This is a genomic window from Roseateles sp. P1_C1_2 (genome assembly GCF_056406535.1).
Genome location: NZ_JBFUAB010000033.1, coordinates 1 through 54537, shown reverse-complemented (window position 1 = coordinate 54537; position 54537 = coordinate 1). Strand labels below are relative to the sequence as shown.

58 protein-coding genes (1 of these 58 only partly in view) are annotated in these 54537 nt (G+C 69.0%); 36 read left to right on the top strand and 22 right to left on the bottom strand.

What is annotated here, in order from left to right:
* The 3 genes from AC1D2H_RS27490 to AC1D2H_RS27480 form a co-directional block, all read left to right on the top strand.
* Positions 1–1038, top strand: the 3' portion of a protein-coding gene (locus tag AC1D2H_RS27490) for an ExeA family protein (protein WP_478013075.1). Its footprint begins 630 nt before the window's first position; 1038 of the gene's 1668 nt are visible here — the last part of the coding sequence; its start codon lies beyond the left edge, outside the window; it ends in the stop codon at positions 1036–1038.
* A 25-nt stretch (positions 1039–1063) separates the two neighbouring features.
* Positions 1064–1702, top strand: a complete 639-nt coding sequence (locus AC1D2H_RS27485; protein ID WP_478013074.1) for a general secretion pathway protein GspB — start codon at positions 1064–1066, stop codon at positions 1700–1702.
* Between the two features lie 65 nt (positions 1703–1767).
* Entirely contained in the window at positions 1768–2100 is a 333-nt protein-coding gene (locus AC1D2H_RS27480) for a thioredoxin family protein (protein ID WP_477936805.1), read from the top strand.
* Here AC1D2H_RS27480 and AC1D2H_RS27475 read toward each other — a convergent pair.
* A complete protein-coding gene (locus AC1D2H_RS27475; protein WP_478013073.1) occupies positions 2093–2998 on the bottom strand; it encodes an alpha/beta fold hydrolase in 906 nt (301 codons plus the stop codon). The genes AC1D2H_RS27480 and AC1D2H_RS27475 overlap by 8 nt on opposite strands.
* A gap of 205 nt (positions 2999–3203) precedes the next feature.
* On the opposite strand from AC1D2H_RS27475, the gene AC1D2H_RS27470 reads away from it, so the two are divergent.
* From AC1D2H_RS27470 to AC1D2H_RS27460, 3 genes are all read left to right on the top strand, one after another.
* Positions 3204–3458 carry a hypothetical protein gene (locus tag AC1D2H_RS27470; protein WP_477936801.1) on the top strand — a complete coding sequence of 85 codons (255 nt, stop codon included), beginning with the start codon at positions 3204–3206 and terminating at the stop codon, positions 3456–3458.
* An 84-nt stretch (positions 3459–3542) separates the two neighbouring features.
* Complete coding sequence (locus tag AC1D2H_RS27465) at positions 3543–4622, top strand: MBL fold metallo-hydrolase (RefSeq protein WP_478013072.1); 1080 nt, start codon at positions 3543–3545, stop codon at positions 4620–4622.
* A 162-nt stretch (positions 4623–4784) separates the two neighbouring features.
* The gene (locus AC1D2H_RS27460) at positions 4785–7397 is read left to right on the top strand and encodes a cellulase family glycosylhydrolase (RefSeq protein WP_478013071.1); all 2613 of its coding nucleotides are present in this window, start codon (positions 4785–4787) and stop codon (positions 7395–7397) included.
* 1 nt (position 7398) lies between these two features.
* On the opposite strand, the gene AC1D2H_RS27455 is transcribed toward AC1D2H_RS27460, so the two are convergent.
* Positions 7399–8295 carry a TauD/TfdA dioxygenase family protein gene (locus tag AC1D2H_RS27455; protein ID WP_477936795.1) on the bottom strand — a complete coding sequence of 299 codons (897 nt, stop codon included), beginning with the start codon at positions 8293–8295 and terminating at the stop codon, positions 7399–7401.
* Positions 8296–8760: 465 nt separating this feature from the next.
* Between AC1D2H_RS27455 and AC1D2H_RS27450 the strand changes: the two genes are divergently transcribed.
* From AC1D2H_RS27450 to AC1D2H_RS27435, 4 genes are all read left to right on the top strand, one after another.
* Positions 8761–9768: a DUF6081 family protein gene (locus AC1D2H_RS27450; RefSeq protein ID WP_478013070.1), complete on the top strand. Its 1008-nt coding sequence runs from the start codon at positions 8761–8763 to the stop codon at positions 9766–9768.
* A 45-nt stretch (positions 9769–9813) separates the two neighbouring features.
* The gene (locus tag AC1D2H_RS27445; protein ID WP_478013069.1) at positions 9814–10419 is read left to right on the top strand and encodes a TetR/AcrR family transcriptional regulator; all 606 of its coding nucleotides are present in this window, start codon (positions 9814–9816) and stop codon (positions 10417–10419) included.
* A 148-nt stretch (positions 10420–10567) separates the two neighbouring features.
* Positions 10568–11398: an oxidoreductase gene (locus AC1D2H_RS27440; RefSeq protein ID WP_478013095.1), complete on the top strand. Its 831-nt coding sequence runs from the start codon at positions 10568–10570 to the stop codon at positions 11396–11398.
* Positions 11395–12396, top strand: coding sequence for an NADP-dependent oxidoreductase (locus AC1D2H_RS27435; protein ID WP_478013068.1), 1002 nt, complete (start codon positions 11395–11397; stop codon positions 12394–12396). The genes AC1D2H_RS27440 and AC1D2H_RS27435 overlap by 4 nt, the downstream gene beginning before the upstream one ends.
* On the opposite strand, the gene AC1D2H_RS27430 is transcribed toward AC1D2H_RS27435, so the two are convergent.
* On the bottom strand, positions 12383–13420 hold the full coding sequence (locus AC1D2H_RS27430; protein WP_478013067.1) for a DUF3500 domain-containing protein: 1038 nt from the start codon (positions 13418–13420) through the stop codon (positions 12383–12385). The two genes, AC1D2H_RS27435 and AC1D2H_RS27430, sit on opposite strands and share 14 nt — an antisense overlap.
* Positions 13421–13495: 75 nt before the next feature.
* Here AC1D2H_RS27430 and AC1D2H_RS27425 point away from each other — a divergent pair, with 75 nt between their 5' ends.
* On the top strand, positions 13496–13975 hold the full coding sequence (locus tag AC1D2H_RS27425; protein ID WP_478013066.1) for a VOC family protein: 480 nt from the start codon (positions 13496–13498) through the stop codon (positions 13973–13975).
* A 35-nt stretch (positions 13976–14010) separates the two neighbouring features.
* On the top strand, positions 14011–15162 hold the full coding sequence (locus AC1D2H_RS27420; RefSeq protein ID WP_478013065.1) for a serine hydrolase domain-containing protein: 1152 nt from the start codon (positions 14011–14013) through the stop codon (positions 15160–15162).
* A gap of 17 nt (positions 15163–15179) precedes the next feature.
* Here the strand turns inward: AC1D2H_RS27420 and AC1D2H_RS27415 are convergent, their stop codons facing one another.
* Positions 15180–17315 carry an acyl-CoA dehydrogenase gene (locus AC1D2H_RS27415; RefSeq protein ID WP_478013064.1) on the bottom strand — a complete coding sequence of 712 codons (2136 nt, stop codon included), beginning with the start codon at positions 17313–17315 and terminating at the stop codon, positions 15180–15182.
* A gap of 316 nt (positions 17316–17631) precedes the next feature.
* Between AC1D2H_RS27415 and AC1D2H_RS27410 the strand changes: the two genes are divergently transcribed.
* On the top strand, positions 17632–17907 hold the full coding sequence (locus tag AC1D2H_RS27410; RefSeq protein ID WP_478013063.1) for a hypothetical protein: 276 nt from the start codon (positions 17632–17634) through the stop codon (positions 17905–17907).
* Positions 17908–17914: 7 nt separating this feature from the next.
* Here AC1D2H_RS27410 and AC1D2H_RS27405 read toward each other — a convergent pair whose 3' ends face one another.
* Positions 17915–18274 carry a YciI family protein gene (locus tag AC1D2H_RS27405; RefSeq protein WP_478013062.1) on the bottom strand — a complete coding sequence of 120 codons (360 nt, stop codon included), beginning with the start codon at positions 18272–18274 and terminating at the stop codon, positions 17915–17917.
* A gap of 124 nt (positions 18275–18398) precedes the next feature.
* Here AC1D2H_RS27405 and AC1D2H_RS27400 point away from each other — a divergent pair, with 124 nt between their 5' ends.
* From AC1D2H_RS27400 to AC1D2H_RS27340, 13 genes are all read left to right on the top strand, one after another.
* A complete protein-coding gene (locus AC1D2H_RS27400) occupies positions 18399–18794 on the top strand; it encodes a VOC family protein (protein ID WP_477936775.1) in 396 nt (131 codons plus the stop codon).
* Entirely contained in the window at positions 18791–19663 is an 873-nt protein-coding gene (locus tag AC1D2H_RS27395) for a sugar phosphate isomerase/epimerase family protein (RefSeq protein WP_478013061.1), read from the top strand. The genes AC1D2H_RS27400 and AC1D2H_RS27395 overlap by 4 nt, the downstream gene beginning before the upstream one ends.
* A gap of 75 nt (positions 19664–19738) precedes the next feature.
* On the top strand, positions 19739–20359 hold the full coding sequence (ccmA, locus tag AC1D2H_RS27390) for a heme ABC exporter ATP-binding protein CcmA (RefSeq protein WP_478013060.1): 621 nt from the start codon (positions 19739–19741) through the stop codon (positions 20357–20359).
* Positions 20359–21021, top strand: a complete 663-nt coding sequence (ccmB, locus tag AC1D2H_RS27385; RefSeq protein WP_477936770.1) for a heme exporter protein CcmB — start codon at positions 20359–20361, stop codon at positions 21019–21021. The genes ccmA and ccmB overlap by 1 nt, the downstream gene beginning before the upstream one ends.
* Complete coding sequence (ccmC, locus tag AC1D2H_RS27380) at positions 21021–21773, top strand: heme ABC transporter permease CcmC (RefSeq protein ID WP_478013059.1); 753 nt, start codon at positions 21021–21023, stop codon at positions 21771–21773. Before ccmB ends, ccmC begins: the two co-directional genes overlap by 1 nt.
* Positions 21770–21868 carry a heme exporter protein CcmD gene (gene ccmD, locus AC1D2H_RS27375; RefSeq protein WP_477936766.1) on the top strand — a complete coding sequence of 33 codons (99 nt, stop codon included), beginning with the start codon at positions 21770–21772 and terminating at the stop codon, positions 21866–21868. Before ccmC ends, ccmD begins: the two co-directional genes overlap by 4 nt.
* Positions 21865–22287: a cytochrome c maturation protein CcmE gene (gene ccmE, locus AC1D2H_RS27370; RefSeq protein WP_477936764.1), complete on the top strand. Its 423-nt coding sequence runs from the start codon at positions 21865–21867 to the stop codon at positions 22285–22287. Before ccmD ends, ccmE begins: the two co-directional genes overlap by 4 nt.
* Complete coding sequence (locus tag AC1D2H_RS27365) at positions 22284–24215, top strand: heme lyase CcmF/NrfE family subunit (protein WP_478013058.1); 1932 nt, start codon at positions 22284–22286, stop codon at positions 24213–24215. The genes ccmE and AC1D2H_RS27365 overlap by 4 nt, the downstream gene beginning before the upstream one ends.
* Complete coding sequence (locus AC1D2H_RS27360) at positions 24212–24736, top strand: DsbE family thiol:disulfide interchange protein (protein ID WP_478013057.1); 525 nt, start codon at positions 24212–24214, stop codon at positions 24734–24736. Before AC1D2H_RS27365 ends, AC1D2H_RS27360 begins: the two co-directional genes overlap by 4 nt.
* On the top strand, positions 24729–25091 hold the full coding sequence (locus AC1D2H_RS27355; RefSeq protein ID WP_478013056.1) for a cytochrome c-type biogenesis protein: 363 nt from the start codon (positions 24729–24731) through the stop codon (positions 25089–25091). Before AC1D2H_RS27360 ends, AC1D2H_RS27355 begins: the two co-directional genes overlap by 8 nt.
* The gene (locus tag AC1D2H_RS27350) at positions 25088–25714 is read left to right on the top strand and encodes a tetratricopeptide repeat protein (RefSeq protein ID WP_478013055.1); all 627 of its coding nucleotides are present in this window, start codon (positions 25088–25090) and stop codon (positions 25712–25714) included. The genes AC1D2H_RS27355 and AC1D2H_RS27350 overlap by 4 nt, the downstream gene beginning before the upstream one ends.
* 11 nt (positions 25715–25725) lie before the next feature.
* The gene (gene chrA / locus AC1D2H_RS27345) at positions 25726–27084 is read left to right on the top strand and encodes a chromate efflux transporter (RefSeq protein WP_478013094.1); all 1359 of its coding nucleotides are present in this window, start codon (positions 25726–25728) and stop codon (positions 27082–27084) included.
* Positions 27081–28085, top strand: a complete 1005-nt coding sequence (locus tag AC1D2H_RS27340) for a glycoside hydrolase family 88 protein (protein WP_478013054.1) — start codon at positions 27081–27083, stop codon at positions 28083–28085. Before chrA ends, AC1D2H_RS27340 begins: the two co-directional genes overlap by 4 nt.
* Here the strand turns inward: AC1D2H_RS27340 and AC1D2H_RS27335 are convergent.
* On the bottom strand, positions 28082–28783 hold the full coding sequence (locus tag AC1D2H_RS27335) for a hypothetical protein (RefSeq protein ID WP_478013053.1): 702 nt from the start codon (positions 28781–28783) through the stop codon (positions 28082–28084). The genes AC1D2H_RS27340 and AC1D2H_RS27335 overlap by 4 nt on opposite strands.
* Positions 28784–29035: 252 nt before the next feature.
* On the opposite strand from AC1D2H_RS27335, the gene AC1D2H_RS27330 reads away from it, so the two are divergent.
* The 3 genes from AC1D2H_RS27330 to AC1D2H_RS27320 are packed head-to-tail and all read left to right on the top strand — an operon-like array spanning position 29036 to position 32739.
* Complete coding sequence (locus tag AC1D2H_RS27330; protein ID WP_478013052.1) at positions 29036–31669, top strand: TonB-dependent receptor; 2634 nt, start codon at positions 29036–29038, stop codon at positions 31667–31669.
* Positions 31670–31713: 44 nt separating this feature from the next.
* Positions 31714–32508 (top strand): hypothetical protein, encoded by a 795-nt coding sequence (locus tag AC1D2H_RS27325; protein ID WP_478013051.1) that lies wholly within the window; start codon positions 31714–31716, stop codon positions 32506–32508.
* A gap of 48 nt (positions 32509–32556) precedes the next feature.
* Positions 32557–32739, top strand: a complete 183-nt coding sequence (locus AC1D2H_RS27320; RefSeq protein WP_478013050.1) for a hypothetical protein — start codon at positions 32557–32559, stop codon at positions 32737–32739.
* A gap of 84 nt (positions 32740–32823) precedes the next feature.
* Here AC1D2H_RS27320 and AC1D2H_RS27315 read toward each other — a convergent pair whose 3' ends face one another.
* The 4 genes from AC1D2H_RS27315 to AC1D2H_RS27300 form a co-directional block, all read right to left on the bottom strand.
* Complete coding sequence (locus tag AC1D2H_RS27315; protein ID WP_478013049.1) at positions 32824–34404, bottom strand: response regulator; 1581 nt, start codon at positions 34402–34404, stop codon at positions 32824–32826.
* 71 nt (positions 34405–34475) lie between these two features.
* Positions 34476–34931 (bottom strand): response regulator, encoded by a 456-nt coding sequence (locus AC1D2H_RS27310; RefSeq protein WP_477936740.1) that lies wholly within the window; start codon positions 34929–34931, stop codon positions 34476–34478.
* A complete protein-coding gene (locus tag AC1D2H_RS27305) occupies positions 34897–36369 on the bottom strand; it encodes a sensor histidine kinase (RefSeq protein WP_478013048.1) in 1473 nt (490 codons plus the stop codon). The genes AC1D2H_RS27310 and AC1D2H_RS27305 overlap by 35 nt, the downstream gene beginning before the upstream one ends.
* Positions 36366–37394 carry an ABC transporter substrate-binding protein gene (locus AC1D2H_RS27300; protein ID WP_478013047.1) on the bottom strand — a complete coding sequence of 343 codons (1029 nt, stop codon included), beginning with the start codon at positions 37392–37394 and terminating at the stop codon, positions 36366–36368. Before AC1D2H_RS27300 ends, AC1D2H_RS27305 begins: the two co-directional genes overlap by 4 nt.
* Positions 37395–37632: 238 nt before the next feature.
* On the opposite strand from AC1D2H_RS27300, the gene AC1D2H_RS27295 reads away from it, so the two are divergent.
* The 7 genes from AC1D2H_RS27295 to AC1D2H_RS27265 all read left to right on the top strand — a co-directional run bounded on the left by AC1D2H_RS27295 (position 37633) and on the right by AC1D2H_RS27265 (position 42605).
* Positions 37633–38307 (top strand): methyltransferase, encoded by a 675-nt coding sequence (locus AC1D2H_RS27295; protein ID WP_478013046.1) that lies wholly within the window; start codon positions 37633–37635, stop codon positions 38305–38307.
* Between the two features lie 33 nt (positions 38308–38340).
* Complete coding sequence (locus AC1D2H_RS27290; protein ID WP_478013045.1) at positions 38341–39579, top strand: hypothetical protein; 1239 nt, start codon at positions 38341–38343, stop codon at positions 39577–39579.
* Positions 39570–40400, top strand: coding sequence for an arginase family protein (locus AC1D2H_RS27285; protein WP_477936730.1), 831 nt, complete (start codon positions 39570–39572; stop codon positions 40398–40400). The genes AC1D2H_RS27290 and AC1D2H_RS27285 overlap by 10 nt, the downstream gene beginning before the upstream one ends.
* Positions 40401–40580: 180 nt before the next feature.
* Entirely contained in the window at positions 40581–40892 is a 312-nt protein-coding gene (locus tag AC1D2H_RS27280) for a hypothetical protein (RefSeq protein WP_478013044.1), read from the top strand.
* Positions 40893–41009: 117 nt separating this feature from the next.
* Positions 41010–41456 (top strand): hypothetical protein, encoded by a 447-nt coding sequence (locus AC1D2H_RS27275; protein ID WP_477936726.1) that lies wholly within the window; start codon positions 41010–41012, stop codon positions 41454–41456.
* A 99-nt stretch (positions 41457–41555) separates the two neighbouring features.
* The gene (locus tag AC1D2H_RS27270) at positions 41556–41762 is read left to right on the top strand and encodes a hypothetical protein (RefSeq protein WP_478013043.1); all 207 of its coding nucleotides are present in this window, start codon (positions 41556–41558) and stop codon (positions 41760–41762) included.
* 72 nt (positions 41763–41834) lie between these two features.
* Positions 41835–42605, top strand: coding sequence for an SDR family NAD(P)-dependent oxidoreductase (locus AC1D2H_RS27265; RefSeq protein ID WP_477936722.1), 771 nt, complete (start codon positions 41835–41837; stop codon positions 42603–42605).
* Between the two features lie 8 nt (positions 42606–42613).
* Here the strand turns inward: AC1D2H_RS27265 and AC1D2H_RS27260 are convergent, their stop codons facing one another.
* From AC1D2H_RS27260 to AC1D2H_RS27205, 12 genes are all read right to left on the bottom strand, one after another.
* Positions 42614–44791, bottom strand: a complete 2178-nt coding sequence (locus AC1D2H_RS27260; RefSeq protein WP_478013042.1) for a putative bifunctional diguanylate cyclase/phosphodiesterase — start codon at positions 44789–44791, stop codon at positions 42614–42616.
* Between the two features lie 134 nt (positions 44792–44925).
* Positions 44926–46302 carry a sulfatase family protein gene (locus tag AC1D2H_RS27255; protein WP_478013041.1) on the bottom strand — a complete coding sequence of 459 codons (1377 nt, stop codon included), beginning with the start codon at positions 46300–46302 and terminating at the stop codon, positions 44926–44928.
* Positions 46303–46473: 171 nt separating this feature from the next.
* Positions 46474–47229 carry a hypothetical protein gene (locus tag AC1D2H_RS27250; protein ID WP_477934668.1) on the bottom strand — a complete coding sequence of 252 codons (756 nt, stop codon included), beginning with the start codon at positions 47227–47229 and terminating at the stop codon, positions 46474–46476.
* 12 nt (positions 47230–47241) lie between these two features.
* On the bottom strand, positions 47242–47682 hold the full coding sequence (locus AC1D2H_RS27245) for an ExbD/TolR family protein (protein ID WP_477934676.1): 441 nt from the start codon (positions 47680–47682) through the stop codon (positions 47242–47244).
* An 11-nt stretch (positions 47683–47693) separates the two neighbouring features.
* Positions 47694–48116, bottom strand: coding sequence for an ExbD/TolR family protein (locus AC1D2H_RS27240; protein ID WP_478013040.1), 423 nt, complete (start codon positions 48114–48116; stop codon positions 47694–47696).
* 196 nt (positions 48117–48312) lie between these two features.
* Complete coding sequence (locus AC1D2H_RS27235; RefSeq protein ID WP_478013039.1) at positions 48313–49107, bottom strand: MotA/TolQ/ExbB proton channel family protein; 795 nt, start codon at positions 49105–49107, stop codon at positions 48313–48315.
* A gap of 156 nt (positions 49108–49263) precedes the next feature.
* Positions 49264–50385 (bottom strand): sigma-54 interaction domain-containing protein, encoded by a 1122-nt coding sequence (locus AC1D2H_RS27230; protein ID WP_478013038.1) that lies wholly within the window; start codon positions 50383–50385, stop codon positions 49264–49266.
* 108 nt (positions 50386–50493) lie between these two features.
* Positions 50494–51282, bottom strand: coding sequence for an SDR family NAD(P)-dependent oxidoreductase (locus AC1D2H_RS27225; RefSeq protein WP_478013093.1), 789 nt, complete (start codon positions 51280–51282; stop codon positions 50494–50496).
* 5 nt (positions 51283–51287) lie between these two features.
* Positions 51288–51824, bottom strand: coding sequence for a DUF3833 domain-containing protein (locus tag AC1D2H_RS27220; RefSeq protein WP_478013037.1), 537 nt, complete (start codon positions 51822–51824; stop codon positions 51288–51290).
* Positions 51821–53104, bottom strand: a complete 1284-nt coding sequence (locus tag AC1D2H_RS27215; protein ID WP_478013036.1) for an MFS transporter — start codon at positions 53102–53104, stop codon at positions 51821–51823. The genes AC1D2H_RS27220 and AC1D2H_RS27215 overlap by 4 nt, the downstream gene beginning before the upstream one ends.
* 13 nt (positions 53105–53117) lie before the next feature.
* The gene (locus AC1D2H_RS27210) at positions 53118–53690 is read right to left on the bottom strand and encodes a chalcone isomerase family protein (RefSeq protein ID WP_478013035.1); all 573 of its coding nucleotides are present in this window, start codon (positions 53688–53690) and stop codon (positions 53118–53120) included.
* Positions 53687–54537, bottom strand: an 851-nt coding sequence (locus tag AC1D2H_RS27205; RefSeq protein WP_478013034.1) for a class I SAM-dependent methyltransferase, incomplete at its 5' end; no start/stop codon positions are given. The genes AC1D2H_RS27205 and AC1D2H_RS27210, both read right to left, overlap by 4 nt.

The window sequence follows — 54537 nt, the reverse complement described above, 5'->3', positions numbered from 1 at the left end:
CTCACTGGTGCCCTGCCCTTCGACGCCAAGGCGCTGCGCCTGATCCACCAGCTCACCCGCGGCGTGCCGCGCCGCATCAACCTGCTGTGCGACCGCGCGCTGCTGGGCGGCTATGCCAGCGGCCAGGCCCAGGTCACGCCGGCCATCGTCCGCCAGGCCGCGGCTGAAGTGTTCGACGCGCAGCTCACCCCTGCCCGACGCCGGCGCAAGCGCAAGTCGGACCCGGTCGGCCTGAGCCTGCTGGTGCTGGCCGCGGCCCTGGCCGGCGCAGGGCTGACCTGGGCGCTGCAACAGTCATCGAAGGCGGGTCGCAACGACAAGGCCGACACCGCCAAGGTCGCCGCGCCAGCCTCAGCCGCGTCTTCCTCCGCGAGCGCGGCCTCGGCCGCGGCTTCCGCCACCAGGCCCGCCTCAGCGGCCGGCAGCATCGAGCCGCTGCGCCTGGCCGACTGGACACCGCAGGAGAGCGACGCCTGGGCCGCATTGGCCCAGCGCTGGGGCTTGCCGCTGCCAGCCGACGTCGACCCTTGCACCGCTGCCGCACAGCGCGGCCTGCAGTGCTACCGCAGCAGCAGCGGCAGCCTGTCGCTGATCCGCCTGATCGACCGCCCGGTGCTGCTGACGCTGCAGCGCCCGGGCCAGCCGCCGGCGCTGGCCGCGCTGGTGGGGCTGGATGGGCAGCAGGCCACGCTGCTGGTGGACGGCAAGCCGCGCCGGGTCGCGCTGCCGGAACTGGCCGGTGCCTGGCGTGGCGAGTTCAGCACCTTCTGGCGCATGCCGCCGGGCTACGCCAACCGCGGCGACAACATGGGTCCTCTGCGCAACTGGCTGGCCGAGCAACTCGCCCGCGTGCCGGGCATCGCCGCGCCCGCCAGTGCCGCCTCCACACCGCCAAGCTTGAACGAGCTGACCCGCCAGGTCCAGGCTTTCCAGGCCAGCCAGGGCCTGCAGCCGGACGGCCGCGTCGGTCCCATCACGCTGATGCAGATCAACCGGGCCGCCGGCGTGGCCGAGCCGCGCCTGGACGTGGCGCGCTGACCCCAGAATCGAGCGACCAACCACCATGTCCTACATCCTTGACGCTCTGCGCCGGGCCGAGGCCGACCGCGAACGCGAGCGTGGCCAGGTGCCGGGCCTGCACACCCAGCCCCCTTCCGGCAGCGCAGCGGCACGCGGCGCCGGCCGGCGCCGCTGGCTGCCCTGGGCCGGCGGCGGCCTGCTGCTGCTGGCCGGCATCGGCGCCGGCAGCTGGTGGGCGAGCGGCCAAAACCCAGCCCCCGCGCCGGCTCCATTGCCTGCACCACGAGTCGCGCCCCTCACCCCACCCGCGCCGCAGGCCGCCAGCGGGCCTCTGCCGCAGCCTGCGGCCTCGGCCTCGCCCTATCTGCCGCCCGCGCCACCGCCGGCCGCCGTGGCCGCTGCGCCGCTGCCACGGCCCGCCAACGTGGCCGCGCCGGCACCGCTGGCCGAAGCCCCCATTCCGCGGCTGTCCGAACTGCCCGAGAGCCTGCGCCGCGAGCTGCCCAAGCTGGTGATCAGCGGCTCGGTCTATTCCGACGACCCGGCCAGCCGCTTCGTCATGGTCAATGGTGAGGTGATGCGCGAAGGCGCCAAGCTGGGTGCCGACCTGGTGCTGGAGCAGATCGGCCCGCGCGAACTGGTGCTGCGCTTCAGGGGCCAGCGCTACCGGCACCCCGTCTAGGCCAGGCCAAGGCGACGGGCACCGCATTTGCCGACACCGGTCGACACGGCCGACAGGAGATTCCGATGAGCTCGCCCTCACGCTATGCCAGCGACGAACCAACGCGCGCCGACGTCGACGCGATGGCGGGAGCCACCGTGCTCGAGTTCGGCGCCAACTGGTGCGGCATCTGCCAGGCCGCTCAAGGGGTCATCAGCGCAGCGCTGGCCGACCCTGTGGCGCCCGCACCCTTGCGGCACCTGAAGATCGAGGACGGCCGCGGGCGGCCACTGGGCCGCTCCTTCGGCATCAAGCTGTGGCCCACCCTCGTCATGCTGCAGGACGGCCGCGAGGTTGCGCGCGTGGTGCGGCCCGGCGGCTCGGCCGAGATCGCCGACGCGCTGGCGCGCCTCAGTTGAAGAACGCCAGCAGGATGGGTGCCAGCACCTGGGCGCTGACGTCATGGGCCTGGCCCTCGACCACCCGGCGCTGGGCGCCCGGGATGGCCTTGGCCAGCTTGTCGGCCGTCGGGCGCATGAAGGGCATGGGGCCCAGGCTGGCGCCGCCGTCCATCACCAGGGTGGGCACCTTCACCTGGGCGGCGATGCCCACCGGCACGGAACGGTCGTCCCCCAGCAGCGCGTTGTCGTAGGCCAGCGTCGGCGCCATCTTCAGCATGCCCGGCCAGGCCGGTGACGCCTTCATCTTCGCCAGCGCTGCGTCGGGGGCACCCACGAACTTCATGAAGGACGTGACGGCCTCGGCGCGCTGGTCGGCCGCGAGCTGCCTGTCCAGGCTGGCCGTGAAGGCCTTCCATTCCCTGGCCGCGCCCTCGGCTTCGCTGTAGGGTGGCTCGTAGAGGGCCAGCTTCCTGACCTTGCCACCGAGCAGGGCCGCCGCCTGCAGCGCCAGCGCGGCGCCAGAGGACTTGCCATACAGATAGGCCGAGCCGCCGGCGCTGTCGATGAGGGCCTCGATGTCCTCGACCTCGCGCCTGACCGCATAGGGCTTGCCGTCCCCGCTGTCGCCCCGGCCGCGTCGGTCATAGCTGTAGACCGTGAGGCGCGCCGCCAGCAGCTGGGCCAGCTCGGCGGCGCCCGCGCGGTCGGACAGTGCGCCACCCACGACGATGACCGCCGGGCCCTTGCCCAGCTTGTCATAGGCGATCCGGGTGCCGTCCCGGGACTGGACCGCCTGGGCGGCCCTGCCCGGCTCGGTGCGCGGCGCCTGCGCAGGCGGCTGGGCCTGGGTCAACGACGCCAGAGACAGCAGCGCGGCGAGCCAGGCGGCGGAAAGCAGTGAGGGTGCGGCATGCATATGTTTCTCCTGCCATGGACGACAGCAAGTGCCGGCAATCGGCGTGCCCCTCGGTGTTGATGAGCACGAGGCGTTGCCAGGCCGCCCGTCCCGCAAATCCGCAATTCGTCCGCCCCCGCCGGCGATCCATCGCCTGGCCCTCGCAGCGCGCGGCGTGGCTGCAGACACTGCAATCACTGACACAGCCAACCCACCGGAGCCCACCATGAACACCGCCGCCAAGACCTTCGTGATCGCCATCGCTTCCGTCACCGCCGCTGCCGCCATCGGCGTCGGCCTGGCCAACGGCACCGCAGCGCCCGCGACCGAGGTCGTGAAGCTGGAGCGCGTCGTCATCGTGGGCAAGCGCGCAGACACGACGCTGATCGCCAAGCTGCCGCGAGTCGTCATCGAAGGCCGCCGCAGCACCGCTGCCGAAACGACGCTGGCGGCGGCCCAGACCGCCGTCTGGCTGGTCTGACCCCTCCGCTGCTGTCAGTCACCCACCCGCCGCTGGCGGGTTTTCTTTTGGCGGCGCCCAAAGCGCGGCTGGCACACTCGGCGCATGCGACTCCTCCTGCGCCTCGCAGTGCTCGCCAGCCTGCCCTTCCTGGCCAGTTGCGCCAGCAACAGCAACTGCAGCGCGCCCTACGCCGCCTCGCCGCAGCTGCAGGACTGCCTCTTCGCCAACCCGCCCAACCCCGCGACCCCACCGGGCGCCAGCGGCTGGGCCATCTGGACGCGCTTCATCTTCGGCAGCAAGGTCGGCACGGTGCCGGTCGACGCTATTCCCGTGCGGCCGCTGACCACGGCCCAGCTCGAGGCGCTGGACCCGCAGGCCAACCACCTCGTGCGCCTCGGTCATTCCTCCCACCTGCTGAAGCTGGGCGGCAAGTTCTGGCTCATCGACCCGGTGTTCGGCGAACGTGCATCGCCGTTCAGCTTTGCCGGCCCGAAACGCTTCCACGCGCCGCCGCTGGCCTTGCAGCAGTTGCCGCCCATCGAGGGCGTCATCCTGTCGCATGACCACTACGACCATCTCGACGTACCCACCATTCGCTACCTCGCCTCACGGGCGCAGCGCTATTTCGTGCCGCTGGGCGTGAAGGCCCGCCTCGTGGAGATGGGCGTGCCCGCCGAGCGCGTGCAGGAGCTGGACTGGTGGCAGGGCGCCACGCATGCCGGCGTACAGCTGACGGCCACGCCGGCCCAGCATTTCTCCGGCCGCAGCTTGAGCGACCGCAACAGCACGCTGTGGGCCTCCTGGGTCATCCAGAGCGGCGAGCAACGCATCTTCTACAGCGGCGACTCGGGCTATTTCGGCGGCTTCAGGCAGATCGGCGAGCGCTTCGGCGGCTTCGACGTGGCACTGATCGAGAACGGCGCCTACGACGCCTACTGGCCCGCCGTGCACATGACGCCGGAAGAAAGCGTCAAGGCCTTCCAGGACGTGCGCGGCAAGCTGCTGTTCTCGGTGCACAACAGCACCTTCGACCTGGCCTTCCACACCTGGCAGGACCCGCTGAACCGGCTGGCCGACCTCGCCGAGGCCCAGGGCATTGCCCTGGCCACGCCCGAGATTGGCGAGGTGCTGACGGTGGGGCAGCCGCGCAGCAACAAGCGCTGGTGGGTGGGGCTGAAATAGCGCCCACGGATTGCCTAGTGGAATCGATTCCACCCTGCAACCCGGAAATCCACCCGAAACACGGCACTCCCCTAGGAAGTCCCCCAGGGGCTGTTGACAGCCCTGGAAGGCGTCCCGGATACTGATTTGGAACCGGTTCCAAATCAACAACGGAGACAAGACGTGGCAAGACGATGGTTGGTGGGCGGCACTGCCGCCCCGCTGGGCAGTTCCGCGCGCGGCGCATTGCTGGGGGGCCTGATGGGTGCGGCCCTGCTGGCCGGTTGCGGCGGTGGTGGCGGATCGCCCGCGCCCTCACCTGCCCCCAGCCCGGCGCCTGCGCCCGCCCCGGCTCCGGCACCCGCCCCAGCGCCCGGTGACAGCCTCACGCTGCTGAAGACCGACGGCGGCAAATGGGTCAACGCCAGCGGCAGCCAGGTGCTGCTGAAGGGCACCAACCTGGGCAACTGGCTGGTGCAGGAGTTCTGGATGATGGGCCAGGGCGGCAATGGCGTGACCGACCAATGCACCCTCGAAGCCAAGCTGACCGAGCGCTTCGGCTATGACGAGAAGGAGCGCCTGATCAAGCTCTACCGCGACAGCTGGATCACCACGCGCGACTGGGATCAACTGAAAGCCTTCGGCTTCAACATCGTCCGCCTGCCGATTCTGTGGAGCGTCATCGAGGACGAGAAGAAGCCCAAGACCCTGCGTGCCGACGCCTGGAAATACCTGGACTGGAGCATCGCCGAGGCCAAGAAGCGCGGCATCTATGTGATCCTGGACCTGCATGGCGCCCATGGCGGCCAGACGCCCAACGATCACACCGGTTGCGCCGGCCAGAACAAATACTGGACGGACACCGAAGCGCAGGAGCGCACGCGCTGGGTTTGGCAGCAGATCGCGACCAAGTACAAGGACGAGCCGGTGGTGGCGGCCTACGACCCGCTCAACGAGCCCTGGGGGTCAAGCGCCGAAGCGATGGTGACGCGCGTCGAAGACCTGTACAAAACCATCCGCGCCATCGACGACAAGCACATCGTCATGCTGCCCAGCCATTACGGCAGCATCGACGCCTACGGCAATCCGACGATCAAGGGCTTCACCAACGTCGCCTTCGAGATTCATCCCTACCCGGGCCTGTTCGGCGACAGACCCGGCGATTCCGCCTACATGGTCCACCGCGACTGGCTGCGCTGCGGCGCGACCGGCACCACCGGTGTTTGTGCCTACAACAAGCAGGTCAGCGACCTGAAGATCCCGCTGCTGGTGGGTGAATTCCAGCCCTGGCAGAGCGCCGGCCTGGACCTGGGCGGCCAGATCGGCCGCGCCACCTACGACACCTACGCCAGCTATGGCTGGGCGTCGACCTCCTGGGCCTACAAGCTGGTCAGCCCGGCGGGCGGCTCCGGCAAGGGCACCTGGGGCATGGTCACCAACGCCGTCAACACCAACTTCGATACCGGCGTCGGCATGGTGGCCAAGGCCAGCACCTGGGATTGCGCCGGCTGGGATGCCAGCTTCGCCAATGCCTGTGCGGTCAAGGCCGCCACGATCAAGGTGGGCGGCAGYGGCCGCAAGACCTACTACTTCGTCATCAAGAGCGGCGCGGTGGCCGGCAGCAATCCCGACGTGAGCTTCGACAAGATCAGCATCACCAACACCGCCACCAATGCCGAAGTGATCACCAACGGCGGCTTCGGCTCCAGCACGGGCTGGACCACGCTGACCGTCAGCGGCAGGTTGAACCTGGACTTCAACACCTCGGCCGCGGGCAAGACCCCGACCGGCAGCGAAGGCGCCGTGCTGCGGGTGACCCGCCCGGACGGCGTCACCGGCGAAGTCAACGGCGGCATCTATCAGGCCATCACGCTGGAAGGCGGCCAGACCTATGCATTGAGTGGCGTGTTCAAGGACAACGGCAGCGCCAACACCTGGGCCGAGATGTATCTGCTCGACAAGGAGCCGGTGCAGGGCAAGGACGTCATCGACATGAATGGCAAGGTGGACTTCACTGTCGCCACGGTCACTGAAATCGAGAACCTGTTCAAGAGCTATGCCACACAGGCCCTCGAGGTCCATTCGGGGCTGGCGCAATGGATGACGAGCGCCACCGCACCGGAGGTCTTCCAATTGCCGGCGCGCCCCGCCAATCTGAAGCTGACTGAAGGCGGCACCAGCAATGCGCTCAGCTGGAATGCCAGCACCGACGCCAAGGTCACGGGCTACAACGTCTATCGCAGCACCAGCGCCGGCGGCAGCTACACCAAGCTCGCCGAGAAAGTTGCCGCCAATGCCTACACCGACAGCACGGCTGTCAGCGGCGCTACCTATTACTACGTCGTCACTTCGCTGACCGCTGCCAACGAAAGCTATTACAGCGACGCTGCGAGCACCGCCATCCAATATGTGGCCGTACCCGCGACCCTCCAGGCCGAAGCCTTCACGGCCATGAGCGGCGTGGAACTCGAGAACTGCAGCGACACCGGCGGTGGCCAGGACGTGGGCCATTTCGATGCCGACGATTTCATCGAGTTCAAGATCAAGGCGGCTGCCGCCGGCAACTTCAGCATCGACTACCGCCTGGCAAGCGCCAACGGCAGCACCGGCTTCGAGGTCTGGGTGGATGGCGTCAAGGCGGTGGATGTGATGGCCGTCCCCAACACGGGCGGCTGGCAGACCTGGGTCACCCAAACCAGCGCCCCCTTCCCCATGACGGCCGGCAACCACACGCTGCGCCTGAAGTCCATCGGCAAGGAGTGGAATCTGAACTGGCTGAAGGTGAACGCCCAGTAGCTCAGCAGGGCCTGTCGCCCTCGATCGTCGTGCGGTGCAGGCGCCGCCGCAGATGGTCGGGGCAGCCGGCGGCCAGGTGCAGCACCGAGCGGTTGTCCCAGAACACCATGTCGTGCGGCTGCCAGCGGTGGCGGTACTGCAACTGGGGCAAGGTCGCGTACTGGAAGAGCTGCTGCAACAGCGCGCGGCTCTCGGCGTCGGGCAGGCCGACGATGCGCGTCGTGAAGTGCTCGCTGACGAAGAGACCCTGGCGCCCCGTCTCCGGGTGGGTGCGCACCACCGGCTGCACGACCGGCCTGACCTGGGCCACCTGCTCGTCGCTGAGCTTGGGCCGCCAGGGGCTGCGCTCGCGCAGGGCCTCGTACTTGGCGAGGTAAGAGTGCTCGGCCTGCAGGTGGCGGACCCGCGCCTGCAGTTCGGGCGGCAGCGCCTGCCAGGCCGCATGCTGGTCGGCGAACAGCGTGTCGCCGCCTTCACTGGGCAGCTCCTGGGCCAGCAGCATGGAGCCCAGGCTGGGCTTTTCCTTGTACGACAGGTCCGAATGCCAGAAGTAGCCCGCGTCGCCGAGGCCGACCGGTTGGCCGTTCTCGACGATGTTGGAGACGATGAGGATCTCCGGGTGGCCCTTCAGGTGGAACTGGTGCAACACATGGATCTCCAGCGCGCCGAAGCGCCGGCTGAAGGCTATCTGCTGCTCGGGCGTGATGCGCTGGTCGCGGAAGACCAGCACATGGTGATCCAGATGGGCGCGGTGGATGCGGCGGAAGTCGTCGTCATCGAGGGGCTGGCTCAGGTCCAGGCCCACCACCTCGGCGGCGAAGCTGCCGGGCAGGGGCTGGATGGCCGGGCGCTGGTGCGCGCCGACAGGCGGGCTGGCGGATTCAACAACGGTGCTCATCGTGGCTCTCATGCGCAAAACCCCGGCAGCTTAGGTCCGCAGCCTTCTGCGGCAAACGAATCAAAACACAAACGCTCATGCGCTTTGCGCACAAGAAAAAAGCCCTTCGACCGGCGCACCGGCCCGAAGGGCTGAATCCACCCTTGCGGGAGGAGGAGACAAACGAGGAAGCCCAGACCTTAACGCCCACGCCACGGCAGGACCAATCAAGTTTGCGACTGAACTCATAACAAAGCCGCTTTAGGGCTGGCGCACCGCCGCGCCGGCGCCCGCGCGGCTACCGGGTTCTCTCCCAGGCTGTCCCCAATCGAGAGGAGCGAACGCCGCCGACCTGGGAAAACCTGCGTACCGCCCACTGCGCATTGCCCGAATGTCGGCAGCGAGGCAATGCAGCCTCGAATCAAGGGGCACTTCATGAACTCAAGCCAGACTCACTGGACCCGCACCGTATTTCGGTGCACGACCTTGGCCCTGGCACTCGGCGCCGGACCCGCCCTGGCGGGCACCATCGTCTACGACAGCTTCGACGCGCCCGGCTATTCCCTCGCCGGCTATGGCGCCAAATGGGCCAACCCCTACGGACTCGGCGAAATGGCCGCTACCGACACGCGCGACTTCTCGGCAGGCAACTTTGCCATCAAGGCGCCGGTGTTCCAGACGGGCTATGACTTCAGCGTCTACGACCATCTCAAATACATCGCCACCAGCACGCAGACCTTCGCGGTGCCGACAGGCGGCTCGCTGACCTTCTCTTCCACCATCACCGCCACGGCTCACAACACGCAGGCGGGGGGCCGCGTCATCAGCGGCAACTACATCCAGAGTGGCCTGCCCTATTCGGCAACAGCGCTGGAAGGCCAGCAGGCCGGCGCCGTGATGAACATGATCGATTTCTCCACCGGCCAGCTGTTCGACTGGTTCATCTCCGGCTCGACCGCCTTCACGCTGATCGAACGCCTGCCGTCATCGGTCACCAACCCGGCACTGCTGCCGGGCGACGCGGGCTACGTCGGCATCGACAAGATGTACACACAGATCATCAGGCAGATCGACATCGGCCCCGGCCCGCACGTGGCGTCCATCAGCTACAGCGATGCCGGCAGCGTCAGCTACTTTCTCGACGGCGCGCTGGTGTCCCAGGTCGACAACGTCGGCATCCCGCTGGACCAGCAGGGCGCGAACTGGTCCGGCGTCTACCCCTCCTACGGCCCCGGCGAGGCCCTGGGCGGCAAGATCCGCAACCTGACCATCGGCCACGGCCTCTTCAGCCTGCTCGACGCCTTCCCCTTCCAGCACCCCGACCGGCCCGACCTGGCCGTCTCCATCCCGGTGTCGGAGCGCCTGTTCGGCCAGGGCATGGACGCCACCTTCGACAACTTCACCGTCACCGCGGTGCCCGAGCCGGGCAGCTGGGCGATGCTGGCGGCCGGCCTGATGCTGGTCGGCGGCGTGATGCGGCGCCGGCCCAGCTGACCCGAGGCGTCAAGAAAGTCACGACGGCTCCGAATCGGATGACGTATGATGAACGTCATGCGAAATACGACAACCAACGCCAGAACCGCCGCCAAGGAGGCCTCGCACGAACGCATCGTGTCGGCCGCGGCGCGGGCCATCCGCCGCAGCGGCTACGACGGCACGGGCGTCGCAGACATCATGAAGGAGGCGGGCCTGACCCATGGCGCCTTCTATGCCCACTTCGCCTCCCGCGAGGCCATGCTGGCGGAAGCGGCCGGGCAGGCCTGCGCAGAGTCGGCCGCCGCAGCGGCCGACGTCGTGGCCCGCACGCCGCCCGACCAGACCCTGGCGACCATGCTCGGCGCCTACCTCTCCAAGGCCCACCTCGAGCAGGTGGAGCTGGGCTGCCCGCTGGCGGCGCTGGGTTCGGAGACATCGCGCCAGGCCCCCGAGGTGCGCCGCGTGACCACCCGCCACATCAAGGCAACGGTGGACTTGATCGCGCGCCAGTCGCCCGACTGGGGCCGGCCTGCGGCTCACGAGCAAGCGCTGGTGACCCTGTCCACCATGGTCGGCGCCCTGATGCTGGCGCGTGCCGTGGACGAGCCCGCGCTGTCGGACAGCCTGCTCGACGCGGCGCTGAAAAGCCTGGCTCCCGCCCATCCCTGAACCTCACCGATGGACGTCGGCCTTTTTGCTCGCCTTCAAGTATGACGAACATCATGCGAATAAACACAAAAGCCTTCCTGACCCGCCGCGCACCGCGTACGCCGGCGAGTTCCTGACCCTCACACGCGGACGAAAGAACACCATGAAGATGAACAGCAAGATCGCCCTCGTGACGGGCGCCTCCTCAGGCATAGGCCAAGCCACCGCCGAGCGGCTCGCCAAGGCGGGCTACACCGTCTACGGCACGAGCCGGCAGGGGCGGCAGGCGGGGCAGCGCGGCTACGAGATGCTGGCCCTGGATGTGACGCTGGACGACTCGGTCGAGGCCGCCGTGGCCAAGGTGGTGGCGCTGCACGGCCGCATCGACCTGCTCGTCAACAACGCCGGCTTTGGCGTCGCGCCGGCCGGCGCGGAAGAAAGCTCCATCGAGCAGGCACAGGCCATCTTCGACACCAACTTCTTCGGCATCGTCCGCATGACGCGGGCCGTCCTGCCGCATATGCGCCGGCAGGGCAGCGGCCGCATCATCAACATCGGCTCCGTGCTGGGCTTCCTGCCCATGCCCTACGGCGCCCTCTACGCCGCGACCAAACACGCCATCGAAGGCTATTCCGAATCGCTCGACCATGAGCTGCGCACCCGTGGCATCCGGGTCTCGGTGGTCGAGCCCGCGTATACCAAGACGCCGTTCGACGCGAACTTCCTGGAGCCCGATGCCATGCTCGACGACTACCGCGAGGCGCGTGTGGCCGTGACGGAGAGGGTCAGGCAAGTGATGGCGACGGCGGACCAGCCGGGCGTCGTTGCCGACGTCGTGCTGAAAGCCGCCAGCGCGGCGCAACCCAAACTCCGCTACACGGCCGGCGGGCTCGCGAGCCGCCTGCGGTTGCTGCGCCGATTCGCACCCGCCGGCATGGTGGACGCCGGCATTCGAAGCGATCTGCGCCTCGACGCGGTGTCATCGGCGAGCGCGTCATGAAAGCCTTTCTCCTCGACCGCTATGGCAAGAGCCGCGCCCTGCGGTCGGCAGAGATGGCCGAGCCGGCCTTGCGCGATGACGAGGTGCTCGTCCAGGTCCATGCCGCCGGCGTGAACCTGCTCGACGCCAAGATCAGGAACGGCGAGTTCAAGCTCATCCTGCCCTACCGCCTGCCCCTCGTGCTGGGCCATGACGTGGCCGGCGTGGTCACCCAGGTCGGGCCGCGCGTGCAGGGCTTCAAGCCGGGTGACGAGGTCTACGCCCGGCCCGACGACTTCCGCATCGGCAGCTTCGCCGAATACGTGGCCGTCAAGGAGGCGTCCCTGGCCCTCAAGCCCAAGGCCCTCAGCATGGAAGAGGCCGCTTCGCTGCCGCTCGTGGGCCTGACCGCCTGGCAGGCCCTCATCGAGAAGGCCCAGCTGAAGAAGGGGCAGAAGGTCTTCATCCAGGCCGGCTCGGGCGGCGTCGGCAGCTTCGCCATCCAGCTGGCCAAGCACGTCGGTGCCACCGTCGCCACCACGACCAGCAGCGCCAACATCGAGCTGGTGAAGCGCCTGGGCGCCGACGTCGTCATCGACTACCGCAAAGACGACTTCGAGCGGGTGCTGCAGGACTACGACGTCGTGCTGCACAGCCAGGACACCGCGACGCTGCACAAGTCCCTGCCCGTGCTCAAGCCCGGCGGCAGCCTCATCTCGATCTCCGGCCCGCCCGATCCCGCCTTCGCGAAGGGCATTGGCGCGCCCTGGTTCGTGCGCCTCGTCGTGCGCCTGTTGAGTGCCGGCGTCAGGCGGACGGCGGCACGCCTGGGCTTGAACTACGCCTTCCTCTTCATGCGGGCCAGCGGCCAGCAGCTGCGCGAGATCACTGCGCTGGTCGACGCCGGCGCCATACGCCCGGTCGTGGATCGCGTCTTTGCTTTCGAATCCACCAACGACGCGCTGGCCTATGTCGAGACCGGCCGGGCCAAGGGCAAGGTGGTCGTCAAGGTGAGGTAGCCGCCCGGTGGCGATGCGCGCTGCCCTCGGCCTGGCGGTAGTGCTCGCCCAGCACGTCGCGGCCGAAGTCGGCGTCGAAGTCACGCCACACCGAGTGGATGTGATTGCCGCCGGAGTTGTCGAACTCGATGAGGAAGCTCGCGCCCTGGATGCGGAAGTAATGCGGCTGGCCCGGCTGGGTCGAGCCGGCCCAGCCCATGCGGATGCCATCGAGCGGTGCCGCCCGCACGCGGGCCAGGCGGGCCAGGGCCAGCTCGGGCTGCAGATGGTCGGCAAAGGCCGCGACCAGCTTCAGCAACTGGGCCTGCTGGCCGGTGTCCATGTCCGCGAATGGCAGGCCCACCGCGTCCAGCGGCCGGGCGCGCGGGGCATTGCGGCTGACGATGTCGCCGAAGGGGCGGTCGCTGAAGATGGCGCGCGAGCGTTGAGCCGGCGCCAGGCCGGCCAGCCATTGGCGGGCGAGGTCTTCCTCATGGCCGAGCAAACGAAGCCCCCGCTTGGGCTCGACGGTCGGGTTGGCGCCGAAGAACTGCGGCAACGTCGTCACGTAGCGGTCGCCACTCAGGCTGAAGTGCAGCGACAGATGATGGCCCTCGATGCGCCACCCCCAGCCTGCCGCGCCAGGCTCGCCGTAGATCGCGACGGCATAGTTCTCGGGGTCGCGAGCGCTGCCCGAACCCTCGATCTCGCGCAGCGCGATCTCCAGCGCCATCAGCGCCCTCACTTTGCCCAGGCCGCCCTCGTTCAGCGCCGTGCGCAGCAGGGCCGTCGTCGCCTCGCGCTGCGCGGGTGACATGGCCTTCAAGGCGACGCCGTCGCGGCGGCGCGGCGTGTAGTGCCAATCGCTGCGAGCGGCATCCGTGAAAGAACGCAGCAGATCGCTCCGCTGCGGCGCCGGCGTGGCCTGCATCAGCTGCCGCGCAGCCTGGGCGGGCGTCGTGGGCGCCTGCGCCTGCAGCACGGGCGTGACGGCGAACAGGGCCACCAGGGCCGAACCGGCCAGCAGCGAACGGCGGAGCTTCATGGCGACAACATAACGTAACCACCTGAGCCTCCGCCAGGGGCCAAGATTCGACGCAACCCTTCAACAGGAGACCCCATGACCGCCAAGAACACCATCTGCCTCTGGTACGACGGCGATGCGCTGGACGCCGCGCGCTTCTACGCCGAGACCTTCCCCGACAGCCGCGTCGGCGCCATCCACCGCGCACCGGGCGACTTTCCCGACGGCAAGCAGGGCGACGTGCTGACCGTGGATTTCAGCGTCGCCGGCATCCCCTGCATCGGCCTGAACGGCGGCCCGCTCTTCAAGCACAACGAAGCCTTCTCCTTCCAGATCGCGACAGATGACCAGGCCGAGACCGACCGCCTGTGGAAAGCCATCGTCAGCAATGGCGGCCAGGAAAGCCAGTGCGGCTGGTGCAAGGATCGCTGGGGCCTGTCCTGGCAGATCACGCCGCGCGCCCTCATCGCCGCGATCACCGACCCCGATCCCGCCGCCGCCAAGCGGGCCTTCCAGGCCATGATGGAGATGCAGAAGATCGACATCGCCAAGATCGAGGCGGCACGGCGCGGCTGAGGCCGGCCCGGGCGGGGCCTGCAGAATCCCTGCCCATGCGATTCCCCAACACCGCCGCCTGGCTGGTCGCCGCCACGCTGCTGGCGGCCTGCGCCCATCGCCCCGCCCTCGCCCCGGCGCCTCTGGCCGATGCCGACGCCGCCGTCAAGCGCTTCATCGCCCAGGGCCAGCTGCCGGGCGCGGCGGTCTGGATCGAGCGCATCGGCCACGGCAGCCACCATCGCGCCTATGGCCGGCGCGCCGTCGACCCCGCGCCCGAGCCGCTGGACGAAGCCACCGTCTTCGACGCCGCTTCGCTGACCAAGCCCGTCGTCACCGCCACGCTGGTGCAGTTGCTGCGCGAACGCGGCCAGCTCGACGTCGAGGCCCCGCTGCAGCGCTATCTGCCGGATTGCGGCGGCGCCGACAAGGCCGGCATCACGCTGCGCCAGCTGTTGACGCACAGTTCGGGCCTGCCCTCAGGCTTGCCGCGCAACGGCGCCGGCGACTGGGCCGGCAAGGACGACGCACTGCGCATCGCCTGCGCCCTGCCGCTGGCCGCGCCGCCCGGCACGCAGTTCCGCTACTCCGACGTCAACTACATCCTGCTCGGTCTCATCGTCGAGCGCGCCGCCGGCATGCCGCTCGAGCAGTTTGCCGAGCAGGCCCTGTTCCAGCCCCTGGGCATGACGGACAGCGGCTATCTGCCGCTGCGCCGCATGGCTGCCGCGCGCATCGCGCCGACCGAAAAACTCGCCGATGGCCAGGTGCTGCGCGGCGAGGTACATGACCCGACCGCACGCAAGATGGGCGGCGTGGCCGGCCATGCGGGCCTGTTCACGACGTCGGCAGACCTGGCCCGTTTCGCCCGCATGCTGCTGGCCGGCGGCGTGGCCGAGGATGGCCGGCGCCTGCTGTCGCTGCAGAGCGTGGCCCTGCTGACGACGCCGCAGTCCCCGCCCGACATCGCCGAGAGGCGCGGCATGGGCTGGGACATCGCCTCGCCCTATGCGCGCCCGCGCGGCAGCCTGTATCCGCCCACCAGCTTCGGCCACACCGGCTTCACGGGCTGCGCCTTCTGGCTGGACCCGACGAGCCACAGCTTCTTCGTGCTGCTGTCCAACCGCGTGCACCCCGCCGCCGGCACCAATGTGCTGCCGCTGTATGGCGAGCTGGGCACGCTGGCGGCGCGGGCGGCGGGCTTGTAGGTGGGAGCGCAAGGCGCTCAGCCCGCCGGGAAATCGTCCACCTGGATGACCTTGTCCGCCGCACGCAGATAGGCCAGCGCCGCATCGGGGTTGCTCGACGTGGCCGCCGCGGATGCCAGCGAGTGGCTGCGACGCAGCGCGCGGTTCAACTCGGTCACTTCGTCGCCCAAGGCATCGGCCAGGCGCAGGGCGTCGGCCAGGTCGCGCAGGCCGCCGGTGGCCGGCGGCGTGAAGTCCGGGCACAGGCGCGCCACCAGCGACGGATCGCTGCGCAGGGACTCGGCCAGCGCGATGAGGTCGCGGTCGCGCAGCGGCGCCAGATGCCGGGTGCCATGCAGCAGCAGCGGCGATAGCGCCTTCAACGTGCCCGACGGCATGTTGGCGTGCAGATCGCGCAACGTGGCGGCGGCCTCTTCAAGCTGGAAGCGGATGGCCGCGCGCGCAAACGGCAGCATCTTCTGATCCGCCTCGACCTTGAAGCGCCACACACTGGTCGCGGCCAGGTAGAGGTGGGACAGCACATCGCCCAGCCGCGCCGACAGCAGCTCCATGCGCTTGAGGCGCCCACCGAGCAGCCCCATCGCCAGGTCTGCCGTCAGCGCGTACTTGGCCGACACGCGGGCGATCAGGCGGGCCTCCTTCTCCAGCCCGGCGGGCACCTGGCCCTTCAGGCCGGCGCCGAACAGGCTGGCGCCGAGGTTGCGCGCGACGTGGCCCACGTGGGCCAGCAGGGCCTTGCCCAGCGCTGCTTCGTCCTTGGCCTGCACGGCTGCCATCTCGGCAAGGACGTTCGGGTGGCAGCGCACGGCGCCCTGGCCGAAGATGATGAGAGCTCGCGACAGCAGGTTGGCGCCCTCCACCGTGATGGCGATGGGCGCATGCCGGTAGGCCACGCCCAGCAGGTTGCTGGGCCCGCTGATGATGCCCTTGCCGCCCAGCACGTCCATGCCGGCGCTGACCGCGCGGCGCCCGGCCTCGGTGAGCTGCACCTTGAGGATGGCGCTGGCCACGCTGGGCCGCTCGCCGGCGTCGAGCGCGGCAGCCGTGAAGCGGCGCGCGGCGTCCGACGCGTACAGATCCGCTGCACTGCGCGCGATGAGCCCCGCAATGGCCTCGAATCGGGCGATGGGCAGGCCGAACTGCTCGCGGATGCGGCCGTAGCCAGCCATCACATAGAGGGCCGTCTGCTGCATGGCCGCGCCCAGTGCCGGCAGCGAGATGGCCCGCCCCGCGGCGAGGCATTCCATCAGCATGCGCCAGCCCTGCCCCACCTGCGCCTCGCCGCCGATGATCCAATCCATCGGCACGAACACGTCGTCGCCGCGGATGGGGCCGTTCATGAAGGCGGAGTTCATGGGCCGGTGGCGGCGCCCGATCTGCAGGCCCGGCGTGGGCACCGGGATCAATGCGCACGTGATGCCGAGCTGCTGCTGGCCTTCGGGGCGCGATGGGTCCAGCGCCTGGAAGGCCAGGCCCACGACGGTCGCCACGGGCGCGAGAGTGATGTAGCGCTTGTCGAAGCGCACGCTGAAGCCGCGCACGCTGCGGCCGTCGATCTCGCGCTCGGTCAGCACGCCGGTGTCGGGAATGGAGGCGGCGTCGGAGCCGGCATAGGGTGAAGTGAGGCCGAAGCAGGGCAGGTCGCGCCCATCTGCCAGGCGCGGCAGGTAGCGGGCCTTCTGCGCATCGGTGCCATAGCGCAGCAGCAGCTCAGCGGGGCCCAGCGAGTTGGGCACCATGACGGTCACGGCGACGGCCACATTGACGGTGGCGATGCGGGTGACCACGGCCGCGTGGGCGAAGTGGCCAAAACCCAGGCCGCCCTGCTCGCGCGGGATGATCATGCCGAAGAAGCGCCGCTCGCGCAGAAAGCGCCACACCTCGGGCGGCAGGTCGCGCGCCTCGTCGATGGCGAAGTCGTCCAGCATGGCGATGAGTTCGTGCACATCGCCATCCAGGAAAGCCTGCTCCTCGGCCGTGAGACGGTTGGGCGCCATGGCCAGCAGGTGGTCGAAGTCCGGGGCGCCGGCAAACAATTCGCCTTCAAAGCCCACGGTGCCGGCCTCCAGCGCCGCGCGCTCGGTGTCGCCCATCTGCGGCAAGGCCTTGGCAAACGGCTTCAGCGCGTAGCGGCCCAGCAGCGAGGCGATCATGGCAAGGGTCTCCTTGGTTTGCCTCCATGCTGGCCGTGTCGCCTCTGGCCGTCCGTCAGACAGCGCTGATTTTCCGTAAAGCAAAGTGGCCGCCTTTCAACGGCGAACTGAACAAACGAAACAAACCAGGGCTCGGCCTGAAACCCGCTTGCGACACATGGCACGGACAGTGCCGGCTTGGTCACCGCGGCCGCCCCTTCGCCAGCGACACGTCGTACCGGGGCGGCCTGGACGCGACGGACCGCTCAGGCCATGGGCTGCAAGGCCGACGCCTGCAAGCGCTGAAATAACCCACCCCCTCATCAAGGAAGCCGCCATGTCTCTTCGCCCCCTCGTCTCCTCCGTCGTGCTCGCCTGCGCCCTCACCGTCGCCTCAGGCGCTGCCCAGGCAGCCGAAGCCATCCAAGGCATAGAGCAGGCACTCGCCACCGCGCTGCAGGACAAGCGCGGCATCACCCTCTATGTGAACGGCCAGACGATCGCGGGGGCGGTGACGCGCATCGAGCCCGGCCAATGGGTCGAGCTGCGCAACCAGCAGTACGGCCGGATCATCGTGCGCCTGGACCGCATCGACGGTATCGCCGCGCCCTGAACAGGCCTCACGCGCGGCCGGTCATTTCAACCGGCAACGGCATGAACTCGCGCACGTCCTGCGCGCAGCGGCAGGCGACGGCGATCTTGGCGGCCCAATGGTGGGCGGCGTCCCGGTCGGCCACCTCGACGATGGTGAAGCCGCCGATGAAGTCGCGGCAGGCCGGGTTCGGGCCCTGGGTGATGCTGCCGTCGGTGGCCACGACGGTCGTCGTGGGCGGCTCCAGCAGGCCGCCGCCGAAGACGAAAGCGCCGGCGGCCATGGCCTCCAGCACGACGCTCACCGCGGCCTTGCTGACGGCAGGGAAGTCCTGCTGCGGGATGTGGCTCATCGCGCCTTCGTTGAACGAGATCAGGTATTGCGTCATTGCATGGCTCCTGGGTGACCCTGGCCGCCTTCGGCCAGTTCCCTGCGACGAACCAGCCGCACCGGATTCGACAAACCGCCCCCACCGGCAGCCTAGACTGTCTCCCAAGCAGCAAGGAGACGGCATGTTCAATCACATCATGGTGGGCAGCAACGACATCGAGCGGTCCCGGCAGTTCTACAACGCCGTGCTGGGCGTGCTTGGCGCCGGCGAGCCCGTGCGCAACGTCGCGGCCTCGGGCCATGTGCGCCTCTTCTACCGCCACAACGGCAGCACCCTGGCCATCAGCGAGCCCATCAACGACGAGCCGGCCTGCTTCGCCAACGGCGGCACCGTCGCCTTCAAATGCGACTCGCCCGAGCAGGTGAAGCAGCTGCACGACGTCGCCGTGGCCCACGGCGGCACCTCCATCGAGGAGCCGCCGGGGCTGCGCGAGCACAGCCTCGGCAACTTCCACCTCGCCTATGTGCGCGACCCCGATGGCAACAAGCTCTGCGCCATCTACCGGGTACCGGCATGAAGTTGGACAGGCGTCTCGTCCTGAAGGGCCTGCTCGCCGCCGGCGCCGCGCCCGCCTGGGCCGCTGAGACGCCGCGCATCGCCAACCCGGGCGTGCAGCTCTACACCGTCCGCGACGAACTGAAGCGCGACTTCCGCGGCACGTTGACCCGCATCGCCGCGCTGGGCTATCGCGAGGTCGAGTTCGCCGGCTATTTCGACCAGCCGCCTCACGCCCTCCGCAAGCTGCTCGACGACCTGGGCCTGGCAGCACCGTCCGCCCATGTGGACGACCGCCTGCTGGGGCCGGACGGGCAGCGCATCATCGAAGCAGCCCTGGCCATCGGCCACCGCTACCTGGTCTTTCCCTGGGTCGACGAAGCGCAATGGCGCGACCTCGACGGCTGGAAGCGCCGCGCCGACAGCTTCAACCGCGCCGGCGAACTGTGCCGCCGCGCCGGCCTGCAGTTCTGCTATCACAACCACCACTTCGAGTTCGCCACGCTGCAGGGCCGGCGGCCCTATGACCTGCTGCTGGCCGACTGCGATGCCAGGCTGGTGCAGATGGAGCTGGACCTCTGCTGGGCCGTCGCCGCCCGGCAGGACCCGCTGAAGCTGCTGCAGGCCCACCCGGGGCGCTTCCCCCTCGTCCATCTCAAGCAGCTCAAGGCCTTGCCGCCGCTGATCGGCGGCGATGTGCTCAGCCTCAAGATGGACGATGCCTTCGCCCAGATGACCGAGGTCGGCCCCGGCGCGGTGGACTTTGCCGGCCTGCTGGCCGACCCGGCCAGCCGCGGCATCCGGCACTACTTCGTCGAACACGATCAGCCGGCCGAAGCGCTGGCCAGCATAGAGACCAGCCTGCGCTGGCTGCGCACGTTGAAAACCTGAGGCCAACGCCGACTGCACTAGCTCAGTCGTTTTGCTTCGTTGGCGGCGCAGGGCCCGCTGCCTAGAGTGGCGGGCATGTCCCTCACCCCCGCCTCGCTTGCCACGCCGCCCGTGCTCATCCTGCAGCGCGTCGGCCAGTCGCGCGGCGCGCGGCCGCTGTTCGAGGGGCTGGACCTGGCCCTGCATCCGGGCCAGCTGCTGTGGGTGCAGGGTGCCAACGGCAGTGGCAAAACCAGCCTGCTGCGCCTGATCTGCGGCTTGAGCGCGCCGCGCGCCGGGCGGGTGCATGTGGAGCGAGAACTGCTCTACATCGGCCACCGGCCCGGACTCAAGGACGTGCTGTCCGTCATCGAGCAGCTGCGCAGCAGCGCGGCGCTGGCCGGTCGGCCCTGCAGCGAAGGCGAGGCGCTGGCGGCACTGGCGCCCGTCGGCCTGGACGACGCCGCCGGCCTGCGCCTGGCGCAGTTGTCCGAAGGCCAGCGCCGCCGTGCGGCCCTGGCCCAGCTGTGGCTGCCCCGGGTCGCACCGCTGTGGGTGCTGGACGAGCCGCTGGCCGCGCTGGACTCGGCAATAGCCGACCGCCTGGCCCAGCGCCTGGACCGCCATGCGGACGAAGGCGGCAGCGTCGTCTTCACCAGCCACCAGGCCCTGCCGCTCAAGCGCAGCGTCCGCAGCCTGCAGCTCGGGAGGCCCTGATGGGCGCCGCCCTTCAAGCCGCCGCGGCGCTGGCCCGGCGGGAGTGGTCCAGCACGCTGCGCCAGCCGGCCGAATGGCTGACGCCGCTGGGCTTCGTCGTCGGCGTGGCCGCCATGTTCCCCTTGGGCCTGGGCCCCGACCCGGCGCGGTTGCGCGAGCTGGCACCGGGCCTGCTGTGGATCGCCGCCCTGCTGGCCAGCCTGCTGGCCCTGCCGCGCCTGTTCGCGCCGGACCTGGCGGACGGCAGCCTGGAGCAATGGTGGCTGGCGCCGCTGCCGCGTCCGCTGGCCGTGGCGCTGAAGCTGGCCGTGCATTGGGGTCTGGGCAGCCTGCCACTGGTGCTCGTCACGCCGCTGCTGGCCCTGGCCTTCGGCATTGATGACCCGGTTCCGTTGGCCCTGAGCCTGCTGCTGGGCACGCCGGCCCTGGCCCTGCTCGGCGGCCTGGGCGCCGCCCTGGTGCTGCATGCGCGCGCGGGTGCCGGGCTGCTGGCCCTGCTGCTGCTGCCGCTGGAGGTGCCGGTGCTGGTCTTTGGCACGGCCGCCGCGCAAGGCGGCGCCAATGCCGACACGGCCCTGCTGCTGCTCGGCGCCTGGTTGGCCGTGCTGCTGGCGCTCGCACCCTGGGCCACGTCGGCCGCCCTCTCCTTGATGCTCGACTGATGTCCAAACCTCATCCGCTCTGGCGCTATGCCAGCCCCGCCCATTTCCTGCCGCTGACCGGCCGGCTGCTGCCCGCGCTGTGGGTGCTGGCCGCGCTCGGCATCGTCGCGGGCCTCGTGCTCGGCCTTTTCATCGCGCCCACTGATGCCCAGCAGGGCGAGGCTTACCGCATCCTCTACCTGCATGTGCCGGCGGCGTGGATCGCCATGGTCTGCTACGCCGCCATGGCCTTCTGGGCGCTGTGGGGCCTGGCCTGGAAGACGCGGCTGGCCTTCGTGCTGATGCGTGCCCTCGCACCGACGGGCGCCCTCTTCGCGCTGCTGACGCTGTTGACCGGCTCGCTGTGGGGCCGCCCCACCTGGGGCACCTGGTGGGTCTGGGATGCACGCCTCACTTCGGCCCTGCTGCTGGCCCTGCTCTATGTCGGCTTCATCGCGCTGACCTCGGCCGTCGACACGCCCGACGACCCGCGCCGGGGCGACCAGGCCGGTGCGCTGCTGGCGCTGGTGGGTGCGCTGAACCTGCCGGTGCTGTATTTCTCGGTCAGCTGGTGGAACACCCTGCACCAGGGTGCGTCCCTCAGCACTCGGGGCAGCGCCATCGCGGCTGAGATGCTGACGGCGCTGCTGCTGTCGACGCTGGGCTTCTGGGCCTATGCCGGTGCGGTCGTGCTGGCGCGCGCCAGGCGGCTGCTGCAGGCCCGCGTCGAATCCGAAGCGCGCTGGCCGCGAGCACTGGGGAGCGTCGCATGAACGAGCTCTTCGGCGCGCATGCGTTCTACGTTTGGAGCTCCCTCGCGGCGGTGGCCGTTGGCATCGCCATCGAACTCTGGAGCCTGAGGCGATGAAACCCCGCCACGCCCGCCTCCTCGGCCTGCTGGCCATGCTGAGCCTGCTTGCACTCGCCGGTGGCCTGGTGCTGAAGGCCTTTCGCCAGAACCTGGTCTTCTTCGTCACGCCCAGCGAGATCGCGCGCGGCGAGGCACCGGCCGGCACGCGGTTTCGCCTCGGCGGCATGGTGTCGCCCGGCTCGGTGCAGCGCGGCGCCGACGGCCTGATGAGCTTCACGGTCACCGACGGTGCACGCGACGTCGCCGTCAGCTACCGCGGCCCGCTGCCCGACCTCTTCCGCGAAGGCAAGGGCGTCGTCGCCCAGGGTCGCCTGGCCGGTCTGGGCTTCATCGCCGACGAGGTGCTGGCCAAGCACGACGAGAACTACATGCCGCCCGAGGCCGCCGCGGCGCTGAAACAGGCGAGTTCGCGATGACACCCGAACTGGGTCAGTTCGCCCTGCTGCTCGCACTCGTGGTGGCCGTCGCGCAAACCGTGCTGCCGCTGTGGGGCGCGCACGCCGGGCGCGCACGCTGGATGGCGCTGGCGCGGCCGTTGGCCGGCGTTGGCTTCGGCCTCGTCAGCTTTGCCTTCGCCGCGCTGGTGACGAGCTTCATCCAGCTCGACACCTCGGTTGCCTATGTCGCCGCCAACGCCAGCCACGAGCTGCCGCTGGGCTATCGCATCACGGCGAGCTGGGGCGGCCACGAGGGCTCGCTGCTGCTGTGGGTGTGGATGCTGTCGGCCTGGGGGGCGCTGGTGGCGACCCGCAGCGGCGCTCTCCCTCAGGCCTTCGCGGCGCGCGTGCAAGGCGTGCTCGGCCTTGTTGCAGCCGGCTTCCTCGCCTTCATCGCCTTCACGTCCAACCCCTTTGCCCGCTTGCTGCCGGCGCCGCTGGAGGGCCGCGACCTGAACCCGCTGCTGCAGGACCCCGGCATGGCGGCCCACCCGCCACTGCTCTATATGGGCTACGTCGGCTTCGCGGTCGGCTTCGCCTTCGCCGTGGCGGCCCTGCTGGAAGACGAGCTCGACGCGCGCTGGACGCGCTGGGCCCGACCCTGGGTGCTGGCGGCCTGGTCGGCGCTGACGGGCGGCATCCTGCTCGGCAGCTTCTGGGCCTATTACGAACTGGGCTGGGGCGGCTTCTGGTTCTGGGACGCCGTCGAGAACGCCGCCTTCATGCCCTGGCTGCTGGGCACGGCGCTGATCCATTCCCTGGCCGTGGCCGAGAAGCGGCCGGGCTTTCTGCGCTGGAGCCTGCTGCTGGCGCTGCTGGCGTTTTCGCTGTCGCTGCTCGGCACCTTCCTCGTGCGCTCAGGCGTGGTCAGCTCGGTCCACGCGTTCGCGAGCGACCCGGCGCGTGGCCTCTTCATCCTCGCGCTGCTGGGCATGTCGGTCGGCGGCTCGCTGGCCCTGTTCGCCTGGCGCGGCCAGCGCGCCGGGCCGGCCGAGGGCTATGCACTCGGCTCGCGCGAATCCCTGCTGCTGCTGAACAACCTGCTGCTGGCCACGGCCACCGGCACCGTGCTGCTGGGCACCCTCTACCCGCTGGCGGCCGAGGTCATCAGCGGCACCCGGCTGTCGGTCGGTGCGCCCTATTTCGACACCGTCTTCCCGCCGCTCATGCTGGCGCTGGCGGCCCTGCTGGTGCTGGGCCCGCTGGCGCGCTGGCGGGCCGCCACCTTCACGCATCTCAAGCCGCTGCTGCCGCTGGCCCTCGCGGCCCTGGCCAGTGCCGGCGCCCTGGCGCTGGCGCTGCAGGGCTCGCTGTGGATGGCGGCCGGCGTGGCCACCGGCATCTGGACGCTGGGCGGCACCCTGGCCCTGGCCTGGCGGCAACGCGCGGCCTGGCACCAGGGCCTGCCGCTGTGGCTGGCCCATGCCGGCGTGGGCGTCTTCATCCTCGGCGTGACGCTGGTGCGCAGCCTGGAGCAGTCGCATGACCTGCAGCTGGCGCCGGGCGAGCAGGTGCGCGTCGCCGGGCATCTGCTGCATTTCGAGAAGCTGGAGGCCGTGGACGGCGCCAACTACCGCGCCGCTCGTGCAAGCCTGCGCTGGCAACGCGGCGGCGAGGCGGTGCTGCTGGCGCCGGAGAAGCGCGTCTACGCCCGTCGCCAGATGGCCATGACCGAAGCCGCCATCGCCCGCAGCCCCTGGCGCGACATCTACGTCAGCCTGGGCGAAGCCGATGCCGACGGTCGCTGGGCGCTGCGGCTGCAGATCAAGCCCTTCATGGCCTGGGTCTGGATAGGCGCGCTGCTGATGGCCATCGGCGGCCTCTGGGGCGTGCTGGCGCGGCAACGCCGGCCGCGCGGCGCACTGCAGGCCACGCCCCTCATCGTCCCCACGCTGTCCACGCCATGAAGATCGTCGCCCTTGCTCCTCTGATCGGCGCCGCCGCCCTCGTCGCCCTGCTCGGCCGCGGCCTGCTGCAGCGCGACGCCCAGGCCGAGACGACGACCTCGCCGCTGATCGGCAAGCCGGCACCCGTGCTGGACCTCGAACGCCTGGACGGCGAGGCCCAGGCGCTGCAGGGCCAGGTCTGGGTGCTGAATGTGTTCGCCTCGTGGTGCGCGCCCTGTCGCGCGGAGCTGCCGGTGCTGGGCCAGCTGGCAAGCCAGGGCGGTGTGCGCGTCGTCGGCCTGGACTACCGCGACACGCCCGAACTGGGCCTGGCCTTCCTGAAGCGCCACGGCAACCCCTATGCGCTGACCTGGCTGGACCCGCAGGGCAAGGGCAGCCTGGCCTGGGGCATCACCGGCGTGCCGGAGACCTTCGTCATCGACAAGCGCGGCATCGTGCGGTTGCGGCACACCGGGCCGGTCACGGCCGAGGATCTGAACAAGCGGCTGCTGCCTCTCATCGAAAGGTTGAAGCGTGCGTAGCCTGATCGCCCTCGCCCTGTTGTCCGCCCTTGCCGCGCGGGCCGACGACCTCGACAGCCGCGTCGAGCGCCTGGCCCAGGAACTGCGCTGCGTCGTCTGCCAGAGCCAGAGCGTGGCCGAGTCCAACGCGCCGCTGGCCGTCGACATGAAGCGCCAGCTGCGCGAGGGCCTGGCCGTCGGCCGCAGCGAAGAGGAGCTGCGGCAGGAGCTGGTGCAGCGCTATGGCGAGCAGGTGCTCTACCGCCCCGCCCTGCATGTGGGCACCGCACCGCTGTGGTTCGGGCCGCTGGCGCTGCTGGCCATCGGCGCCGGCGTCTATCTGCGCCAGGGCAGGCGGCGCGAGGAGGCGCGATGACTTTCTTCCTTATCGCAGCGACTGCCCTGACGCTGGCCTCCTTGCTGCCCCTCGCGCCGGTCCTGCTGGGGCCTCAAGGGCCGCGCGCATGGCGCACCGCTGCCGCCCTGGGCCTGGCGCTGCCGCTGGCCGCCGGCCTGCTTTACGCCCAGCTCGGCCGCTCCGACGCCCTCGACGCGCCGGCACCGACTCTCAACCCTGTGCAGCAGATGGTGCAGCGCCTGGCCGATCGCCTGCAGCGCGCGCCCGACGACGCCGACGGCTGGGCGCTGCTGGCCCGCGCCTACGAGCAGCTCGGCCGCCCTCAGGACGCCTTGCCCGCCTATGTGCAACTGGAGCGCCTGCGCCCGGCCGACCCGCAGCCGCTGAGCCAGCACGCCGTCACGCTGGCCCTGGTGCAAGGAAAGGGCCTCGACGGCGAGCCCGAGGCGCTGCTGCAGCGTGCGCTGAAGCTGGACCCGAAACATGTGCCGACGTTGGCCCTGCTCGGCAGCGCCGCCCACGAGCGTGGCGACACGGCGACGGCCGTCGGCTACTGGCGCCGCGTGCTGGCCGAGGTGCCGGCCGACAGCGACATCGCCGCCTCGCTGCGCGACAGCATCGCGAAGGTTCAGGCGCGGTGAGCAGGGCCTACATTGCGGCTGACCGTTTTCAGCCCGGAGCCCCAGCCATCAACGCGCCGCAGCCCATCGCCTTCTGGGAAGCCTTTCGCTTCTGGCTCAAGCTCGGCTTCATCAGCTTTGGCGGGCCTGCCGGGCAGATCGCCATCATGCACACCGAGCTGGTGGAGCGGCGCCGCTGGATCAGCGAGCAGCGCTTTCTGCATGCGTTGAACTACTGCATGCTGCTGCCCGGCCCCGAGGCCCAGCAGCTGGCCACCTATATCGGCTGGCTGATGCACCGCAGCTGGGGCGGCATCGTGGCCGGCGCGCTGTTCGTGCTGCCGTCGCTGTTCATCCTCATCGCGCTGTCCTGGGTTTACCTCGCCTACGGCAAGCTGCCACTGGTGGCCGGGCTGTTCTATGGCCTCAAGCCCGCGGTGACGGCCCTGGTCGTGCACGCCGCCCATCGCATTGGCACGCGGGCGCTGAAGAACGGCTGGCTCTGGGGTATTGCCGCGGCGGCCTTTGTCGCCATCTTTGCGCTGGACGCGCCCTTCCCGCTGATCGTGCTGGCCGCCGGCCTCATCGGCCACTTCGGCGGCCGGCGCGCGCCGCAGGTCTTTGCCCTCGGCGGCGGCCATGGCGCAGCCCGGCAGGGCTATGGACCGGCGCTGATCGACGACGACACGCCTACGCCGCCGCACGCCCGCTTCACCCGCGCGCGACTCGCCCGCGTGCTGGCCATCGGCCTCGGGCTGTGGCTGGCCGCCATGGCCGGCCTCGTCGCCGCCTACGGCCTGCAGGGCGCGCTGACGCAGATGGGCTGGTTCTTCACCAAGGCCGCGCTGCTGACCTTTGGCGGCGCCTACGCGGTGCTGCCCTATGTCTATCAGGGCGCCGTCGAGCAGCACCAGTGGTTGACCGGCGTGCAGATGATCGATGGCCTGGCCCTGGGCGAGACGACGCCGGGGCCGCTCATCATGGTGGTGGCCTTTGTCGGCTTCGTCGGCGGCTGGACCAAGCAGCTGTTCGGGCCCGACTCGCTTTTCCTGGCCGGCGCCGCAGCAGCCAGCGTCGTCACCTTCTTCACCTTCCTGCCGTCCTTCGTCTTCATCCTGGCCGGTGGGCCGGTCATCGAGTCCACCCACGGCAAGCTGCAGTTCACCGCGCCGCTGACCGCCATCACGGCCGCGGTGGTCGGTGTGATCCTGAACCTGGCCATGTTCTTCGCGTATCACGTGCTGTGGCCCCAGGGCTTTGGCGGGCGGTTTGACTGGATCTCTGCGCTGATCGCCGTAGGTGCCGGCGTCGCGCTGTTCCGCTTCAAGCTGGGCGTCATGCCGCTGCTGGGCCTGTGCGCGGCCATCGGCCTGGGCGTGACCGCGCTGTGAGGCGCCGGCAGGCCTGCATTGCCTTGGGTGCGCTGGCCACCAGCAAGCCCAAGGCGGCCCGGGTGCCCGCAAGCGAAGCGCTGGTCATCGCACCACAGTACGTCGCCACTGCCGGGCCGCACTACGTCAACACGCTGCTGATCTCGGCACAGAGGCGCCTGGGCCAGCCCGGGATGGCGCGCAAGGCTGCGGCAGCGCTGCGCGAGGCCGTCGGCGCGCCGGGCTACGCCCTGCCCACCGATTGGCCGCGCCTGGCCGGCTATGCCGCGCTGGCGGAGGCGGCCACGCTCGATGGCGAAACGGCGGCCGGCGCGCTGGCCGTGCAGGCGCTGCGCTCGGTGCTGGCCGACACCACGCTCACCGGCCTGCGCCCGTGGACGGACGACATGTTCATGGCCACGCTGCTGCTGGATCGCACCGCACCGCTGCTGCCGGCGCCCGAACGCGCCCACGCGGCCGGCGCGTTGGGCGCTGCCCTGCTGGGTCTATCGGGACGACTGCAACGGCCCGACGGCCTCTTCGATCATGCCGAGGGCTCTCCGGTCGCCTGGGGCCGTGGCAATGGCTTCGCATCCCTCGCTCTTTCTGTGGCACTCACCGGCCCGCTGCGGGGCTCAAACGCCGAAGCGCCCTTGCTCGCCCGCCTGCAAAGCCATCTGCACGCACTGCTGCCGCTGCAAGGCGCCGACGGCCTGTGGCGCCAGGTGCTGGACCGACCCGAGGCTCAGCCCGAGCTGACCGTGACGGCGATGAGCCTGGCTTCAATGGTTCTCGCGCGCCTCCACGGTTGGCTGCCTGCCAGCGCAGCAGACATGGCCATCACCCGCGCCTGGTCCGGCGTGCAATCGCGCATCGATGCAAGGAACGGCGGCTTCCGCGATGTCTGCGCCGGCACGCCGGCCGGGCCGACGCTGGACTTCTATCTGCAACGGCCGATGGTGAACGGCCGCGACGAGCGGGCGGCGGCGATGGTGCTGCTGGCAGCGATCTCCGTGGCCTAGCTTCCCTGGCGCAGCAGCGCCTTGGCCGCCTCGATGCGCAGGGCCAGCGCCACCGTCTCGTCGTTCAGCACCTGCTGCAGGAAGCGCTTCGGGTCCAGGTCTGCGCCCGACACCTTCGCGACGGGCGCCGGGGATGCCAGCGCCACGGGCTGCAGCCCCTGCAGCACCGCCTCGAAAGCCGCTGGCTTGATGCTCAGCAGCCGCGCGAGCAGGTCGGCCTGCCCGTCGACCCCCGGCGGGATGTCCAGCCACGGCGTGTCGACAAACACCGGCGCGAGATCGGGCGCCACGAAGGCCGACCAGTTGCCGGTCGACGCCTGTTCCGCGGGCACGAGGGCTGCGTCGAAAGACGGCCCCGCGGCCGACGGGCTCAAGCGCAGGCGCGCAGGGGCGATGCCCGCCAGATAGCGGGACTGCAGATGGACGAGAAACGCCGCTGCGCGTGAGGCGCTCACCGGCTGCTGCAGCGAGAACCACAGCTGCAGTCCGTCGGTGCCCGACACGGCGATGGCGGGTGCCGGCATCTCAAGGTCCGTTTGCACGCCGCGCCAGGCCTTGGACAGCACGTCCCAGTCGGCCGGGCCGGCAAGCTCCAGGACCATCGCCCGCACCTGGCCCGCGGCGTCGATCAGGCGCTCGCCCGAATCAGGCGAAGGCAGCAAAAACAGGCGACGCAATTCGGACTGAAGACGGTTCATGGCTCAGGGTGATGGGCAGGCCGGGCGAATCTACCGCAAGCCGCCCCCGGGGGAACCCCATGCCCGAGCTATGCCTTTTCGCCCCTCAACCATCGCATCGGGACATAGCGCGAGGTCACACCGCAACACTTCCGAAAACACGATAGCTGCGGGCAAATAAGTCATACGTTTGGCATGTAACCGCTCCGTACCATTTTTCTCAGCCGGCCCCTCAGAGGGCCGTCTTCATTAAAAAAGCCTACGGAGACTTCCATGCCAAAGACCCATTTCAAGCCGACCCGGCTCGCCCTGCTGCTGCAGGCCTTCGTGCTGTTGCCCGCCGCCGCTCAGACGCCAGCCACTGACAGCGATGCCAAGCTCGACACCGTCATCGTCAGCGGCATCCGCGCCTCGGTGCGCAAGGCGCTGGACACCAAGGAGGCGTCCAACAGCATGGTCGAGGTCATCGCCTCCGAGGACATCGGCAAGCTGCCCGACACGACCATCGCCGAGTCCCTGGCCCGCCTGCCGGGCCTGTCGGCCGGCATCGACCGCGGCAACGCCAGCCAGATCGTCGCCCGCGGCCTGGGCCCGCGCTTTGTCGGCGCAACGTTGAACGGCCGCGAGTTCGCCTCCTCCGAACCCGACCGCGCGGTGCGCTTCGAGATGTTTCCGGCCGAGTCGGTGTCGGGCGCGACGGTCTACAAAACCCAGTCCGCCGAGATCGTCGAAGGCGGCATCGCCACCACCATCGACCTGCAGACCGTGCAGCCGCTGGCCTACCGCGAGCGCACCATCTCGCTGAAGGCCGACGCGCTGTACTACCAGCTGGGCAAGGACATCCAGGGCGCCAAGAAGGTCGCGCCGCGCCTGGGCGGCATCTATGTCGACCAGTTCCTCGACCGCACCCTCGGCGTGGCGCTGGCCTTCAGCTACTACGACCAGCCCTCGCTCGAGGACCGCGTCGACAACTGGGGCTTCAACGAAGACCACTCCCGCGACGTGACCGGCGACGGCAAGGTCGACAAGACGCCCTGGGGCTTCCAGAACGGCGTCAAGAAGGGCACCGACAAGCGCTCCAGCCTGCTGGGCAAGGTCGAATACAAGCCCAACAGCGCGGTCGCCATCACCGGCGACGTCTACGCGGCGCGCTCCAACATCCTTGAGCCGACGCTCGTGCACGTGGAAGGCAATGTCGGCAACTGGGATGGCTGGCAGAGCGGCGCCTTCAGCAAGGTCACGACCGACGGCGGCTATGTGACCGGCGCGACGGTGTCGGGCGTGAACCTGGACAACCTGAACGCGCGCTGGAAGCAGAACATGCGCAACTTCGCGGCCGGGCTCAACGGCAAGTTCAAGCTCGACGACTGGCAGCTCGACGCCGACGTGGCCCGCTCCACCGCCGGCCGTGACACGATGTGGACGGCCGTGCAGATGAGCATGCTGCAGCCCGGCTCGGTGACCTGGAGCTTCCCGCGCGACGGCTGGATGACCTATGGCTTCAGCGCCGACAGCGGCAACCCGGCCAACTTCTCCACCAACGTGACCGAGCAATGGGGTCCGACCTATGTCGGCAAGCTGAACGACTCGCTGAACTCCCAGCAATTCAACGCCAGCCGCGCCGTGAAGTGGGGCGACGTCAGCAAGCTCAAGTTCGGCCTGCGCGCCACGCAGCGCGACAAGTCCTATGCCCAGACCTCGTGGAACTACGCCGCTGCGGCCACCATCCCGACCAGCGCCTTCCAGCGCGTGACGGTCGCCGGCCGGCCCGACTTCATCGAGTTCGCCGAAGGTTTCGACGCCGCCGTGCCCAAGTACTTCGGTGCCAGCACGCTGAGCGCCGACGGCCGCAGCCCCACTGCCAGCGACCAGGTGCAGAACAGCTGGCGCGCCAAGGAAAGCAGCACTGCCGCTTTCGCCCAGGCCGACCTGAACGGCAGCGCCTTCGGCGACCTGAGCTACCGCGGCAACGTCGGCCTGCGCGCCGTGCACACCAGCCAGACCGGCTACGGCAAGGAGCAGGTCAACGGCGGCGCGCTGACGCCCGTGTCGGCCGGCACCAGCTACACGCGCTTCCTGCCCAGCCTCAACCTCATCCTCAACCTGGATGCGGAGGACGTGAACCAGCTGCGCTTCGGCGTCTCGCGCGCCATGGCCCGCGCGCCGCTGGACGTGATGAACGCGGCCCACACCGTCAGCATCGACCCCAACGGCGTCAACCCGACGACGGTGTCGGGCGGCAACCCGCAACTCAAGCCCATGATGGCCAGCCAGGTCGACCTGACCTTCCAGCGCTACTTCGACAAGGACAGCCTCGTCTCCGTGGGCCTGTTCTACAAGAAGATCAGCGACTACATCGGCATCGCCTCGGTGGCCGGCACCTTCAACGGCAAGGCGGCCTATTACACGAGCCAGGTCAACCGCGATGGCGGCAACGTCAAGGGCATCGAGCTGGTCTACCAGCAGGCCTTCACCGCCCTGCCCGCGCCGTGGAACAGCCTGGGGCTGATGGCCAACTACACCTACAGCGACAGCAACATCAAGGAGAACGGCGACCGCAGCGGCGGCACGTTCACGCCCATCGCCACCAACGGCCTGATGAAGAGCAATGGCGGCCTGACCCTCTGGTACGCCCGCAACGGCTTCGAGGCCCGCCTGGCCGCCAACCACCACTCGGCCTACAACCGCGCCCCGACCTGGGACTCGACCGCCTTCCAGTTGAACGGCGCCGAGACCTGGGTGTCGGCCAATGTGTCGCAGCAGATCACACCGCAGCTGCAGGCGCGCTTCGGTGTCGAGAACGCGACCAACCAGCGCGTCACCTACACCGACCCGCTCAACCCCTGGCACCAGACCAACTTCCAGTTCGGGCGGCGCTTCAATGTGGGGCTGACCTACAAGCTGTGATGACCCAGGGCCAGGCGGCGCCTGGCATGCATTAGCCTTGCTGCATGCTCAGAACGCTTGCCCTGGCCCTGCTCAGCCTCTGCTTGACGCAGGCGGCCCGGTCCGAAGAGACCGAGCCGCTGGACTGCCCGCACTGCGGGACCTGGGCCATTCACCTGGCGTCTCCTTCCGGCTATGTCGGCGAGGAGATGGTGGTGTCTGCCACCCAGGTGTCTCTGCCGGGCTGCGGCGAGTTCGATGCAGAACTCAAGAACCAGCAGATCACCGTCCAAGGCCAGCACCGCAGCTACAAGGTCACGCTGGCGCTCAAGCCGAGGGGCGCGACGCGGCTGTGCGAGGCCGGCGATCAGGCTCGCCTGCGGCTGGAGGCCGTGATCTCGGTGGGATACCGGGCCGACGGGAGCCTGGGTGACTTCAACGTCTACAGCGACAAATCGCCACAGCCCCTCTACGGTGCTATGGGCTGGAACTACGCGCGCTACGACCCCTGTGCTTCGGGGTCCGCCTATGGCTCCAACGCCTGCCTGCTGCTTTCCAATGCCAGGCTCATCAAGACCCTCGCCTACGAGTCCGTCTCGGTCTTCTCAGGGAACCCGTCCGGCAACCCATTCAACGCGGCACGCTACGCCGCCGCCACCTTCGATTTCTGCCGGGTCCGTGAGCGGGGGAGGGGCGGTGGCGGGTGGCCCACGGTCTGGGCCCTGGACTGCCAGCATGCCCGCCTGCAAACCAAGCTCGACGAGTTGCGGGCATGGAATGACTGCCGGTCCCAACCGAAACCATCGGCGTGCAAGGCCCCGGACGAGAGCTTCGACAAGTCGCCCAAGCAGGATCAGTAGCCGCCGCCGCGATAGCATGGCCCTTCCCTGCCGTTGTATCGGGACGCCATGAAGCACCCTCTTGTGACCGCCCTCCTCCTCATCGCTGCCCTGGCCTGCTATGGCTTTGGACTGGGAGGCGACATCGCCCTCCTGCTGGCCCTGGGCGCCATCTTCGAGCTGTGGTTCTGGGCGCGTGCGATGCCGGGCTTTGGTGTGCTGTCCAGCGCGAAACGAAGGAGCCCGGATTGAAGCGCCATCGCCACGTTCAACGTGGGACCGACTGACCCGCCTTGACGAGCTGGTCGGCGCGCAGCGCCCGGCTCGCGACAAGGCTCATCTGGCAGCGGCCAGGAGCCGGCCGACCAGTGCGGTCAGGTCGCGGAACGTGTCTTCCTTTTCGAGCATGGCGCGCACGCCGGCGGCCGCTGCCTGTTCGCGCAACTCGTCAGTGATCAGACCCGAGCTGATCACCACCGGCAATCCGGGGCGGATGGCGGCGATCTCGCGTGCGACGTCAAGGCCTGAGCGGCCAGGCATGTTGTAGTCGGTCACGAACAAATCCACCGCACCCGGCTCGTCGCCGATGGCCTCTAGCGCTGCGGCTGCGTCGGTGAAGCCGCTGCAGCGGTAGCCGGCGCGCTCCAGGAGGCGCTCGACGACCAGCATGACGGTCTCGTCGTCGTCGAGATAGATCACGTGTTCGCCGTGCCCGAGGAGGGGTGCATCCGACAGGCGCTCGACGCTCATCGTCGGCAGCGGCGGGTTGACCGCAGGCAGGTAGAGGTGGAAGGTGCTGCCCTGACCGGGCAGGCTGTCCACGGCAATGCTGCCCTGATGGGCGACGACGATGCCATGGACGACCGACAAGCCCAGGCCCGTGCCCTGACCCGTCGGCTTGGTCGTGAAGAACGGCTCGAAGATCCTCTCGCGTGTCGCGGCGTCCATACCCATGCCCGTATCGCTCACCCACAAATGGGCGTAGGGGCCGGCGACCAGGCCGGACAGGGCTCGGGCGGTGGCTGCATCCAGATGCGCCGCCTCAAGACCGATGACGATCTTGCCGACCTCGCCACGCAGCGCATGCCAGGCATTCGTGCTCAGATTCATCAGCACCTGCTGGAGCTGGGTGGCGTCGCCATCGACGTGGAGGGGTTCATTGCTCAGGCTCAGTTCCAGCTCAACCCCCGCCGGCAGCGTCACGCGCAGCAAGCCATAGGTTTCGTCGACGATCGGCCGCAGCGCGACGTTGCGCAATTGCTGAGGCTGGCGGCGGCTGAAGGTCAGGATCTGGCGGACGAGGTCGCGCGCGCGCAGGCCGGCCTTCTGGATTTCGCCAAGCATCACCAGCACCGGATGACCGGCATCGACCTCACCCCGCGCGAGCTCGACGTTGCCGAGGATCGCGCCAAGGATGTTGTTGAAATCGTGGGCGATGCCGCCAGCCAGCGTCCCGAGGGACTCCATCTTCTGGGCCTCGCCGAGCTGCGCCTCGAAGCGCCTCAGCTCGGCCTCGGCCTCTCGATGTGCGGCGCGGCGAGCGGCCTGGACGAGTTCGCGCTCAAGCACCGGCGCCAGCCGACTCATGTTGTCCTTCATCACATAGTCGTTGGCACCGGCCTTCATCGCGACCACGGCCGTTTCCTCGCCGATCGTGCCGGAGACAAAGATGAAGGGAATGTCCAGACCGCTGGAGCGGAAGGTGGAGAGCGCCTCCAGGCCGCTGAAGCCTGGCATGCTGAAGTCGGAGATCACTGCATCCCACGGGCCCTGGACAAGGGCTGACTGCAGCGCCGCCAGATCCTGGACGCGGTGGAATTCAGGTGCGAAGCCGGCGCGACGCAGCAGGCGCATCGCCAGGCGGGCGTCGTTTTCCGAGTCCTCGACGGCCAGAACCTTGATCGGCTGTGCGTTCACGGGTTCACCCTTGGCGCTGCGCGCTGTCTCGCCAGGCGGGAGCTGAGCGCCTTCGGGCGGCCGGGCGGCGCTCATGACAAGGCCGGCCGCGGCGGCAATTGGTTGAGAGCGAGCCAGTAGATGCCGAGCACCTTGACCGCCTCGACAAACTCGGTGAAGTCGACGGGCTTGCGAACATAGCTGTTCGCCCCCAGCTTGTAGCCCGAAACGATGTCTTGCTCCTCCTTCGACGAGGTCAGGATCACCGCCGGAAGCAGTGCCGTGCGGGGGTCGGCGCGCAGCGCCTTGAGCACGCCAAGCCCATCCAGCCTGGGCAGCTTCAAGTCGAGGATGATCAGTGTCGGCAGCGGCGCGCCGGCACGATCGGCGTGGGCACCGCGCGCAAATACGAAATCGAGCGCTTCCACGCCGTCACGCGCGACGACCAGCGGATTCATCAGATGGCTGCGCTTGAACGCGCGCAGCGTCAGCGCGACATCGTCCGGGTTGTCCTCAACCAGCAGGATGACCTTGCTCTCGTCGTTCATCGGTTTGCTCCAGGATGCGGAAAAAGAAGCTGGCCCCGCCACCGAGGCTGGCCTGAGCCCAAAGCGGCCAGCCATGACGACGCAGCACGCGCTGAACAATCGCCAGGCCGACGCCCGTGCCCGGGAAATCGCTTTCGTGGTGGAGGCGCTGGAACGCACCGAACAGGCGATCGGCGTAGGCCATGTCGAAGCCTGCACCGTTGTCGGCGACGAAGCAGATCCGGTCCCCGTCCTCATGGCGCATGCCGATGCGGATGACGGCATCGGCGGTCTTGCCGGTGAACTTCCAGGCGTTGTCGAGCAGGTTCTGCAGCGCGATATGGATCAATTCCCGGTCGGCCTGCACCTTGATGCCCTCATCGATCTCCCAGCGCACCCGGCGCTCGGGCTGGGCCCGCACCAATGCGGCCGCCATCTCGCGGACCATGGCGCTGAGATCGACCTCCTGAATCCGCAGCTCCGCCCTCGTCACCCGCGCCAGCCCGAGCAGTTCATCGATGAGCCGGCCCATGCGCTGGCTGGCGGCGCGGATGCGCTGCAGGTTGTCACGGGCCTCGTCGTCGAGCTTGTCGCCATAGTCCTCGATCAAGGCCAGCGAGAAGCCATCCATGCTGCGGAGCGGGCTGCGCAGGTCGTGTGAGACCGAGTAGCTGAAGGACTCCAGCTCGGTGTTCAGCGAAACAAGTTCGCGATTGCTGAGCTCGAGCCTGCCAAAGGAATCCTGCAACGCGCGCGTCATCGCATCGAAGTGACGCGCCATTTCCCCCAGTTCGTCGGCCGCGCCCACATCGAGCGCGAACGACCAGTTGCCCGCGGCCACCTCACGGGTGGCCTGCTCGAGCTGTGCGATCGGACGGAGCACGTCGCGCCGGAAAATCCAGACGGCTGCCCCCGTGATCAAGGCCATCAACGCCAGCCCCGCGGCCGTCACGAGGACGACCCGCCGCTGGGTCTCATCGATGCGCACGCCCGCATCGTCGATCAACTGGGCCGCGTCGACGAGGCTCCTTTGCTGCAGGATCAGCAATCGGTTGGACACCTGGATCTCGAAGCGCCGCTGGATCTCGTCGGCGCCACCGCCGCCAGCCTGCGCCGCCTCGACCTCACCGAACAAGCGGTGGCTGGCCTCACCGTTCACGCGCAGTCCGGCCAGCGTCCTAGCCGCGGCTTCATCGACATGGGCAGACCCGGCCAGCAGGCCCTCAAGGCGCTGCCAGACGGCCTGCTCCTGCAATCGGGCGCGTTCGCGGCGGTTGAGCAGGTATTCGAAGGTCACCATGCGCATGTCGTTGAGCGCACTGGCGATCGCGGCGCTGTGGCGGCGCTGCTCGACGGCCGCGCTGACCTGGGTATTGGCCCAGCCGATGCTGGCAGCGATCAGCGCCATGGCGCCGAACATCAGCGCCGCGGCGATCCGGGCCTTGCTGCTGATCTTCACCGCACCACCGTCACCCGTCCCGGGCTCGCGGCCAGCAAGGCCTCGAGACTGAGATGGGACAGGAAGTTAGGCATCGGCTGCACGGGCGCATAACCCCGAGCCATCGCCCAGTCCGCCACGTCTTCGAGCGTGACCAACTGGGCCTGCTGCTGATCGACCTCCAGATTCAGGGCCTGCCAGGCCGGCTCAAGTGCATCGGGGTCGAGCTTCAGGCGTGAGGCCAGCAGCGCCTTCGCCTGCAACGGGTCGCCCTGCACAAAACGCTCGGCATCCAGCAGTGCCAGCAGCAGCCGAYGCAAAGCCTCGCCACGGCTTGACAGGAATTCACTGCGGCCGACGAGCACATAGTTCTGGGCATAGGCGTCAGGCGCGCTGAACGAAATGATGGCACTGCCGAGGGCGAGCTCGGCTTCGTGCCGGATCGGCTGCCAGGCGGCGATCGCGTCCACGCTGCCATCGCGCAGCGCGGCAACCAGGCGGGCCGGCGGCAGGTCCACGAGGACGAGTGACTGCGGTGCCAGGTGATGGCGCACCATGAAAGCCCAGAGGAAATACTCGCCGCTGGTACCGAGGGTGACGCCCACGCGGCGTCCCTGCAGACCGCCTGGCGAGCTGATTTCGCGATCGCGACGCGCGAGCACCGCCAACTCGTTGGAGGCGCTCGCCACCACGGCCGCCATGCTCAGCGGTGCCCCCTTGAGCACCTCGATGACGATGGGCACGTCGGCGGCGGCAGCGAGGTCGGCGCCGCCGCGCAAGAGTTCGGCCAAGGCGGCCTTGCCATGGGTTTGCGGCAGCACCGTCACCGCCAGCCCGCGCTCATCGAAGAAGCCCCGCGCTGCGGCGATGTGCAGAAGCCCGGCATGCGGCGCCTGCGGCAGCGCGATCGAGAGCCGCTCGGCCACCAGGGGTTCGCCAGTCCGGCGCCGGCTCAGGCCAAACGCCGCGGCAAGCACGGCGAGCGTGGCCAGACCTGCCAGGTGACGGCGATTCAGACCACGACCCACCGGGGTCGGAGCGCTCATTTGGTCCTCCCGCACCCAACACGCCCAGGCCATGAAGCCACCTGGATAACGGGTTACGTGTTGTCTAGATCCGTTTGAACGAAGAGTACGGGCATGGCTTCCGTCTTGCAAGGCCTGTCGCACGGCGCTCGGCCTAACTTGTCAAAACGGTGGCATCCGGCGTTTTCCCGTTGCCAGCTCACACAAATCCGGCAATGCTTGAACCAGCCGCGCGACGCGGCATTTGTTGCCATGGAGGATGCAGATGGACCTGGCTAGCTTTACAGACCAGTGGCAGGCACAGCGGCAGCAACTCTTCAAGTCCGTACCGCCCGAAGGCCGGACAGTCCGCTATCTGGACAAGGAGTTCCTGGTCTACCCCAACACCTTCTGGCCCTTCGCCGACAGCCTCCCGCTGGTCAGGCATTTCAGGATTGCGCCGGGCGAGACCGTCCTCGACGTGGGCACCGGCTCCGGTGTCATCGGCATCTTCGCCTGCTATCAGGGCGCACGGCGGGTGGTGGGGGTGGACATCAACCCGGCCGCCATCCAGAGCGCCACCCACAACGCCCAGATGCACGGCTTTGCCGGCACCATGACCGTGCTGCAGTCTGATTTGTTCGAAGCCCTGGGCGACGAGCAGTTCGACGTCATCACCGCCAACCTGCCGTTTCGCAACAAGCCGGCGCACGACGTGGTGGCCATGTCGCAGTGGGACACCGACTTCCAGACCAACACCCGCTTCTTCGAAGGCGTGGGCCGGCGTCTGAAGCCCGAGGGACGCATCTATTTTGTGCAGTCCAACTTCGGAGAAATCGAGGCCATCCAGCGTCTCGCGCGGGCGGCTGGCTTGTTCACCGTGGAGTTGGCCAGCGAAGCCACCGACGAAACCCGGCGCCAGCAATTCTTCGTCTACGAAATGACTCGGGCCTGATCGCCACCTCCCCGGGTCTGACCCATAGCGTCCATGGACAGCCTGCTACTGGCCATCGAATCGCGCCGCGCTGTCCCCCGCTCGGAACTGCGCTCAAGGGTTCGGAGAGTGGCCGTCATCCTGTCAGGCTCGCGCGGCGGGTCCAGCCTCTTCAAGGAGTCCCTGGCCCGGCATCCCCGCATCGCTTCGCTGGACGGGGAGTTGGACCCGTTGTTGACCTTGTCGGGCAATGGCTTCAATCAGAACTCCGACAGCGATTGCATAGGGCGCCTGGCCAATGCCGAGGAGTTGGCCAGCAGCGTCCTGGACGAGATCTCCTTTGTCTCGGCAGACCTCCTTGATGCCGAGGCGCTGCTCAGGAAGTGGAGGAACCGGCTGCTGCTGCAGTTCCCTTCGCACTTTCTGGACGCCGGCGCCGATCACCGCCTGGAACGGTCGCTGGAGGCGGCGTTCAGCCAGTTCGACAGCGGCGACCGCCGCAGCGAAGCCGAGCTTCAGGCGCTGGTGCTCTGCGCCGTGTTCGGCGACGCGCCTTGGCGGATCGGTTACTACGACGGCAAGGCTGCCTGCGGCGCGGGCATCCACTTCGACGAACCCCTGAAGATCGAAGAGCCGCCCTTCGTCGCGCCCACGCTCAGGCGACGGCCCTTCGGCCCGGCCGATGCAGGGGACTCCGTGCTGCTGTTCAAGTCCCCGTCCGACGCCTACCGCATCGGCATGTATGAACAGCTGTTCCCCAACGCCGAGGTGACCTACATCCACCTGACCCGGGGCTTCGCGCAGTCCGTCAACGGCCTGATGGACGGCTGGCTCTACCCGTTGGGATTCTTCTCGCACGACCTCAGCAAGATCGGCTGCGAACTCGCCATTCCAGGCTATTCCGACACCGTGCCCTTCGGCCGCAAGTGGTGGAAGTTCGACCTGCCGCGCAACTGGCGCCAGTTCACCTGCGCGAAGCTGGAGGAGGTATGCCTGAATCAGTGGTGCTCCATTCACGAAGCCATCCTGCAAAGCGGCGTCTGCACCCTGCGCCTGTCCTTTGAGGACTTCATCGCCGATCCCCTCGCGGCGCTTCGCTCGATCACCGATCACCTGGGCCTGCCCGCCATGACTCCGCCAGCTGCACTGCCCGTCAAGATGGCCACCGAGCCGCCGTCCTCCAGGCGCTGGCATAAAAGACGCCCCTTGTTGCTGGACCTGGGTCGGCGCGCCGAGGTGGGCGAGATGATGGACAGGCTTGGCTATCCCATGGAGCCCGACACATGGCTGTGAATGCAAGGCTTCTGCTGCCCTACCTGATGGGCCAGCGCCGCGACGGCCTGCGCCGTGTACTCGACATCGACTTCCATCCCTGGGAGGTGCTGGCGCCTGCCGGGCTGCAGGCGACGCGGATCGACGACCCCATTGCCAAGCTGCAAAGCCTGGGCAGCCTGTATGGACTGCTGGCCGCGCGTGTTGCCGCGCTGGCCCGCGGCGGCCAACGGCCGGTCAGCATCGCCGGCGACTGCGTCTCCAGCCTCGGCATGCTGGCCGGGTTGCAACAAGCCGGCCAACCGCCCGAGCGCGTGCTCTGGCTCGACGCCCATGGCGACTTCCACACCTGGTCCAGCACCCAAACCCAGTACATCGGCGGCATGCCCCTGGCCATGTTTGTCGGTCGGGTCGACCCCGGCCCCGACCCGCGCAGTCAGGCAGCACTGGCCTGCCTGGCCACCATCGGCGTGCAGGCCTACCCGGAGCGGCAAATCGTTCTCGCCGATGCGCGCGACCTCGACCCCGGCGAACGTGAAGCCCTGCTGAACTCGCGGATCCTGCGCTGTCCGCTCGACGCGGTGCTGGGACAGCTGCAACCGCAGGAGCGCATCTATCTGCACTGGGATACCGACGTCATCGACGACCCCGCCCAGATGCCGGCTCTCAAGTACCACGTCCAGCGCGGCCCCAGCGCCGCGGACATGGCCGCCCTCTTCCGTGCACTGCGCGCCTACAACATCGTCGCCGTCTCTGTTTCTGCATGGCATGAGGAACAGGACGTCGACAACCAGACCGCACAGGCCTGCCTGGAGATCTTGAACACGCTGCTGGACGCCTGAGGCCTCGCCCTTGTGCAGGGATGAGTCGCAACAAGTCATCCGGCGTAACCGGAAACGTCGGCGCGGGCGGCCAGCAGGCATGTCGGGCATTGGATTTGCCCCTCTTCCAGACCAGCAGTGGTTACTGGCACGGCCATGCTGGCCCAACCCTGTCAGTGCCTGACCCAGCAGGAGAAAGTCATGAACATGCGCCGATCCACTTCGTGGCGGATACCCGTCCGCGCCATTGCTGCCGCAGCGACCGTGGTCGCCATCGTCTTGCCCATCACCGCACAAACCCAGACCGCCACCGAGATCTACCAGCAGGAGCGCGCCAACTGCCTGGCCGGCAAGACCCAGCAGTCGCAAGCCGACTGCCTCTACGAAGCCCGCTCGGTGCTGCGCGACCGGCGTGCCGGCGAGTTGCAGCCGAGCGAGTCGAATGCGGTTGCTGCGCCGTCCGGCGACACCGGCAGCGCAGACGCCTTGCCACCGCGCGCAGACCGGCATTGAGCTTCTCGGGCCCACGCCTGGCAAGCCATTTCGCCGAGTTGTGGGCCAAGGCCGAGAGGTGGAAGACCGCGACACGGCTGGCATAGTTGGGGGGCGCCTCATCTCACACCATCATCCGTGGACAAAGCCACCGCCTTCGCCGTCGTTCTGGTGTTGAACACCCTCTGGTTCGGCGCCGGCTTTCAGTACTTCAGCCTCAGGCCGAACGCCGCCGCCAAGCTGCTGGTCCCACCCTCCGCACGCCAGTCGCCGCTGTTTCCAACCATCGCGGCGTCCGTCCGGTTTCTTGGCGGCATGAACTTCGCCTTCGCGGCGTTCGCGGTGCTGTTGCTGCTCAACGGATCGCTCTTTCCGGAGCCCGCGCAGCGCGCGTTGTTCGCCGGGGTCTTCTCGCTGGCACACGCCAGCCAGTTTGTCGCCAACCTGCCGGTGGCGCTCCGAGGTGGACGCATCGGCGAATCGTTTTGGCCGGTGCTGTCCGGCCCCATGCTCTTCATCTTCGTCGTCGACATCACGCTCATGGTCGCGAACGCGGTGCTTGCGGCCGTATTGCTGTCGACGTGATGACGGCAAGGGGCGCTATCGATGCAAGAGACTGAGCCCGCCGTTTGTCTGCGCTGCTCCGAGACCTATCTTCGCGCAGCCGTCCATCTGCGCTCTGTCATGCAGCTCAACAAAATCCCTGCTTCGAAGCGGGTGGCCGCCTTGATGGCGCTGGAGGGCCTCGACTCGGCCACCGCAGAGGCCTGGCTCAAGCACGAAATGCACAAGTCTTGCGAGAAGCGCGAGGCCGACTGCCCGCGCTGTGGCGGCCGCTTGATCACCTGGCAGGCCAGGTGGTGTCAGCACTGCAAGCTGGACTGGCACTGAAGCCCCATCCCCGTCCTCCTTGACGGGCGGAGTAGTCTCCACGGGCCGCGGCACAAGCTCTGAGGACTGCCAATGACCGAAACCACATCGCCTTTTGACCTGAGCGGCCGCGTTGCCATCGTGACCGGCGGCAACGGTGGCATTGGTCGTGCCATCGCCTTGGGCCTGGCCCGCGCGGGCGCGTCGGTGGCTGTGCTGGCCCGCGATGAAGAAAAGAACCGCCTCGTCCTCGCAGAGCTTCAGGCCATCGGAAGGCCGGCGCTCGCCCTCCAATTGGACGTCATGAACCGCGTGGAACTGGCGCCCGCCGTGGCACAGGTCGAGCAAGAGCTCCGAGGGCTGGACATCCTGGTCAACAACGCGGGCATCGCGTCGCCCAACTACGGCGTGCTGAACGAAGCCGCCGAGAGCTGGGACGCCGTGCTTGAAACCAATCTGAACGCCTGCTTCCTGCTGTCGCAGCTGGCCGCCCGATCAATGCTCGGCCGCAAGCGCGGCAAGATCATCAATCTGGCCAGCATGTACTCCTTCTTCGGTTCCGGCTTTCAGCCTGCCTACAGCGCCGCCAAGGGCGCTGTCGTTCAGCTGACCAAGTCCATGGCGATCGAGCTCGCCCCCCACAACATCCAGGTCAATGCCATCGCACCGGGATGGATAGAGACGAACATGACCACTCGCGTCCGGAGCTCGCCGATGAACGATGCAATCCTTGCGCGCACCCCCGCCAACCGCTGGGGAAAGCCCGACGAACTGGTTGGCGCCGCAGTCTTCCTGGCCTCTCAGGCCGCCGACTTCATCACCGGCGTCACGCTACCCGTCGACGGCGGCTATTCGATTCGCTGAGCCGTTGCCTACAGCCCCGCTGCCCCTGACGCGCCGCCGTCCATCATCAGATGACCACCCAAGACCGAGGGCGAGAAATCAGCCGTGCCGACGGGCTTTCGTCCTTCGGTCCAGGCCTGCAGCGTCTCGGCTGCCATCGGTCGCGCCAGGAAATAACCCTGCAGTTCGTCGCAGTGCAGCGCCAGCAGGATGTCGCGCTGGCCCTTGGTCTCCACGCCTTCGGCGACGACTCGCAGGCCGAGCTCGTGGGCCAGTTGGATGACGGCGCTGACGATGGCCCTGGCGTCGGCGCTGGTCTCGACGTCGGAGACGAAACTGCGATCGATCTTGAGCTGGCGAGCGGGCAGCTGGCGCAAATAGCTGAGGCTTGAGTAGCCGGTCCCGAAATCGTCGATGGAGAGGAACACGCCGATACGGGCCAACTGCTCGAAGGCGCGCTGGGTGCTCTTGATGTCCTCCATCGCGACGGACTCGGTGATCTCACAGAGCAGTTGCGAGGGCTCGACCAGGCTCCTGGAAAGTGCCGCTTCGATCCGTGCCGCCAGGTCATCCTCACGCAGCTGATGCACCGACAGGTTGATCGCCACGCGCATGTTCAGGCCGATCTCCGCCCAGGCGTGCATCTGCCGGCAGGCCTCGTCGATGACCCAGTTGCCCAGGCTGTTGATGAGGCCGAAGCGCTCCGCGATCGGAATGAACAGGCCCGGGTTCAGCAGGCCGCGCTCTGGATGATTCCAGCGCAGCAGGGCTTCGACGCCACGGATCTGCCCATGCTGGCCGTCGATCTTGGGTTGGTAGTGGAGCTGCAGTTGCCCGTGTTCGATGGCATGACGCAGGTCGTTCAACAGATTGAGCTGCTCCTGCGCGCCTTCGTCCATATGCGTCTCGTACAGCGCATAGGTGCTGCCGCCGGCGCGTTTGGCCGTGTACATCGCGGCGTCCGCGTGCATGACCAGTTTGTCGCCGTCGCCGTGATCGGGGTAGGCGGCGATGCCGACCGATCCCGACAAAGCGACCCGCCGCCCACCGATCTCAAGCGGTGCTGACAAGGCCGCGATCAGGCGGCGGGCGAGGCTGACGCAGTCCACCAGACTGCTGACATCCTCCATCAGCAGCACGAATTCGTCGCCGCCGATGCGAGCCACCGTGTCGGCATCGCGCGCCACGGTGCTCAGGCGCGCTGCGACCTCCTTCAGCACCGTATCACCTGCGGCATGGCCGAGCGAATCATTGATCGGCTTGAAGCCATCGAGGTCGACAAACAGCACGGCCACCTTGCCGGCATTGCGCTCCGAGATCTGCTCCCCGGTGCGCGCGTGGCGCTGCAGCGCATGGGCCAGGCGGTCCTCGAACAGCATGCGGTTGGGCAGGCCGGTGAGCGGATCCTGGAACGCCCGCCGCCGCAACTCCTCATTGGCCGTTTCCAGCTTCACGTTCGCAACCTTCAGCGAGCTGCGCATGCGGGCATCCAGGGTCGACGTGAACAAGGTCATCGCCAGCAGCGCAACGGACGACACCGACACCACCATGCCGAGTTGCGGGCCGGCCAGCGCGTCCGCGCTCAGGCAGACCGTGCCGACCGGGAAACTCGCCGCCGCCATGCCCGTGTAGTGCATGCCGCAGATGGCGATGCCCATCACCAGCGCGGCCAACGGCTGGAAGATCATGCCGCGCCGGTCGCCCATCTTGCGCAGCCAGAAGAAGATCAACAACGCCGCCGCTGACGCGGCGACCGCGATCAGCGCCGATGCCGCGACCAGCAGCGGATTCCAGACGATGCCGGGCGACATGTCGAGCGCGGCCATGCCGGTGTAGTGCATCGCACAGATGCCCAGCCCCATCGCGATGGCGCCACCGGTCAGGCGGGGCCAGGTGAGCTCGCCATGACTCGCAACATACAGCGCGATGGCCGACACGGCGACCCCGGCGACCCACGATGCCACCGTGAGCACCACGGTATAGCCCAGCGCAATCGGCAGGGAGAAGGCCAGCATGCCGACGAAGTGCATGCACCAGATGCCGGTGCCCATCGCCAACGAGCCGCCAGCCCACCAGCTGACGGCGACACCGCGGTCGCGGGTGCGGACGCGCTTGGCCAGGTCAAGCGCGACATAGGACGCAAAGCTGGCAATCAGCAGCGATGCGGCAACCACCCACGGGGCATAGCTGGAAGACAGATATTGCATGGGCTGAGTGTTCGCTTCCCGGAGCACCGGACATCGGTGGGCGCCTGTGTAACTGTCAAGTTACGCGAACCCGCCACCGCGCCAACTCTACCCCGCTTGGCCGATGCGAACGATGCCCAGCGCGGCGCCCCCGCTCAGCCTCCCGGCCTGTCCGCCTGCACCTTCGGGCTGATCTTGTAGCTCCTCACGTCCTCCGTGATCGGCAGCATGGTTGCGTCCCAGGCCACCCAGTCGGCCCGCAACTGCTTCAGCCGCTCCGGCTCCCGCTCCGCCAGGTTGGCGCGTTCGCGCGGGTCCTGGGCGAGGTTGAACAAGAACTCGTTGCCATTGATCTGCAGATACTTCCAGTCGCCGTCGCGCAGCGCGCGCTGGGCGTTGGACTTGTAGCGCCAGAACAGCTTGCGCTCGACCGTGGCGGCCTGGCCGAGAACCTGCGGCAGCACGTTGGTGCCGTCGCTCGGATAGTCCGCCCGCGGCGCCGTGCCGGCCGCGGCAAGCAAGGTGGGCAGCCAGTCCATGCTGATGACGACCTGGTCACTCACCTGCCCGGCCTTCACACGCGCCGGCCAGCGCAGCAGCGTGGGCACGCGGATGCCGCCTTCCAGCAGTTCGGACTTCTGGCCGCTGAAGGGCCAGGTGTTGGAGAAGCGCTCGCCGCCGTTGTCGCTGGTGAAGACAACGAGAGTGTTCTGCGCCAGCCCTTGCGCCTCCAGCGTGGCCAGCACGCGGCCCACCGCCGCGTCCAGCGCGCCGACGATCTCACCGTACTTCTTCAGGCTGCCGCCGTCCGTGTGGTTGAGGTTCTTCAGCTGGCGCGACACGGGCTCGTCGCCTGGCCCCTCCCAAGGCCAGTGTGGTGCGGTGAAGTGCAATGACAGCAGAAAGGGCTCCTTCGCCGTCTGCTTGCGCAGGAAGGCCTGGCCGTGCTCGGCGATCAGGTCGGTGTAGTAGCCGGCCTTGTCGACGCGCACCTCGCCTTCGAAGAGATCGGGCGGCAGGTTGGCGCCGACGCCGGCCTTGTGGGTGAAGTAGTCCACCGCGCCACCGGTGTTGCCGAAGAACTCGTCATAGCCGCTCTTCAGCGGACCGTACTTGGGCAAGGCACCCAGATGCCATTTGCCGAACAGCGCGGTGCGGTAGCCGCGCGCCTTCAACAGCGACGGCAGCGTGGGGTGGTCGGGCGGCAGGCCGAGCTGGTCGCCACCGACGGGTTCCTCCAGGCCGCCGCGCAGCCGGTATTGGTAGCGCCCGGTGATGAGACCAAAACGCGTGGCCGAACAGACGGCCGAGTTGGCGTAGCCCTGCGTGAAGCGGGTGCCCTGGGCCGCCAGCTTGTCGAGGTGGGGCGTGGCGTAGTCGCGCTGGCCATAGACGCCGAGGTCGGCGTAGCCCATGTCGTCGGCCAGGATGAAGAGGATGTTGGGCGGTGTGTCGGCAGCACGGGCCGTGGCCGGCAGCAGCGCGAGTGCGCCCAGGCCTTGCAGCAGGCCGCGTCGGGAATGAGATTTCATATTCAGTTGTTTGCGGCGCTGTTCTTCGGGCCGAGCGCCAGGCCGCTCCGTAGCCGGCCCGTCTGGCGATGTGCGTGCCGGTCGATCCGGCACGCATCGCCGTCCCCTCGGGGGACCGATCGGGCTTGCGCGCGTCCAGCGCAGCAAGACCGAGCGAGGGGCCACTTGACGTCAGGAAAAGATGACGGGGAGAGAGACCTGGATTTCGTCGGCGCCGCCGGCCGTGCAGCGCATGCGCTTGACCGCCGCCTGGACGTATTTGTGATATTCCTTCGGGCCCGACTGCGGCAGCACGTCGACCACCTGGTTGCCCCGGATCTTGATCAGCGTCTGCACCGTGCCCTTGAGGCCGACGCGGTCGATGGCTTCCTCCAGCGCGCCGGCCAGCACGGCTTCGTAGCCGGGGCAGGCCAGGCTGATCTCGCGCTTGACGATGGCGGGCGCCGGCGGCGGTGCGGGTGGCGCGACGACGGGCGCCGGCGCCGCGGCGATGACGACCGGCTCCTTGGGCGGTGCGGCCTGCACGACCTGGATGGGCGCAGGCGGCGGCGTGACGACGGGCACCACCTCGGGCGGCGGCACATAGGCCGGCGGCGGCACCACCTTCTGCACCGGCTCGATCTTGACGACCTTGGGCGGCGGCGGTGGTGGAGGCGGCGGCAGCACCTCGGGCAGCAAGGCCATGTCGATGGGCTTCCTGATCGCCTCGATGGCCTTGGACGCGAGGCCCGTGGTCAGGCCCCAGCCCAGCACGATGTGCAGGCCGACGACGAGGGCGATGCCGGTGCCGCGGTTGGCATTGGCCGGCGGCTTGAGCTGCGAGCGCAAGGGCGCGGCCGCGGCGAGAGGCGCCGGTGCAACGAGACGGCGTGGCGCGGGGCGGGTGTCGTCCAGCGTCAAACCGCCGGGCAAGAGAACTGCGCTCATGGATTCAATCTCCTACTTCGAGTCGTCCAGAAACTGTTCGCTGCCCGTCACGCCGAGCTTGGTCAGCCCGGCCTGGTGGGCTGCCGTCATGACGGCCGCGAATTCGTCGTACTTGGCGCCCGGCTGCGGGCGCACATGCACCTCGGGCTGGGTGGCCTGCTTGCCGGCAGCGTCGAGGCGCTCGCGCAGCACGACCTGGTCGGCGATGGCCTCGCCGTTCCACAGCACGGCGTCGGGCGTGATGTCCAGCCGCACGACTTCGGGCGGCACAGGCGGCGGCGCCGAAGGCGGCGCGATGGGCAGGTTGAGCTTGACGCTGTGCAGCTGCACCGGGATGGTGATGATGAGCATCACCAGCAGCACCAGCATCACGTCGATCAGCGGCGTGGTGTTGATGTCGGGCACGGGCAGGGCCGACGTGAGCTGGCGGCGCGCGCGGGCCGCCTTGCGCAGGGGTCCCGCGCTCACAGCGACCTCGCCGGCGGTTCGGTGATGAAGCCCACCTTGGCGATGCCGGCGCGCTGGGCGGCCAGCAGCACGCGGCCCACCGGGGCGTAGTCGCTGCCGGCATCACCGCGCACATGCACCTCGGGCTGGGGCTGCTGCTGGGCAATGCCCTTGAACCGCTCGAAGAGGGCGTCCTTGCTGGCCACTGGCGCGTCGAACCAGTAGAGCTTGCCGTCGCGCGAGACCGTGATGACGACGTCCTTGGGCTCGCTCTCGCGCACCTCGTTGCGCTGCTTGGGCAGCTCCACCGGCACCGAGAAGTTCACGACCGGGATGGTGATGAGGAAGATGATGAGCAGCACCAGCATGACGTCGACGAGCGGCGTCGTGTTGATGGACGAGACAGCCTCGTCGGCACCCTGCACAAGTTGTATAGCCATATCAGTTGTCCATCGCGTTCACGGCAGCCGCGCCGCATGAGAGAGTCTTCGGGCCGAGCGCCGGGCCGCTCCCAAGCCGGCCCGCTTGGGCGATGTGCCCGCGGCTCGATGCCGCGGGCATCGCCGTCCCCGCGGGGGACCGACCAGGTATGCCCGCGTTCAGCGAGGCAAGACTGGGCGAGGGGCTCACTTGATTTCAGGCCAGGGCCGGCGTCAGGCCAGCGGCTTGCGGCGCGCTGGCGGCGGCGGGCTCTTCATGGCCCGAGCCCAGCAGCACCGAATGCAGCTCGCCGGAGAAGTCGCGCACGTCGTCCAGCACCAGCGCATTGCGGCGCAGCAGCGCGTTGTAGCCCAGCACGGCGGGCACGGCGACGAACAGGCCGATGGCCGTCATGATGAGAGCCTCGCCCACCGGGCCGGCCACCTTGTCGATGGAAGCCTGGCCGGCCACGCCGATGGCCGTCAGCGCGTGATAGATGCCCCAGACCGTGCCCAGCAGGCCGACAAAGGGCGACGTCGAACCCACCGTCGCCAGCAGGCTCAGGCCCGTGGAGAGCTGGCGCTGCACACGCTCGGTGGCGCGGTGCAGGGACAGGTCCACCCAGTCGGCGAAGTCCACCTTGGCGCGCAGGCCGTGGTGGCGTTGCGTGGCTTCCAGGCTGGCTTCGGCGATGTAGCGGTAGGGGCTCTTCTCGGACAGCTTCTCGGCGCCCGCCTTGACGGTGCCGGCGCTCCAGAAGTCCTTCTGCGCGGCGCGCGCCTGCGCGCCCAGGCGGGCCTGCTGCAACAGCTTGGTGATGATGACGTACCAGCTACCCGCGCTCATCGCGACGAGGGTGAAGAGCACGGCCTTGGTGACGGCGTCGCTGTTCGTCCAGACGGAGGCGAGGCCATAGGGGTTGTCGCCCTGGGCCTGGGCGGCACCGGCGGCGAGGAGCAGAGCGAGCGGCGCCAGGGCGCGACGGGCAAAGGTGGAAGCGTTCATCGGCATGTGGGGGGGCTAGGGATCAGAGGGGCCGGGTCAGTGTGCGCAGCGCGCGGCGGCGCGCGAACTAAGCTTTTCGCGTTAGCTTATTTAGGGCACCCTGCGCGCTTACGCGCGATCCCGCCGGGCGGGAATGAGCACCTTCGGGCGGCCGTGCGGTGCTCATGCAGCGGCGTGAAGGCGCGCGTCCTGGCGCTCGGGTTCGTGCGCGATCTGCTGCACGGCGGCCGGGCGCGCGGGCGGCAGCAGGTCCAGCCGTTTCAGATGGGTGCGCAGCACATTGCGGGTGATGCCGAGCAGGGCCGCGGTATGCACCTGGTTGTGGTGGCAATGGCGATAGGCGGAGCGGATCAACGCGGACTCGACGCGCACATGCAGGGCCTGGGGCGCCTCGTCGAACAGCCGCTCGAAGACGCGCTCCAGCACCTCCTCGTCATCGCCCGCCGCGGCAGGCAAGGCCACCGGCGCGGGATGCGCGCGCCCGATGGCGTGCAGCTGCAGGTCCTCGCGAGCAATGCGCTCGTCGCGGCAGATGATGAGGGCGTAGTGGATGACGTTTTCCAGCTCGCGGATGTTGCCGGGCCAGGCATAGGCCAGCAGCGCGTCGCGCGCCTCGGGGGCCAGGCGCACATCGTTCAAGCCGAGGCGGCGGCTGTAGACGCCGATGAAATGCTCGGCCAGGGCCAGGATGTCGCCCGGGCGCTGCGCCAGCGGGCTGAGCTGCAACGTCGCGACGCTGAGTCGGTAATAGAGGTCGGCGCGGAAGTGGCCCGCGGCCACGGCCTGCTCCAGCCGCACATTGGTGGCGGCCACGAGGCGCACGCGCACGTCGATGGGCTTGCGCGACCCGATGCGCACGACCTGGCGCTCCTGCAGCACGCGCAGCAGCTTGACCTGCACGGACAGCGGCAGGTCACCCACTTCGTCCAGGAACAGCGTGCCATCGGCCGCGGCCTCGAACCAGCCGGCGCGCGCGCTGGTGGCGCCGGTGTAGGCCCCGGCCTCGTGGCCGAACAGCTCGGCCTCGACCAGTTGCTCGGTGAAGGCACCGCAGTTCACGGCCAGGAAGGGGCCGCGGCGGCCGCTGCTGTTGTGGATATGGCGGGCGATCAACTCCTTGCCGGTGCCGGTCTCGCCAATGATGAGGACGGTGGCGTCGCTCGCCGCCACGCGCTCGGCCTGGGCCAGCAGCGCGCGCGAGGCCGGGTCGTCGAAGACCAGCGCCTTGGCGCGGATCGACAGCACCTGGTGCTGGGAGTCGGGGAAGGTGAGCAGGCGTGTCATTGCCCGGCACTCTAGGCAGCGCCTCCCAAAGAGGGAACGCCGCTTTGCGCAGATGGATATGCGCTCAGCGCGGGGGGCTCACCCCTAGATCGTCAGTTGCGGCGGCCTTCAGGCCCCGGTCGTGCGCCGCACCGCGGCGAAATACCAGGCATCGGGCAGGCAACGCAGCAGCCGCATCCAGGCCGTGAAGCGGCGCGGGAAGTTCATCTCGAAACGCCCCTTGGCCCAGCCGCGCAGGATGTGCCGGGCGGCCTCCTCGGGCGTGATCAGGCCGGGCATCGCAAACTGATTGCCAGCCGTCAATGGCGTGTCGACAAAGCCCGGGTTGACGATGGACACGCCCAGGCCGAGCGGCTGCAGGTCCAGATAGAGGGTCTCGGCCAGGTTGTTGAGGGCCGCCTTGGTCGGCCCATAGGCCAGCGACAGCGGCAGGCCGCGGTAGGCCGCCACGCTGCCCACCAGACAGAGATGGCCGCTACCCGCCGCGATCAGCGCCGGCAGCATGGCTTCCAGCAGATGCAGCACGCCCAGGTAGTTGACCTTGAGATGCCTCTGCACCTCGGTGCGGTCGAAGGCGGTGGCGCGCATCGGCTGGTAATGGCCGGCGCAATACATCACCAGTGCGGGCGGGCCCTGGGCCAGGAGTTGCACACGCTCGGCTGCGGCGCGCATCTCGTCCGGTCGCGTGACGTCCAGCGGCAGCGCGATGCTGCCCGCATGCTCGCGCACGAAGGCGTCGAGCGCGTCACGCTGACGGGCCGAGACGACGACGCGCGCGCCTTGCCGTGACAGCGCCGCCGCCGTGGCCCGGCCTATGCCCGACGACGCGCCGATGACCCAGACCCAGCGACCTTGCCAGTCGGAAAGCGGTGGGTTGAGTGACCCGAACAGCGGCATGGCGTTCACGTCTTGGTGATGACCAGGGTCACGTCGCCCAGGTGCAGGCCGAACTTGCTCATGGCCGAGCGGTTGAGCACGGTGCGCGCGTCGATGAGGAACATCCAGTCGTCCAGCGCCACATTCCAGACGCGGCCATCCACCGGCAGGGCCAGCGTGTAGGCCCAGCGGAAGGCATTGCCGGCGCTCTCGCCAGCGGCCTCGCCGACGACGTCGTCCGCCGTGCCGCTGTAACGCCCCTGGCCGAGAGCCTTGAGCCGCCACACGCGCCGCTGCGTGCTGCCGTCGCTGTAGGTGAAGCGCTCGTCGAGGACGCCGTTGTCGCCCTCCCAATGCCCGCTCATCGTCACCGTGAAACGCTTGGCGACGCGGCCGGCGCGGTCGGTGAAGATGCCCTTGGCCGTCAGCTCGCCGTTGAGGAATTCGCGCAGCTCGATGGTGGGTCGTTCGTTGGCGTAGTCCTGCACCTGGGGGCCCGCGCAGCCGGCCAGGCTCACGGCCAGGGTTGCAGCCAACAGGCTGCGGCGTGGGATGGTGTTCATCCGCGTTCCTTCCAGGTCGGGTTGAGGCGCTCGGCCCGCCACAGCGCCGCAGCGGCGGCGAGCTTGAGCAGGCAAGGCAGGCCGCCATAGGCCCAGGCCAGGGCCTGCAGGCCCGCCGGGTCGGCACCCCCGCTGCGGTAGCCCAGCGCCGCGAGCAGCGGCAGGGCCAGGCCGGCGGCCAGCGCCAGGTTGAGCTTGGTGGCACAGGTCCACCAGCCGATGTAGACCCCCTCCTCGCGCTGGCCGGCGCCGCCGCGGTGGATGACGCCCGTCAGCAATGCGCCCGGCAGCGCCAGGTCGGCGCCCAGGGCCAGGCCGCTGCACAGGCAGATGGCGGCGAAGGCCGCACCGTCGCCGGCGCCCAGCAGCGGCGCGGCGGCGAAGGCCAGCACATTGGCCAGCATGCCGGCTCGCCACACCGGCGACAGCCCCCAGCGGCCGGCGGCGCGCACCCACAGCGGCAGGCCGAGCACCGCGGCCCCGAAGTAGGTCAGCAGCAGCGGCGCTTGCCAGTGCGGCAGTTGCAGCCGGTCGGCGATGAAGAAGGGCAGCAGCGTGGCAGGCACGGCGCCGGCAATGCCGTTCAGCATGAAGACGGTCAGCAGTTGGCGGAAGGCGGCGTGCCGCCATGGCGAGGCCGCGGGCGCAACGGGTTCCAGATCAGGGAGCGGCGCGGCGGCCGGGCCAAGCCGGCTCAAACCCAGCAGGCCCGCCGCCAGCAGCAGGGCCAGGGCGAGGCTGGTGGTGGTCCAGCCCAGCAAGGCCGGCAGCGCACTGGCCAGCAGCACCCCGGTCAGCGTGCCGGCCTCGCGCCAGCCCGTCACCCGCGCGCGCAACTCGGGCCCGCCGCCCCAGCGCGTGCCCCAGCACTGATGGACGATGCTGACGCCGCTGTAGGCCAGCGTGCACAGCAGCAGCGCCGGCACCAGCCAGGCCAGCAGCAGGGACGGCGCCATCGACGGCGGCAGCCACAGCGCCGCAAAGGCTGCGGCCAGCACCACGCTGCCCAGCGCCGCCGCAGCCCACGCGTTGCCGCGCCGGAACAGCGCGTCGGCCACACGCCCCAGCGCCGGGTCGACAAAGGCGTCGAGCATGCGCACGCCCAGCATGACCAGGCCCAGCGTGGCGAGCGGCATGCCAAAGGCCGACGCGTAGTGGTAGGGCAGGTTGACGTAGAGCGGCAGGGAGACGAAGGCCAGCGGCACGCTCAAGGTCGCATAGGCCATGCCGCGGCGCCAGCCGAGGGCGGGCGGGGCGGCGGCGATGGCGGATACCGACATGGCGGGCGAGCGTTCAGCGCGCCAGGCCGAGCAGGGACTCGCGCAACGCGGGCGCCGAGGTCTGCTTGGCCAGCCAGATGCCGAAGAACAGGCGTGCGTATTCGGCGTCCAGCGTTTCGGCCGTCAGGCGGCCGTTGTGGAAGAAGCGCACCTCACCCTTGCCGTCGTTGAAGCCGAGCAGGCGGTCACCGCTGGAGACATCGGGAAAGGCCTTGGTCATCAAGGCCAGCCAGCGCTTGGCCCTGGCCTCGTCGAAGCTGCCGCCACGCCGCATCTCGGCCACGGAGCGTTCGGCAATCGCCTGCCCTTCCAGGCGGCGGTCGTAGGCCAGCTCGAGCACGAAGGGCTGGCGGGCGTAGTCGTCGCCCTCGAAGCCCGGCTGGGTCCACAACCTGGCTTCGTAGACGCGCAGGCCGAAGAAGCGCAGCACGCCGCTGCCCTGCAGGCGGGCCTGCGGCAGCAGGGAGAGCAACTCGGCGGAGGGCGGGGTGTCGGCGATGGCTTGTGACATGGCGATGGGGTTGGAGGCGGCCGCGGCCGCGAGCTGGGCCAGCGCCAGGCGTCGTGTCGGCTGCCGCGGGCTCATGGGGCGGGCTTGCGGAGCGTGAACTGCATGACGTCGGTGTTGCCGGTGTCGAAGGCAGCTTCGCAGTAGGCCAGATAGAAGCCCCAGATGCGCTGGAAACGCCGGTCGAAACCCTGGCGCTGCACGGCATCCAGCCGCGCCACGAAGGCATCGCGCCAGCGCCTCAGCGTCTCGGCGTAGTCGCGGCCGAAGGCGAGCCGGTTCTCGACGACGAAGCCGGCGCGCTGGGCCTCCGCCTCGAAGGCCGACGGGCTGGGCAGCAGGCCACCCGGGAAGATGTATTGCTGGATGAAGTCCGTCGAGCGCAGATAGCGCTCGAACAGGTCATCGCGGATGGTGATGGTCTGGATGCAGGCGCGGCCGCCGGGCTTGAGGCAGGCGTTCAGCGTCTGGAAATAGCCCGCCCAGTATTCGTGGCCGACGGCCTCGAACATCTCGATGGAGACGACGGCGTCGAAGGGCTCGGCGGCATGTTTGGCCGGCAGGTCGCGGTAGTCCTGGTAGAGCAGCTCCACGTGGTCGGCAAGGCCAGCGGCCTTCATGCGTTGATCGGCCCAGGCCAGTTGCTCGGCAGACAGCGTCACGCCCGTCACCTTGGCGCCGAATTCGGTCGCGGCCAGCTCGGCCATGCCGCCCCAGCCGCAGCCGATCTCCAGCACGCGCGCACCGGGCTCGACGCGCGCCTCGCGCAGCGCACGGCGGAACTTCGCGTCTTGCGCCAGCTGCAGGTCGGCGCCGCGTGCGTCACGGCCCTCGAACCAGGCGGCGCTGTAGCTCATGCCCGGGTCCAGCCAGAGCCGGTAGAAGTCGTTGCCCAGGTCGTAGTGGGCATGGATGTTCTTGGCGC

Bases quoted from the DNA above. Each gene is read 5' to 3' on its own strand.
- AC1D2H_RS27485 (WP_478013074.1), top strand. From the start codon at position 1,064: ATGTCCTACATCCTTGACGCTCTGCGCCGGGCCGAGGCCGACCGCGAA.
- AC1D2H_RS27480 (WP_477936805.1), top strand. From the start codon at position 1,768: ATGAGCTCGCCCTCACGCTATGCCAGCGACGAACCAACGCGCGCCGAC.
- AC1D2H_RS27475 (WP_478013073.1), bottom strand. From the start codon at position 2,998: ATGCATGCCGCACCCTCACTGCTTTCCGCCGCCTGGCTCGCCGCGCTG.
- AC1D2H_RS27470 (WP_477936801.1), top strand. From the start codon at position 3,204: ATGAACACCGCCGCCAAGACCTTCGTGATCGCCATCGCTTCCGTCACC.
- AC1D2H_RS27465 (WP_478013072.1), top strand. From the start codon at position 3,543: ATGCGACTCCTCCTGCGCCTCGCAGTGCTCGCCAGCCTGCCCTTCCTG.
- AC1D2H_RS27455 (WP_477936795.1), bottom strand. From the start codon at position 8,295: ATGAGCACCGTTGTTGAATCCGCCAGCCCGCCTGTCGGCGCGCACCAG.
- AC1D2H_RS27445 (WP_478013069.1), top strand. From the start codon at position 9,814: ATGATGAACGTCATGCGAAATACGACAACCAACGCCAGAACCGCCGCC.
- AC1D2H_RS27440 (WP_478013095.1), top strand. From the start codon at position 10,568: ATGAACAGCAAGATCGCCCTCGTGACGGGCGCCTCCTCAGGCATAGGC.
- AC1D2H_RS27435 (WP_478013068.1), top strand. From the start codon at position 11,395: ATGAAAGCCTTTCTCCTCGACCGCTATGGCAAGAGCCGCGCCCTGCGG.
- AC1D2H_RS27430 (WP_478013067.1), bottom strand. From the start codon at position 13,420: ATGAAGCTCCGCCGTTCGCTGCTGGCCGGTTCGGCCCTGGTGGCCCTG.
- AC1D2H_RS27425 (WP_478013066.1), top strand. From the start codon at position 13,496: ATGACCGCCAAGAACACCATCTGCCTCTGGTACGACGGCGATGCGCTG.
- AC1D2H_RS27420 (WP_478013065.1), top strand. From the start codon at position 14,011: ATGCGATTCCCCAACACCGCCGCCTGGCTGGTCGCCGCCACGCTGCTG.
- AC1D2H_RS27415 (WP_478013064.1), bottom strand. From the start codon at position 17,315: ATGATCGCCTCGCTGCTGGGCCGCTACGCGCTGAAGCCGTTTGCCAAG.
- AC1D2H_RS27410 (WP_478013063.1), top strand. From the start codon at position 17,632: ATGTCTCTTCGCCCCCTCGTCTCCTCCGTCGTGCTCGCCTGCGCCCTC.
- AC1D2H_RS27405 (WP_478013062.1), bottom strand. From the start codon at position 18,274: ATGACGCAATACCTGATCTCGTTCAACGAAGGCGCGATGAGCCACATC.
- AC1D2H_RS27400 (WP_477936775.1), top strand. From the start codon at position 18,399: ATGTTCAATCACATCATGGTGGGCAGCAACGACATCGAGCGGTCCCGG.
- AC1D2H_RS27395 (WP_478013061.1), top strand. From the start codon at position 18,791: ATGAAGTTGGACAGGCGTCTCGTCCTGAAGGGCCTGCTCGCCGCCGGC.
- ccmA (WP_478013060.1), top strand. From the start codon at position 19,739: ATGTCCCTCACCCCCGCCTCGCTTGCCACGCCGCCCGTGCTCATCCTG.
- ccmB (WP_477936770.1), top strand. From the start codon at position 20,359: ATGGGCGCCGCCCTTCAAGCCGCCGCGGCGCTGGCCCGGCGGGAGTGG.
- ccmC (WP_478013059.1), top strand. From the start codon at position 21,021: ATGTCCAAACCTCATCCGCTCTGGCGCTATGCCAGCCCCGCCCATTTC.
- ccmD (WP_477936766.1), top strand. From the start codon at position 21,770: ATGAACGAGCTCTTCGGCGCGCATGCGTTCTACGTTTGGAGCTCCCTC.
- ccmE (WP_477936764.1), top strand. From the start codon at position 21,865: ATGAAACCCCGCCACGCCCGCCTCCTCGGCCTGCTGGCCATGCTGAGC.
- AC1D2H_RS27365 (WP_478013058.1), top strand. From the start codon at position 22,284: ATGACACCCGAACTGGGTCAGTTCGCCCTGCTGCTCGCACTCGTGGTG.
- AC1D2H_RS27360 (WP_478013057.1), top strand. From the start codon at position 24,212: ATGAAGATCGTCGCCCTTGCTCCTCTGATCGGCGCCGCCGCCCTCGTC.
- AC1D2H_RS27350 (WP_478013055.1), top strand. From the start codon at position 25,088: ATGACTTTCTTCCTTATCGCAGCGACTGCCCTGACGCTGGCCTCCTTG.
- AC1D2H_RS27335 (WP_478013053.1), bottom strand. From the start codon at position 28,783: ATGAACCGTCTTCAGTCCGAATTGCGTCGCCTGTTTTTGCTGCCTTCG.
- AC1D2H_RS27330 (WP_478013052.1), top strand. From the start codon at position 29,036: ATGCCAAAGACCCATTTCAAGCCGACCCGGCTCGCCCTGCTGCTGCAG.
- AC1D2H_RS27325 (WP_478013051.1), top strand. From the start codon at position 31,714: ATGCTCAGAACGCTTGCCCTGGCCCTGCTCAGCCTCTGCTTGACGCAG.
- AC1D2H_RS27320 (WP_478013050.1), top strand. From the start codon at position 32,557: ATGAAGCACCCTCTTGTGACCGCCCTCCTCCTCATCGCTGCCCTGGCC.
- AC1D2H_RS27310 (WP_477936740.1), bottom strand. From the start codon at position 34,931: ATGAACGACGAGAGCAAGGTCATCCTGCTGGTTGAGGACAACCCGGAC.
- AC1D2H_RS27295 (WP_478013046.1), top strand. From the start codon at position 37,633: ATGCAGATGGACCTGGCTAGCTTTACAGACCAGTGGCAGGCACAGCGG.
- AC1D2H_RS27290 (WP_478013045.1), top strand. From the start codon at position 38,341: ATGGACAGCCTGCTACTGGCCATCGAATCGCGCCGCGCTGTCCCCCGC.
- AC1D2H_RS27285 (WP_477936730.1), top strand. From the start codon at position 39,570: ATGGCTGTGAATGCAAGGCTTCTGCTGCCCTACCTGATGGGCCAGCGC.
- AC1D2H_RS27280 (WP_478013044.1), top strand. From the start codon at position 40,581: ATGAACATGCGCCGATCCACTTCGTGGCGGATACCCGTCCGCGCCATT.
- AC1D2H_RS27270 (WP_478013043.1), top strand. From the start codon at position 41,556: ATGCAGCTCAACAAAATCCCTGCTTCGAAGCGGGTGGCCGCCTTGATG.
- AC1D2H_RS27265 (WP_477936722.1), top strand. From the start codon at position 41,835: ATGACCGAAACCACATCGCCTTTTGACCTGAGCGGCCGCGTTGCCATC.
- AC1D2H_RS27260 (WP_478013042.1), bottom strand. From the start codon at position 44,791: ATGCAATATCTGTCTTCCAGCTATGCCCCGTGGGTGGTTGCCGCATCG.
- AC1D2H_RS27255 (WP_478013041.1), bottom strand. From the start codon at position 46,302: ATGAAATCTCATTCCCGACGCGGCCTGCTGCAAGGCCTGGGCGCACTC.
- AC1D2H_RS27250 (WP_477934668.1), bottom strand. From the start codon at position 47,229: ATGAGCGCAGTTCTCTTGCCCGGCGGTTTGACGCTGGACGACACCCGC.
- AC1D2H_RS27240 (WP_478013040.1), bottom strand. From the start codon at position 48,116: ATGGCTATACAACTTGTGCAGGGTGCCGACGAGGCTGTCTCGTCCATC.
- AC1D2H_RS27235 (WP_478013039.1), bottom strand. From the start codon at position 49,107: ATGCCGATGAACGCTTCCACCTTTGCCCGTCGCGCCCTGGCGCCGCTC.
- AC1D2H_RS27230 (WP_478013038.1), bottom strand. From the start codon at position 50,385: ATGACACGCCTGCTCACCTTCCCCGACTCCCAGCACCAGGTGCTGTCG.
- AC1D2H_RS27225 (WP_478013093.1), bottom strand. From the start codon at position 51,282: ATGCCGCTGTTCGGGTCACTCAACCCACCGCTTTCCGACTGGCAAGGT.
- AC1D2H_RS27220 (WP_478013037.1), bottom strand. From the start codon at position 51,824: ATGAACACCATCCCACGCCGCAGCCTGTTGGCTGCAACCCTGGCCGTG.
- AC1D2H_RS27215 (WP_478013036.1), bottom strand. From the start codon at position 53,104: ATGTCGGTATCCGCCATCGCCGCCGCCCCGCCCGCCCTCGGCTGGCGC.
- AC1D2H_RS27210 (WP_478013035.1), bottom strand. From the start codon at position 53,690: ATGAGCCCGCGGCAGCCGACACGACGCCTGGCGCTGGCCCAGCTCGCG.